Below are 57,671 nucleotides of genomic sequence, written 5' to 3' on the forward strand. Positions count from 1 at the left end.
ATACGAAGCATATAGTTTCCCGAAAGTTTTAGCAGCTGTGTAAACTGATTTGGAAAAGTAAGTCTGTAATGCGTATATACTTGAAGTGTATTAAACGAATTAGAAAAATCTGTAATTCTTTGATTATCCATGCCGACAACATAGTCTGTTTTTGGAATAGCTGTTGGAATCCAGTTGTAGTCGCAGTGAACAACTTCAAAGTAATAATTGGCTTCGTTGCCAAACAAATCATCAAATTGAAAAGTAAATGCATCACCCAATGCAAAAATTGGCGGAACATTACTGCCGTTTTGAATAAATGAAACTGTTTTTATATTATAAGGAGGATCAATTTCTTTTTCTTGAGCTTTCGCTAAAGTGAAAATAAAAAGGAAAATAAAGCTTGTATATAAAAATTTTGGCATCGTATTTCGTTGTAAGATTTGTAAATATAACAATTTTATACAACGAAAAAGATGCCATGCTATTGGGTTTAACAATTAAGAACTCAAAATATATTCTAAGTTGCCTTCAATTTCATCATTGATGTAGCTTTCTTCTAAAAGGGAATCAGACAATAGTTTTTTGTTTTCTTGCAATTTGATGATTTTCTCTTCCACTGTATTTTTTGAAATGAATCGAATCACATTGACTTTATTCATTTGGCCAATTCTATGCGCACGCCCGACGCCTTGTTTTTCTGCAAAAGGATTCCACCACGGATCTAAAAATAAAACATAAGAAGCTTTCGTGATATTTAAACCAACTCCTCCCGCTTTTAATGAAATAAAAAACAATAATGGTTCTTCTTTTTCTTGAAACTTTTTGACTTCTTGTTCTCTTTTGCTCGCTGGCGTTTCGCCAGTAATTTCACAAAATGTTATTTTATTTTCTTTACACCAATCCGTATAGAAATTCAAATTCGTGACAAACGAACTGAAAATAATGACTTTCTGTTTTGCTTTGACCAAATTTTCCAGATAATTGGTGACCGCAATAAATTTTCCAGAATCAATTTCTGAATCGGCATCGACCATTTTTGGGTGATTACTCAATTGTCGCAATTTCATCAAAGTATTGATAATGCTGATTTTATCTGGACTTGAATCGGTTTTTAGTAAGAAGTTACGAGCTTTAGATTTCTCTTTCTCGTATAATTTTTCTTGTTCTGGATCCATGTCGCAGTAATAAATTTGTTCCGTCAATTCGGGTAAATCTTTCAAAACCTGCTCTTTGGTTCTTCGTAAAATATAAGGTTGGATGAGGTTTTTTAATTCTGCTAAAACTTCTTCGTTTTGCTTTTTCTCAATCGGATTTTTGAAATTCTCCATAAAGAAAGCATAACTTCCTAAAATCTCGGGATTGATAAATTGCATTTGTGACCATAAATCGTCAAGCGAATTTTCGATCGGAGTACCACTCAAAGCAATTTTATGTCCTGTACTGATTTTATTTATGGCTTTAAAAATTTTAGAATTTTTGTTTTTGATGTATTGGCTTTCGTCCAAAATCAAATAACGGAAATCGTATTTTTCTAAAATCGAAATATCTCTATGAATGATGCTATAACTTGTAAAAATCAAATCGGTTGAATTGATTCTGCTCGCCAGCATTTTTCTATCATTTCCAACATATTGCATTTTAGAAAAGTGAGGCGTAAACTTTCCAGCTTCATTAAACCAGTTAAAAACCAATGAAGAAGGAAGAACAATTAAAGCTTTTAGCGGTTCTCTTTCAATAGTGGTCTCGTTGGCAAATAAATCAAAATTGGTAGTTTTGGTCGTAAAACCTAATTGCTCTTGTACCGAAACTAAAACAGATAGAGTTTGCAACGTTTTTCCAAGTCCCATATCATCGGCTAGACATGCGCCCATATTGGAATTGAAATGTCCTAAAAGCCATTTTACTCCATCAATTTGATAAGGTCTTAAGGTGGCTTTTATTAAATCTGAAGCAGTAAATTCTGCTTGATGGATTTGATCTAAATCATTATCGATTTCTGAAATTCCGTCTAAAGCGGTAAAGTTGCTCTTTCTCAAAAGTAAAGCACCATTTTCTGTTTTAGCTAATTTCGCCAAAGAACCATACTTACTAAACCATTCTAACGGAATTAAAAAGTAGTTTCCGTCAGGCAAAGGGAAAAGTCTTTCTTTGCTTTTTATGTTTGGAATTATTTCGCTGAAATTGATTTTATAATTTCCAACGGTAATAATGATTTTAATGTCAAACCAATCTCCAGTTGTTTCTTTAGAAGCAGAAATTGTATGGCTTTCTGTGATGATTTCTTTGCTTTCCAGTTTCAGGTTTTCAATCGTAAAACCTAAATCTTTCAGTTTTTCTTTATTATCAATAATTAATTGAATGTTGATGAACGGATCTGAATTTTCAACATCAGAATTTAATCCAAACAATTCATTTTTGATTTTTTCTAAACCAATTTCAGATAGTTTTTCGATATATGAATTTTCATTAGCGCTTCGTTTAAACTGAATTATTCGAGGTTCGTTTGCTACGCTGAAATCTACAAAAGAATGTGTTTTCTTGGTTTTGCTTCCGTCAAAAACATAGCCGTTATAATCAAAATAAAGATTGAGATAATAACAGTTTTTAAAGAAATCAAAAATAGGCTGAATGGTACAAGAAGCAATTTGATCACGAAGTTCAATTTCAAAGCCATTGGCTTCAATGTCAATTTTTTTAGCAATTTCTGGAATGAAATTTTTAAAATAATCATCAACCAATTTTGAAGGAATTTCGATTGATTTTTTCTTTAAAAATGGTGTCAGTTTCTTGCCGTTTAGTTCTTTTAATTGTCCTAATTTTTTATTGACAATCAGCCAGCCCGGTTCGTCAGAAAGAATATCGACCTTGTTGTCCATTGGTAGAAAAGTCGTTTCATTTTCTTTTAAAGAAAGGGTATAAGTGATTCCTTCTGAATGTTTGTCAAATTGAATCTGAGGTTCAAAATCTAACGGATCAATACTGACTCTCGAACGGTAAAAATCTTTTTCTGGACCTAATTCAATAGATAGCGGATATTGTTCTTGAACAATTAAACTATAAAACGGACTTAAATTGATTTTTAAATGCTGACGAATAGCAAAATCAATTTTAGAATCTTTCTGCAAATCAGCAATGGTTTTGGCTGATTTTACTTTTGCGCTGAATTTTTTAAATACAAATTCAGGTTTTAAAGACTCGCAAATAGTAAGAATCTTTTTTGAATTATGATCTAAAGTTTCATAATCAACACCAAAACTTTCAATTACGCCTTTGGTTGCTTTTTTGTCCAGATATTTAATATCGCTGGTGTTTTCGACTATATACGCTGTTGGAATATAGGCATTCAGATTTTTTTCAAAACTGATGTCAAAGCAGAACTGAAAGGGTTTTGTAGGTTGCAAAATAGTAGGATTTGGTTAGGCTTATAATTTAGGTTTGGGCAAAAAAAGAAAGAGTTTTCAAAATAGTAATAATTTGAAAACTCCTTTTTAAATGAACTTATATCACTTATACGGTGAAAAAAAAATTAGTTTTCCTGTTTAAAGCAAAGCGGAATAATCTCGCCTTTTGCTAAACAGTATTTTTCAACCAATTCTGGTGCAATTTTGTTAGTGTAATCTTCTTCGATAACAATAAAACCAATGCTTCTTAATTTATCGAAATAATCGCGTCCGTAAACACGTACGTGGTCGTATTGTCCGAAGATTTTGGCACGTTCTTTTTGGTCTGTAATCGAATCATCTGCAAAAGTAACTTCGCGAGATAAATCTTGTGGAATCTGCAAAATCGCCATTCCGCCAGGTTTTAAAACTCTGAATAATTCCTGCATCGCTTTAGTGTCATCTGGAATGTGTTCTAAAACGTGATTACATAAAATAACGTCATATTCGTTGTCTTTGAAAGGTAAATTGCAGATGTCTGCTTTTACATCAGCCAAAGGCGAAAGTAAATCTGTTGTTGTATAATCAAGGTTTTTCTGCTTACGGAATCTTTTGTAAAAAGCTTGTTCCGGGGCAAAATGCAATACTTTTTTCGGTGCTGCGAAAAAATCAGTCTGATCATTTAAATACAACCAAAGCAAACGGTGTCTTTCTAAAGAAAGCGTACTTGGCGAAAGTACATTATTACGTTGTTTTCCGTATCCGTAAGGCAAAAATGACTTAAAGCTTTTTCCGTCAATAGGATCTGTAAATTTATCTCCTCTTAAAGAGAAAGCCAAAATTGGACGAGCCACATAACTTAAACGAATTAATAATGGACGCGGTATTGTATTTAAAACTAATTTGAAAAGTTTTTTCATGGGGTTATTTCGCAGAGTTACACTAAGAAGACACAGAGTTTCACAGAGTGTTTATAAATCTTTTTATGTTGTTTTTTAAAATTTTTGAGTCAAAATTAATTAATAATCCCAAAGGATAATTTCCGAGTTTTAAATATGTCAATATTTGCGCAAAGTGTACATCAGTAAAAGCTTCAACAGTTTTTAATTCGATAACAATTTTGTTTTCGATCAACAAATCAATTCGATATCCGTGTTATAATTTTATTTCTTTATAGATTATCGGAAGTGCTTTCTGTTTTTCAACAGTTAGACCTGAATTTACAAGTTCATAATACAAACATTCTTGATAGGCAGACTCCAATAAGCCTGGTCCCAATTGTTTGTGAACTTCAATTGCTAAACCGATAATTTTATATGAAATTTTATCTAACTGTTCTTGAGATACAATATTTTCGGCATACATTTTTTTAAAGGCATATAATAAATAATTTTTTGTGAATCTTGGCGTATATCTTTGTGAATCTCGGTGGAATAGCTCTATAGTACTAATGGAACTTGTCTAAACTCATCTTCTTCATTGCTTTCGATTCCTAAAGCTTTGTAGATGTATTGGAAAGTAGATAATAATTCTGGTTTTCCATCAACTAAAGCTACGTCATGCTCGAAATGCGCACTTGGTTTTCCGTCAGCAGTTAGGATTGTCCAGCCGTCTTTTAGTTGTTTGATATTTCTAGTTCCCATGTTGATCATTGGCTCGATTGCTACAACCATTCCTTCAACAAAAAGTTTTCCACGTCCACGTTTTCCGTAGTTTGGCATTTCTGGTTCTTCGTGCATTTTTTGCCCAACACCATGTCCAACCAATTCACGAACTACGCCGTAACCGTGAGCTTCAGTATATTTTTGAATCGCGTTTCCAACATCTTCCACACGATTTCCAGCTTTAAATTCTCTAATTCCAACGTAAAGAGACTCTTTAGTAACACGTAAAAGTTTTTTAACTTCTGGTGCAACTTCTCCAATTTCGAAACTGTATGCGTGATCTCCGTGATACCCATTTTTGAAAGCGCCACAATCTACCGAAATTACGTCACCACTTTTTAGAGGAACATTATTAGGAATACCGTGAACAACTTGAGCATTTGGGCTCATGCAAAGCGAATTCGGAAAATCGTACAATCCAAGGAAACTTGGAACTGCACCGTGATCACGAATAAATTCTTCCGCTAATTTGTCAAGATATAATGTTGTTACTCCTTCCTTAATTTCAGAAGCAATCATTCCTAATGTTTTTGATACGATTAAAGCACTTTCGCGCATTAATTCGATTTCTTCTCTAGTTTTTTGGATAATCATATTTTTTCCATTTTTCAGTTCGCAAAAGTACAATTTTTATCTCATTTTTTGATTAAAATTTTTTCGCCACAACTCGAACGAAGTGACAGGCGAAGCAATTCAAGAATTATTGCAAATCTAAATTGGTGAAATTAAATTTTGCCAATTTCAATTTTAGAGATCAAAAAAAGGAAATTCGTGAATTCGTGGCCAATAACAAAAGAGTTTTTCAGAAAAAAGCCATAAATTAGTAGTATAAACGCTTATAATTATGGAAACTATTACAGATCGAGATATAGAAAAAGTAAAGGCTCTTAAGAAAATGAAGAGAAATGCTTTAGGACTTCTGGGTATTGCAGTGCTGTTGTTTTTAATTGCTATTTATTTTAAAATTCCAATTTTGCAGGCTTTTAGCGAAGCGGCGATGGTAGGCGGAATTGCTGATTGGTTCGCTGTCGTGGCGCTTTTTCGTCACCCAATGGGAATTCCGATATGGCATACGGCAATTATTCCGACTAAGAAGAATGAGATTGGAGAGAACCTTGGAAATTTCGTTTCTGAAGAATTTCTGAACAAGGAAAAATTAGAAATTAAATTAGAGGAATTCAATTTTGCCACAAAGGCTTCAGATTGGCTTTCGCAAGAAGAAAATGCGAATAAAATTGCCGATGTTGTAGCGGTAAATATTATTCCAGGAATTTTAAGAACCATTAAAGATGAAGATGTAAAGAGGTTTATTCAGGTTCAGTTCAAGGAAAAATTGGAAGGAGTAAATTTTGGAAATTGGGTTGCAGTAGCTTTAGAACCGTTGCAAAAAGGGAATTTAAAAAATGAACTGCTGACGAATCTTCTTGAAGTGATGAGCAGCGAATTGACTAATAATAAAGATTTAATCCGACAGAAAGTAAAAGCTTCGACACCCCTTTTAAGTTTTGGATTAGCGGATAAAAGCATTACAGAAGGTGTTTTCAATGGCTTACAAGATTTTTTAAATGAAGCCAAAAAGCCAGAAAGTGCAGTTCGTTTGAAAATTGACGAATACATTTTCAACTTCTTGGAAAAAGTAAAAAACTCTGAAGAGATGCGGGTTAAAATCAACGACATCATTTTAGGTTTCGTTGGAAAAAAAGAAGTTCAAGATTATATCAACGGAATTTGGGATGAAATAAAATCGTCTATCACGACAGATTTGGATAAAGGGGATGATTCTTCGATTAAAAATAGTATCGCAGGGTTAATTCAGACTTTTGGAAATGGACTAAAGGAAGATCAAATTATGCTTGATAAGATCAATAATTTTATTAAAAATGATTTGTTGTCCGTTTTATTAAATAATAAGAAAGTGATTGGAGATTTGATTTCGTCTACCGTAAAAAGCTGGGACGGAAAAGAGGTTTCGGAGAAATTAGAATTAGAAATAGGGAAAGATCTTCAATATATTAGAATTAATGGGACTTTGGTTGGCGGATTTATTGGACTTGTGATTTATGGTGTTGAGCAATTGTATCATTTGATTATAATGTAATATCCACAATCTTGTCATTTCGACGAAGGAGAAATCTTCGTTAGAAATTCTACAAAGATTGGCGCTTTTAGGAATGGAGTTACTTGCGGAGATTTCTCCTTCGTCGAAATGACAAAACAGTCGAAAAAAATAAAAGAGGCTAATTCTTAGAATTCGCCTCTTTTTATATGAAGAAAAATATTTTCTATAATAATGAATGACAAGTCATAGCATTTGGTTGCTGAACTCCCATTAATTCTAAAATTGTTGGAGCAATATCACCTAAAACACCATCTTGAATACTTTTTAGTTCCTTGTCAACTAAAATGATCGGCACTGGGTTTGTTGTGTGTGCTGTATTTGGAGATCCATCAGGATTGATCATCGTTTCGCAGTTTCCGTGATCGGCAATTACAATTGTAGTATAATTGTTAGCAAGAGCAGTGTCGATTACTTTTTTCGCGCAAGCATCAACAGCTTCACAGGCTTTAATTGCAGCTTCCATGATTCCAGTGTGACCAACCATGTCTCCATTTGCGAAATTTAAACAAACGAAATCCACTTCACCTTTGTTCAATTCAGGAACAAGAGCGTCTGCCAATTCGTAAGCACTCATTTCTGGCTGTAAATCGTAAGTTGCTACTTTTGGAGAGTTTCTCAAGATTCTAGATTCGCCTTCAAAAGGAGTTTCTCTTCCTCCAGAAAAGAAAAACGTTACGTGAGGATATTTCTCCGTTTCAGCAATTCTGATTTGTTTTTTACCTGCTTTTTCTAAAACTTCACCAAGAGTTTCAGTAATATTATCTTTATTGTAAACCACTTTTACGTTTTGGTACGTTTCATCGTAGTTTGTCAATGTTACATAATAAAGGTTTAGTTTGTGCATGTTTTGCTCGTGGAAATCTTGCTGAGAAAGCGCTTCAGTAAGTTCACGGCCTCTGTCAGTTCTAAAGTTAAAGAAGATCACAACATCACCCTCAACGATTGTTGCAAGAGGTTTTGCGTTTTCATCAACAATAACAACAGGCTCGATAAATTCGTCTGTAACGTCTTTTGCGTAGCTGTCTAAAACACTAGCAACAGCGTTTGTTGATGGAGTTCCAACACCATTCACCACAAGATCGTAAGCCAATTTTACACGTTCCCAACGTTTGTCACGGTCCATTGCATAGTAGCGTCCGATGATAGAAGCAATTTTAACTGGCGTATCTTTAATATAATCTTCTAAATCGTGAATGTATTTTCCTCCAGATTTTGGGTCAACGTCACGTCCGTCTGTAAAAGCGTGAATGTAAACTTGATCTAAACCGTATTTTTGAGAAGCATCGATTAATCCGCGAAGGTGTGAAGTATGTGAGTGAACACCACCATCTGAAACTAATCCTAAAAAGTGTACTTTTTTATTGTTGTCTTTAGCGTAAGTAAAAGCGTCAATTAAAACTTGCTCTTTTGCTAAAGTTTTGTGTTCTACAGCTAAATTTATTTTGGCTAAATCTTGATATACAATTCTTCCTGCACCAAGATTCATGTGTCCAACTTCGCTATTTCCCATTTGTCCTTCTGGCAAACCAACGTTTAATCCGTCAGTTCTAAGTTGTGCACTTGGGTAATTTTGGTATAGACTGTTTATAAAAGGAACATTTGCATTGTCTATTGCAGATACTTTAGGGTCAGGAGATTTTCCCCAACCGTCTAAAATCATAAGGATAACTTTTTTGTTCATTACTTTTTGTTTTCTACAAAGATAAGTCATTTCTAAAATAGGCAAGAAACGATTGTTACATTTATATTTAATAAAATGAAGCTTGACAAAAAATATTAAATTAATTGAAGAACCCTTTATTTTTTAAAATTAATTCACGCTAAGCTCTTTTTCTGACTTTATTTTTGACGGCGTTGTAGTCAATAAAATATTTAACGCTAATAGAAAAAATGTGTTTTAATGCGTCATTATTTAATAATCCTGCTACATTGTGTCTGTAATCTTTGTCAATAACTCGTTCAAAATTAGAGGCATTGTTTCGGTACAAAGCAGAAAGCTGACTTCCAGGCGCAAACCACCACGAATAAGATAAATCGGCATTCCAAGAATAAAAACTCGAATTCTTATTGTCAGTATATTGCGGATACGGACTAAGATCTCCGTCTGGATCTAATGATAAAATATCTTTGTTATCCGCATAAGACCAGTATTGTCGAACGGCTAGATTTATAGTCATAGCGCTATTTATTGCATATTTGCCTCCCAAAGTATTAGAATAAGTGATCACATTTCGATTTGCAAAAATGATATCATTTGGAGTACTCTCATCATCGTCGCCATCAACTTGGTCAATGTAGCCTTTGTTGTTATTTTTTCTAATGTAACTAAAGAAATAAGTCAGCAAAAGTTTGTCGCTGAAACGATATCTCGGACCAATATCAAAACCATAGGTCAAACGATCAGATTCATCAAACACATTAAAAGTACCATTTAAATCAATCGCGAATTTATGATTGTAGTTGGTCGAGATACTTCCCCAAGTTTCTATTTTTCTCGGAATGGTAACATATCTGTTTTCGGTGCGCGGCTCGTAATAATCGTTAATTTCTAAAGGGTAAAAAGTGATCCCTCCTCCGTAGTAATTATTTTTTACTGTAGTCAAATTCAGATTTGCATTGATGCTATTGTCCTGCAGCTTTCCAGATTCTTTATTGAATTCGGTGTACATGTTGTAGTTAATCCTAAAAGTATTAAAACGCTTCGTTGGGTTTAGAATTCTATAATTAGCATTCCCGTAAAAATTATAATAATTAGTGTAGAAATTAATACCCAAATCATTCGGATCGTAATCTTTTGTAACAAAGTCAGAACCAATACTGTATCTGTAATTACCGCTTGTTTCAGCTAAACTTACTGTAGAATAAAAACCGTTTTTATCTTCAAAATCATTAATGTGACTGTATTTTACATTTCCGAATAAACTATAAGTATTGGCTTTTGTGTTTAAGTCCCAAGCCAAACCAGTAACGTTTGCATCTCTTGTGTGGCCGTTTCGAGTTACATTAGTATTAATAAAAGTAACCGACGAATTTTTTCTAAAACGCTGATCCAAAACCAATACATTATAATTGGTAAGCGGTTCTACAATTGCTTGTCTAGTTTCGCCGCTTTCGGTATTTTTTATGGTAGCAAAAGTCTTTTCTGTAACGGCATTCAAAACCCCAATTCCAAGTCCGCCTTTTGTTCTTCCAGATAATTTTAGAGCATTAACTAAGTTTACAGCAGCCGGTAATTCTGTAATTTCTTCATTTTCATTTAAGGCAGGATCGATTGACGGAGTACCGCCAATTCTGCGTGAATAGAAAATTCCGCCCTTGCTGAACAAGTCGGTTCCTTCTGTAAAAAAGGCTCTATTTTCGTTAAATTGCTGTTCAAATGGACCAAGATTTAAAATCTGATCGTCATATTTTGTCTGTCCAAAGTCTGGAATTAAAATGGCATCAACTGTAAAAGCATCTGTAATTCCGTATTTAATATCCATTCCGCCTTTAATCGTTCCGTAGGTTTTTTGACCATCGGCAGCATTTAAATAATAGGAAGCATAAGGCATAAAAAACAATCGAGTAGGAGGTTTGATATTTTCAATTCCTTCTAAAGTTCCTGCTTGCTGCGTAAAAGTTCCGATCTTTCTATCAACAAAATTCCAAGTATATTTATAACGTTCGCGCTTGATTTCTCTAAAGAAATTAATTCCCCAGATTTGTTTGTTTTCTCCCGAAAAACGCAGTGCAGAATATGGAATTTTCATTTCAACAATCCATCCGTTTTCAGCCAAAGCCGCTTTGCTGATCCAGACGGCATCCCAAGAATAATCTTCGCCATTTGCATCCGTCATAATGCAATCGCCCTGAACATCGGCAGCCGAAACATAAAACATAAAGTCTTGTTGGCCGTCATTAAAACCATTTATAAAAACACCGAAAAGATCTGCGGTTCCAAAATTGTCACGTTGCGAGATTTCCTTTAATATTTTAGAAGGCTCATTATCGTACATCATGGCACCAATATAGATTGCATCATTATTATAGATGACTTTGACTTCGGTACGTTTTTCATACGGAATCGCTTTCCCATTGTCTGGTTCCAACATGATAAAGTCTGTCGCAATCGGTACATTTTCCCACGCAGTTTCGTCAAGTTTTCCATCAATAGAAATGGTATGCGAAGTTACTTGTGCCTGAATTGCTTTTTTCTGGCCATAACTCCATAGAGAGCATAATAGAAAACTGAAGAAAATGATTTTTTTCATTTGATTTTGTTGCGAAATAGGTTGCAAATGTATTTTAATATAGGAACAATAGACTAGAATTTATTTCACTTGTTACACTTTTCGTTTCAAGATTTCCATTTATTTTACTTTTTTTAAGAAAAATAGTCTAAATGTTAGGGTTTTAGGCATAAGATAAAATCTTACAGAAATTGCTATTTTATGTTAATAATGTTAAAGTTTAAGCAAAAAACGCCTGAAAATCAGAGTGTAATTTGGCAAGGAGTGATTTTTTTCTACTTTTGCCTTACCCAAATTTTTTGTTTAACCTAAAGAAATTCAATGATTTACAAAATTTATCCGTTATTTGTGTTTTTGCTATTGTCTTTTGGAAAAGATTCAAAGAACACAGCCGATCTTAAAAAAAATGCCACTGTAAAGACAATTGCAAAAGTTGAAAAGGTTACAGTAGATTCTAAAATCGAGGGCGTTTATAACTCGTTAAATTCAAACAATTTTAAAATGCCTGAGCTTAAAACTTTTTCGGAAGCTTTAAAAGGATTTTATTTGTTGAAAGAAAGAGGAGTGGTCAAGAAAAATATTCTAACACTAATTGATTTTAGTTTGTCATCAAACACTAAACGTTTGTGGGTGATTGACTTAACAACTAATACAATTTTGTTTAATTCGCTTGTAGCTCACGGAAGAAATACTGGAGAAGAATTTGCTTCCGCTTTTTCAAATCTTAATTCATCATTTAAAAGCAGTTTAGGATTTTATGCCACAGGCGAAATTTATCAAGGAAAGCATGGTGCTTCTTTACGTTTAGATGGTTTAGAAAATGGTGTAAATGACAACGCTCGCGAGAGAGGAGTTGTAATGCATGGCGCAGACTATGTGTCTGAGTCTTTCATTAGAAACCATAAAAGATTAGGCAGAAGTCAAGGTTGTCCTGCAGTTCCTGTTGAATTGACCAATGAAATTATTCAATTAATAAAAGACAAATCGTGTTTATATATCTACCATCCCTCAAGAAGTTTTGCGATGGAAGAGAAGCTAATTTCTTAATTGCGTATATAAATCGGAATCTAAATCATAAATATCAGCTCTAAAAAGGAGCTGATTTTTTTTGCTCCAAGCGGTCCAATACCATTGGTACAGTGCATATTTTTTGGTGATCTTAAAGCTCATCGTTGTTTTGCTTGCGATAATAGTATCAATTCTGTCTTGAGGCCAGTTTCCATCAATGTCTAGAATATGCTGGGCAAGCTCTAACGGGTTTTCAACACGTACACAGCCAGAACTCATAGAGCGATTATTACGTCCAAAAATATTGCGGTGATTGGTGTCATGAAGATATACACTATGGTGATTTGGAAACAAAATTTTCATTAATCCCAATGAGTTGTCGTAACCTGGACTTTGTACATAGCGATAATTGTTTGGCTTATTTTCATTCCAAGCCATTGGAGAAACGACCTTTCCGGCCGTATCGTAAATAGTGATGTTTTTGTTAGCCAAATAATTTCGATTTCTTTTCATTGCCGGAACTACATCTTCTTTTAATATTGTTGGAGGAACAGTCCAAGTCGGATTGAATACTACTGTTTTTAAAAACGAAGTGATAATTGGTGTTCTTCTTTTGCTTGTTCCTACTACAACATTTCTAACCAAAGTAGTGTCTTGACTCTCTACAACATTTAAGCTGTAATCTGGAATATTAATAATGAAATAGTTTTCAGCTAATTCTGAAGGATACCATCTCCAGCGCTCCAAATTGGCAATTATCTGTTTTTTTCTGCTTTCTTTAGAATAATTTAAAGCCTTGATAGTCCCTGCTCCAATAACTCCGTCTGCTGCTAAGCCATGTCTTTCTTGAAATCTCTTTACCGATTCAAAAGTTTTGGAGTCATAAATAGCGGTAAGGCTATCTTTTCCAGACATATCGTTCCAATACAAAAGTCTTTTTTTTATGTTTATTAAAGCAGAATTTGTATCGTTTAAAACAATTTTGTCTGCAGATTCAATTGTTTTTACGTTGTCATCTGGAAAAGTATTTATGATTTCAAGCGCTTTTAGAAGCTCTTTGTATGTTTGCGTTTTGGGCTGAATGTTTTCAACAATACTGTCTAATTTATTTTTGTTGAAACCGGTGATTAAAACAGAATTGACGTCAAATGTTTTTTCGTCCAAATCCCAATTGGTATACAATTTTTTTGGATCTAGTTTTCCTTTATAAATATGATTAAGGTATTTTTCAAAATTATAAGTCAGTAAAACGTCATAAGCGGCCAGATCTTTATCACTAAGCGAAGCCACTTTACTTTCGAATTTTTTTAGTTGAGCAATTTTGTAATCTTCTGGATCTAAGCCTAATTCTTCTGATTTCTCTAATTGTGATAAAACAAAAGTTCTTTTTTTAAGGTTTCCCCAAACGGTTTGATTTTCTGAGGCAATATAAAATTGTTTCAACGTTTCGCTTTTAAAAACACCAATTGCAGCAGTATCTATTTCAACTTTTCTCTCGTCAGTAAGTATGATAGCTGGCACCTTTTTTTTGACAATAGGCACCAATTTTGGACTTTCTTTTTTACAGCCCACAAGAATACATATTACTACTAAAGAGTAAATTTTTTTCATATTATAATTTTTTAAACATCAAATAATGTTCTCCAACATCTTTAATATCAAACGCTTCGCCCAACGGTTGGTAATTCATTTTTTTATAAAATCCTACTGCGGCTGTTCTGGCGTTGAACCAAATAAAATCGACTTGGTTTTCATTGCAATAGGTTTCACAATGTTTTACCAAAGCTTCTCCAAATCCCTTTTTTTGATGGGTGTCTAGAACGGCCATTCCACGGATTTGAGCTTGATTTTGTGCGGCAAATATAGTATTGATTTTATTAAATAATGAAATAATTCCTATTAAATTTTCGTCATCAAATAAACCAAAATGATGAGTTGATTCCAAATCATCGCCTTCAAACACGCAACTTTCGATAGGTTTTCCTTTTCTTAAAACAGGTTGGCGAACGGCATAAGTCTCTTTTGATGTAATTTCTTTAATTGTAATCATGATTTTTTTTTAAAATATTGCTTTTATAACGTTTTAATTTTAAATCAGTTATAAAAAATTGTTGTTTTTTATTGATTTTTTTTACCGAAAAGCTTGTTTTTAACTGAACTTTCTTTCTATCTTTGCCGAACCAATGCGAAAGTAGCTCAGTTGGTAGAGCTCCAGCCTTCCAAGCTGGTTGTCGCGAGTTCGAGCCTCGTCTTTCGCTCTAGAAAACAAACTATTTAGTTTTGTTTTTGTGAAAATAAAATTTTTAATTTTTATTTGTTTTTAAAATTAAAATTTTTAAATTTGCACCCGGTTAATGCGAAAGTAGCTCAGTTGGTAGAGCTCCAGCCTTCCAAGCTGGTTGTCGCGAGTTCGAGCCTCGTCTTTCGCTCTTCAAAAGCCTCAAACATTGTTTGAGGCTTTTTTGTTTTGAACAAAATGTAAATTCCAAATTCCAATTTTTACATTCATTCTTTTTTTATTTTGGAATTTGGAATTTAAAAATTGGGATTTTATTTTAAATTGCTTAAGTCACTTTCTGTTTCTAATTCCGTTGGTTCTTGATTTTGTCTGAACAAACGAGCAGATAAATCTCCTTTCAAAGTAATTTTTTCTCCTTTAACTTCTAGCCAGCTTCCTTCTCTTAATCCTAAAACCGGAATTGCATTGAAAGCATGGAATTCTTTAATTCTCGTTTCGCGTGTTTCTCCCATATGTTTAGATTGTAAATCGGCATCTAAATAATGTGGATTCAAATTGAATGGTATTAAACCTAAAGTCTGAAAGCTTGGCGGATAAATAATAGGCATGTCGTTTGTAGTCTGCATTGACAAACCGCAAATATTGCTTCCTGCGCTAGATCCAAGGTATGGAGTTCCGTTTTTTACAGTTTCAGAAAGCAACTGCATAATATTGTTTTTATAAAGTTGCGTAACCAGCAGAAATGTATTGCCTCCACCTGTAAAAATTCCCTCCGCATTTTTTATTGCGTCTAGTGGATTTTCAAATTCATGAATTCCTTTAACGTCAATGTTGATGGTTGCAAAAGCCTCTGCTGCTCTTTTTGTGTAATCGTCATGCGAAATGCCGCCAGGACGCGCATACGGAATAAATAAAATGGTTTTGCAGTTTTTAAAATGTGTTTTTAAAGTAGGTAAGATATATTCTAAGTATTTGCCTCCGTGTAAGGTGGAGGTGCTTGCAATAATAACGCTTTTCATGATTTTTTATGCTCAAATTTTGTTTGTTAAAGATATTAAAAACTCTGTCTTTATCTCCGTCTTAGTTATTTTAATTAACATATTTTTACCAAGTCCTTAATATTAAATTTGGAACGACTTGAGATATTTTTACCGTTTTAAGAATATTTCTAATTTATTTTATTTTGTTTCAAAAAATTACTTGTTTTTTAATTGTTGTGGCGGGACAAGTTTGTTGGTCTCAGAGTCAAGACCGTTCTGTTTTTAATGGTAAAGTGGTTTCTAATACTTTAGATTTAGAAGGTGTTTACGTAATTAATGCACAAACAGAAGAAACGGTAACAACAAGCGCATCTGGCTCTTTTTTGATTTCGGCAAAAGCAGATGATGTGCTGGTTTTCTCTTCAATAAGTTTTAAAGAAAAAAGGGTTTTGCTGAAACAAGAGGATTTTTCAAATCTTAATTTTAGCGTCAATCTTACAATGGTAATGTACCAATTGCAAGAAGTTGTGGTAAAGCGGTATGATAATATCAATGCTGAAAATTTGGGTATAATTCCGATGGGACAAAAGAAATATACTGCAGCCGAACGTAAATTGCAAACTGCAACCGCATTAAATCCGACAGCAAATAGCGGCTCTTCAGCGGAAGGTTCTCTTATGGCTGGAGGTTCTATTTCTGCTGATCCTTTGTTAAATTTTTTCTCAGGGAGAACGGCTATGCTTAAGAAGGAAGTAGCGGTTGAGAAAAAAGAATTTTTTATCCGACTATTGGAAAATATGTTTAGTTTGGAACACTTTGTTGACCGATTGAAAATTCCCGTAGATTATGTTAAGGGGTTTGAATATTATGCTGTTGAGAATGATAAATTTACTGTGATTTTGAATTCTAAAAATAAAACTTCTACAGAATTTCTTTTAGGAGAGTTGGCTGAGAAATATAAAGAAATGATTGCTGGTGAGGGTAAGTAAGGTTATATCAATTATTGTTTTTCTTTTTTTTGTTCAGCTTGGTTTTGGACAGAAAGTTGCTAAACTGTTGACGGGTAGGGTGCAAGAGCAATCTACTTCAGTTGAAGGTGTGAATATTGTGAATAATACTACACAAGCTGCTACGATTTCTGATGCTGATGGTAATTTTTCGATTGCCGCACACGAAGGAGATGTTTTGGTTTTTTCTGCTGTAAACTTAGATCCGGTTAAACGTCGATTAACTGCAGAAGATTTGGCGGTTAGTTCTTTGGTAGTAAAAATGACTGCGAAAGAAGTGGAATTAAAAGAAGTGGTTGTGAATGAAAATGCCAATATAAATGCAGAAAACTTAGGGATTGTTCCATACGGACAAAAAAAATATACGCCCGCAGAACGAAAGGTCTATACGGCTACTTCGACATCGATTGATAAACTGTTGAATAAAATTTCTGGACGAACCGCGATGCTGAAAAAAGAAGTCAATGTAGAGAAAAAAGAGGCCCTTTTTAGAAAATTAGAATACCTTTTTGAAGAGAACTATTATACAGATAGATTGAAAATTCCATTAGATGATATAAAAGGATTTCAATTATTTTGTGTAGATGATGCCGAATTTGCTGTATCTTTGAATACTAAAAACAAAACAATGAGTATGTTTTTAATCACAGATCTAGCAAGAAAATATCTAACAATTCTCGAAAATGAAAAATAAATTAGGAGTACTCGTTGTCTGCTTATTTTGTCAATTTGTATTAGGGCAAAACGGTTTTAGGAAACCATTACACGGTCAGGTTATAAATGATTTTTTAGCCATAGAAAGTGGTTATGTTATGAATATTAATGCAAATGTTAGGACTTTTATCGGTGCTGGCGGTTTGTTTGATATTGCTGCACAGCCAAAAGATACTTTACTTTTCTCTGGCCTGACATTTCAGTCAAAAAAAATAGTTTTAACCGAAAAAGATTGTGCTGAAATTCTTTTGAAAGTAAAATTGGATTTAATTAATAATCAGCTTAAAGAAGTTGTGGTTCATAAGGAACTGAAAGTGAAATCAATGCAAGGTGGTTCGCAAAAATATGTGGATATGCAGTTTGAAGACGACAATCAGTCTACGGCGAAAAACAATGCAATGATGTCGGATCAAACAATAAAATATGGGACCGATTTTGTTCGAATCTTTAAGGATGTCAAAAAGCTTTTAAGTAAAAAAGACGAAGTAAAAGAGGAAGAAGTTACTGATATTGCTTTTGTAGAATACGCGAAAGATAATTTTACCAAAGATTTTTATTCTAAAACGCTTAATTTAAAAGATGACGAAGTGGAGCTTTTTCTAATGTATTGCTCAAATGATCCACATTCTAAACAATTAGTAGATCCAGATCAAAAGTTTCAGTTAATGGACTTTATGATCAATAAGAATAAAGATTTTAAGAAAGCTGAGGCTACTCAAAAATGAAAAAAAAGTTAATTTATCCTTTGCTGGGAATCTTGTTTGTATTGTCTTCAGCATTTGCTTTTCATAAATTTTATGTTGGTGTTTTTCAAGTAAATTATGCTGCAGAGAAAAAAATGCTGCAAATTACGTCCCGCATTTTTATTGATGATTTGAATAATGCAATGGAGAAAAAGTATCACAAAAAGACATTTGTGGGTACTAGCAAAGAAACTCCAGCAGATGTTGAATTACTGAAAAAATATTTGTCGGAACATTTCGTAATTAAAGTAAACGGACAATCAAAAACGGTCAGTTTTTTATCTAAAGAAGTCGAGGCTGATGATGTATTGGTCTGCTATTCGCGAATTAAGGACATTGATAAATTTAAAACGCTTGAGATTTCAAACACAATTCTGGTAGATTGGAATTCAGAACAGCAAAACATTACACATATTTCAGCATTTGATACCAAAAGAAGTGTTCTTTTTACAGAATCTTCAAGGAAAGAATTGTTAAAATATTAATGTATTGGTAAAATTAATGTTTTAATTACTATTTTCACAGCCTAAAGAAATTACCATTAAATTTTTATGAAAAAACTTTCATTATTATTACTTTTTCCTGCAATGTTAGTAGCGCAGGATAAAGCGGCAACCACACCTACTAAACAACAAGGGAAGTACGATACAAACAAGTTTAGCCAAATGTACGATTTGCTGGCAACTCCAAACATGTTTCGTACAGCTTCTGGGGCTCCAGGGCCAGCTTATTATCAACAGCAAGCAGATTACAAAATTGATGTTGAATTGGATGATAAAAATTCAAAATTAAGCGGATCTGAAATTATTACTTATACAAATAATTCGCCAGATAGTTTGGAATATTTGTGGATACAATTGGATCAAAACCAAGCTAAAGCAAATACACAGAGTACATTAGCAGAAAGCGATAAAATTAGTCAGGTACTTCCGCTTGATGGCTTTTCTACTAAATATTTGAAAAAAGATTTAGAGCGTGGTTTTAATATTGAGCAAGTTAAAGATGTTAAAGGAAACGCAATGTCATATACCATCAATGAAACGATGATGCGTATTAATTTGGCTTCATCATTAAAACCTGGAGAAAAAATTTCTTTCTCAATCAAATGGTGGTATAATATCAATAACTACAGAAAAGAAGGCGGTCGCTCAGGATATGAATTATTCGAGAAAGACGGTAATAAAATTTATGTAATTGCGCAATTCTATCCAAGAATGGCAGTTTACAATGATGTGGAAGGATGGCAAAACATGCAATTCTGGGGAAGTGGCGAATTTGCTCTTCCTTTCGGAAACTTTGATGTGAATATTACAGTTCCTGCAGATCACGTGATTGACGCTACAGGAGAATTAATGAATAGAAGTGAAGTTTTTACAGCTGAACAAGTGAAAAGATACGAGCAAGCACAAAAATCATTTGATAAACCGGTGGTTATTGTAACGCAAGCAGAAGCAGAAGTAACGGAAAAAGGATTTTCTGAAAAGAAAAAAACTTGGAAGTTTAGTGCTAAAAATGTTCGTGACTTCGGAATTGCTTCGTCTAGAAAATTCATTTACGATGCAATGGCTGTAAAATTAAATAATAAAATAGTAATGGCAGAGTCTGTTTATCCTAAAGAAGCAAATCCGCTTTGGGGAGAAATTTCAACTATGACTGTTGCGCATACTTTAAAAAGCTATTCTGCACATACTTTTGATTATCCTTATCCAAAAGCAGTTTCTGTTTCAGCAGAAGATCAAGGAATGGAATATCCGATGATTTGCTGGAACTATGGACGTCCTGATGAAAATGGAGTGACGAGCAAAGAAGTAAAAAACGGAATGATAGGTGTGGTTATCCATGAAGTAGGACATAACTTCTTCCCAATGATTGTAAATTCAGATGAGCGTCAATGGACTTGGATGGATGAAGGTTTAAATTCATTTTTAGAATATATTGCAGAGCAGGAGTTAGACTCAAGTTTCCCTTCAAGAAGAGGGCCGGCAAAAAATATTGTTCCTTACATGAGCGGTGATCAAAAGTTTTTAGAGCCAATTATGTCAAACTCTGAAACAATTCACCAATTTGGAAATAATGCTTATGGAAAACCAGCTACAGGTCTTAATATTTTAAGGGAAGTAGTTATGGGAAGAGAATTGTTCGATCATGCATTCAAAACATATGCAAACAGATGGAAGTTTAAGCACCCAACTCCAGAAGATTTCTTTAGAACAATGGAAGATGCTTCGGCAGTAGATTTAGATTGGTTTTTTAGAGGTTGGTTTTATTCAACAGACTTTGTAGATATTGCAATAAAAGATGTTAAACAATATTATGTTTCAGAAACTCCAACTTCGGATCTTAAAAATGTTAAGGTAAGAAAAGGACGTTTTGGTCTTGAAAAGGGGCCTTTCGTTTATTTGGTTGCAGGAGATAATGCAGAAGTCAATGCAGCTTCTAAAAAAGCTTTAAAAGTTGAAGACTTCAAACCTTTAGCAGATTATATAGATCAAACTTTTACAGCTGAGGAAAAAGCAAGTATTAAATCGCCTAAATATTTCTACGAAGTAGAATTTAATAAACCAGGCGGAATGATTATGCCTATTTTAGTTGAGATTACTTACGAAGATGGTTCTAAAGATAGCTACAAATACCCAGCGCAAATCTGGAGAAAAAGTAATGATACTGCTAGAAAAGTGTATGCTACCACAAAAGCAATTAAGAGTATCCAAATTGATCCACAATTGCTAACGGCAGATATTGATGTAACCAATAACTCTTGGCCAAAAGTAGAAACAAAGTCGAAATTTGATTAAATAAAATAAAAGTAATAGTGAAAAGTTCATCAAGTTTAAAAACCTGATGAACTTTTTTCTTTTAGGGAAATAATATTTTTAAAGGACTTTTTAAGTTAATTTTAAAACTCTAAGCTGAAAAGTTTAATATCTTTGCGACAACAAAAATAAAAGTTATGTTTGGTATAGGAGGAGGAGAATTAGTTTTCATACTGTTTATAGTACTAATGCTTTTTGGTTCTGATAAAGTGCCAGAGATCGCGCGTACAATGGGTAAAGCTATGGCTCAATTAAAAAATGCAACTAATGATATTAAAAGTGAAATTCAAAAAGGAGCAGAGGCTAATGGTCTTGATGCAAAATCTTTGAATGATATTACTGGAAATATCAATGCAGAAATTAATAATGCAAAATCGAATTTACTTGGAGATACAGGAAATCTTTTAGGAGATACTGCAACTGAAATCGAAAAAGTAAAAGAAGATATTGACACGCTCTCAGGACCTATAAAACGCCAAATGTAATGCTTGAAAAAATACAGGAATTAGATAAAGATCTTTTAATCTTTCTTAACGGATTAGGCTCTGAAACATTCGATAAATTATGGCTTATTATTACTAATCAGTTATATTGGACGCCATTTTTCTTATTCCTATTTTATCTTATTTATAAAAAAATAGGAGGAAAACAAACCCTGTATTTATTGCTTTTTATAGCCGTTTTGATCGCCTTTACGGATCAAACTTGTAACTTATTTAAACATACTTTTCAGCGTTTACGCCCTTGTAATGATCCAGAAGTAAATACTATTATCCGAGTTGTTCAGGTTAGAAAATCGTTTAGTTTTTTCTCTGGACATGCGGCAAATACTATGGCCGTTGCTACTTTCTTATTCTTAGTTTTAAAGCGTCATTTCAAATATTTAGGATTTTTATTTCTATGGCCTTTAATTTTTGCTTATAGCCGCATTTATTTAGGTTTACATTATCCAGGTGATATTCTTGCTGGATATTTCTTCGGAGCGCTTTTCGGTTCGCTAATTTATTTAGTGTATCGAAAATTGAAACCGCAATATTTTCCAGGGTAAATTTTGAAGATGCTAAGATTCTGAGGTTCTGAGACGCTAAGTTTTTTGAATTGAATTATAAAATATATTTTGAGTTGCCTTCAGCTTTAGCTGAAGGTTATTAAAAGCTTAAAAAGAAAAGGCTTTAGCCGAAATACATTTGTATTTTGACTAAAGCCTTTTTTAATATTAAAAGAAATTTAACTTAAAAAGCTAATTTAGAATTGTTTTTTCGCTCCATTCCAAACCATTTGGGAGTTGTTGTCTGCTAAATTCAATATGAATAACTCTTCTACGTTCGTTGTTTGTCGTTTTGTTTGATGCATGAAACAATAAAGGTTTCATAATCATAATTCCGCCTTTCTCGACTTCACAAATTGTTTCTTTTTCTTTTTCAAAATCAAGATTTTCAATTCTCAAAATTCCTTTTGAATGTGAATTATTAATCACTTTTAAAGCACCATTGTATTTAGTAGTTTTGTCAATATGAATTCTGATTGTGAAATTATTCTCTAATATTTCTGTTGGAGGTTGAACTGCAAATTGATTTTGTTTTACGGTCCAATTTTCGAAATTTTCTACTTCAATTTTCTGGTCAACAGAAATCGTTAAATCCTGATGATAAGCCACAAACCAATTTGATTTTTCTGGTTTATCAAAATAAATTGACTTCGTTATAAAAAATCCTTCTCCAAAAGTAGATTTTATAATTTTCTGTAGATTTTCATTAAAAACAAAAGGAAGAGTTTCTGGAATTTCTTTATGAAATTGCCTAATCGCAAATAAATCTTGAGACTTTCTGAAAGTCACATTTTCTTGATTATCTGTTGTTTTGTTTTCAATCAGTGAAATTATATTTTCAATTTCAGTTTCTGTAAAAACATTATTTATGATTGAAAAACCTTCTGTGTCAATCTGATTTAGATAAGTCATTTTAATAACTTTTAAACTTAAAAAGAAAACTTAGAATCTTAGTGCCTTAGCAACTTAGAAACTCAAAAATCTATAATACTCTCGAAACAGTCAATCCATCACGAATTGGCAATAAAACCGTTTCAACTCGAGGATCATCCTTTAAAAGCTGATTGTATTCTAAAAGAACTTTTGTGCTTACATCATTTGGATGAACTGGATCTAGAATTTTTCCACTCCATAGAACATTGTCAGATAAAATAATGCCACCTTTATTCATTTTTGGAACAATCATCTCCCAATAATTCAAATAGTTTTCTTTGTCTGCATCAATAAAAACCAAATCAAATTTTAGGTCTAAATCTGGAATAATGTTTACAGCCTCGCCCAAGTGCTGAAAAATTTGTTTTTCCCAAGGAGAAGCATCAAAATATTTTCGCTGAAAATCTACTAATTCTTCTTTGATATCAATCGTATGCAGTTGTCCGTTTTCTTGCATTCCTTCGCATAAGCATAAAGCAGCATAACCTGTATAAGTTCCGATTTCCAGAATGTTTACGGGACGAATCAATTTAGAAAGCATGCTTAAAACACGTCCTTGAAAGTGGCCACTCAACATTCTAGGCAAAAGTATTTTTTGATACGTTTCTTTGTTTAGCTTCGCTAACAATTCAGGTTCTTTTTCAGAATGCTGTTCGATATAATCTTCTAATTCTTGAGATATAAAATGCATGGTGTAGTATCTTGTAATTTAGGAACAAAAATACAAAAATATACCCTTAATATGAGGCATAAAAAAACCATTCGTTTTGCGAATGGTTTCTGTTTTTGATTTAGATGAAATTTATTTTTTCAAAGCTTCATTTACATCTTTAGCTGTTTTTACAGTTCCGTCTTTTGCAGCTTTTGCAGCATTTTCTACTTTTTCGGCACCTTTTTTAGCAGCGCTTTCAACATCATTTGCCGCTTTTTTAGTCGCATCTTTTACGTCGTTTGCTGCTTTTTCTGTTGCATCTTTAGCTTTTGTAGCTGCATTCTCAGCCTTGCTTACTGCAGTGTCTTTCACTTCTTCGATATCTGATGTTAAAGAGTCAACTTTGTTTCCAAGAGTTAATTCATCTTCTGCAGGTTTGTTTTCTTTTTTCTCGCAGGATTGAACAGTGAACGCTAATAAAGCAATTACAGCTAAACTCAAAATCTGTTTTTTCATAATTTAAATTTTTTTAGGTTGATAAAACGTAAACGTTAAATGGCTGAAAAATAAAGTTACAAATTTTAAAATGATTGAGCTCTTTGTAAGATTATGTTTTCTTTTGAGAGCAAAACAATTCTTGTGCCAAATTTTGATTTTTGTATTCTTGCTGTTTTAATTTTTTTAATGCGAAAAATTAGTTTTTGTATAAGCTGAAATTAATCACGATATCATCTTTAACTTTAATCAATCCCGCCATTTTTACGGGAGCTTCTAGTTCAATGTCAGAGAATTTCAAACTTAGAGTTCCTTGAATTTTGTCGTCAGTATTATATAAGATGAAATCTTTATACTTAAGTGTTTTGTCAGTAATATAAAAATTTAGTCTGCATTTGTAATTTTTTCCCAAGGGTTTTATGTCACTGATAGAAACTGTACTATTTGGAAATTTTTTAATTTTTACCGTTCCTTGTAAATCTTTTGTCATTATTTTATTGCCACAATCAAAGTTTGACATTTTAATGTCGGTATTAAATGTGTTTTTTTTAACTGAATTTACAAAGACTGTATCTTTTATTGCAAAGGTGTTAGAGCAATTGTATTTGCCAACAGTAGATAATCCTGTGATTTCTATTTTTATTTTATTTATTACCACAGCCGTATCTTCTGCAAAAAAAGTGGGTTTAGCACTTCCTAAGAATAAGAACATTGCTAAACCCATAATTAACATTGAAAATCTTGTTTTCATTTTTTTACGTTAGAATGCAATTGTTGCTTCGAATACTAAACCTTCAAATTTACCACCATAAAAGTTGTTTAGATTTCCAGTAGCAGGATCTCCTGTAAATTGTGAGTAATCTTTATATTTTTGATTAACGTAGTTTAATTTAGCTAAAATGTTTTTAGTCATAAACCAGCCAGCACTTGCTTCAAATTTATCTACAGTAACCTTTTTAGCGTCAGCATTAGATAATTTTCCAGATACAGTATTGTATTTTCCTCCAATGTAGAATTGTTCATTTCCTCCAAATCTGTAAATGAGCTCTGAAGCATATTGATTAGCAGTACGTTTGTCGTCTGTGCCAGCTTTATCTCCTCCTGAGGCTAATTCGATTGTTCCGAAGAATTCAAGTCCTCTGTATTTTACAAAAGGGTTAATCATGTACGTAGTAGCCCAATTTTTGAAATTAGGGTTGAACGTTGCTTCTGGAGTAGAAGTTTTGCTGAAGCTAGTAGGGACATCAGTAGTGCTTTCAGAAATAATAGTACCATTAGCATCTTTCTTAGTGATAGTATTTTTATAAGCATTATTATTTAATATGCCCCAATAACCAAATCCTGATCTATTAGCAGAATATATGTTTGCATTACCAAGATTTGCGTTATGGTAATAAGAACCAGTAATTCTTACTCTTAAATCTTCATTAAGCTGTTTGTCATAACCCAATTTAGCTAAGATTGAAGGGCTATGTGTTGTATTTGCATTTGGACCAGAAGGATAGAAAACTTCTTCGTTACTTTGATTTAAATTACCATTGGTAACTCCTAACATACTTACTAATCCATTTCTATTGTAGTAAACTTCCATACCCATTTCTGTCGTGAAAGAATACATTATATTATTTCCAACAAATGCATTTTTGATTGTGTTGCCATTATCAGAACCTCTGAAATGAGCGTCACCAAAATTGTTCTCCATTTGTCCAATTTTAATGGTAGCATATTTCATGAAATCGGCTAAGAAGTCTTTTTTGATAAAGTCTAATTTGTCAATTTGTAAGTACCCACCTTTTACATAAGAATCATTGTGATGTCTTGACGCTAAGTAAACATCTAAATTTACTCTTACACCGTCAAACAATTGAGCTCCAATATACATATCAGCTGCAGGAAGCGTAAAATTGTTCTCCGTATTCATTAAACGATATCCTGTAATTGATCTAGTTGTAGTACCCGTAGCAGTATTGGTTGTAGTCGTAATGTTATTAGGTTGGTTGTTGAATGAATTTGTCGCTTGAAAATCCATATTAAAAGCACCACCAAGGTCAATACTAAGGCCTTTAAATTCTCTATTGTCTTTTTGAACGTCAAAAACGTTGATACCATCTTTTCCTCTAGAGATTTGGTTTTGCATATTCCCAAAACTAACTTGTGCCTGAGTAGCAAATGTGCTAAGAGCTGTGAAAAATAGAATATAAATCTTCTTCATGGCTTATAAATTAAAAGTTAAATTAAATTTTATTGTCAGGTCTTGCCCTGTTTTTATTGTACCAAGCATTGCTGTTGGCGACTTCATTCCGAAATCTTTAAAAGTGATTTTGTTAGAACCTTGAAAGTTTAATCCGTCTTTTGTAACCGTTGTTTTTACAGAAGTTTTATACACTTTGCTAACTCCGGCAATGGTATAGGTTCCAGTTAATTCCCAAGTTGTTTCATTTACTTTTTCAGCAGATTTTAGAACATATTTAATGTTTTTGTTTTTATCTGTTTTTAGCGTTTCATAAGCCACCTTATCCATGCTTTTTTTCTCGCTTTTTACACTTTCTGCCAAAAGAGTAACTGTTAGAGCTTCTATATCGGTTAGTTTTCCGTTAGCGATGTTTAAAGTGGCTGTTCCTGTTCCAGATGCCGATTTCATTTCCCAGTCGTGAAGAGTAGATGTCCCAGCAACGGAAAAAGTTGATTTACTATCTAAAGTGTATGATTTTTGTGCTGTTGCAAATGAAGTGATTCCGAAAATTGCAATAACAAGGGCGAATAATTTCATTTTATTGGTTTTCATTTTAATTGTGATTTTGATTTAAAAAAATAGATAAACTCGGCCAATTCTATCTCTCAGTATTTATTATGTTGTTTTAACTTGTATCAAAGATCTATCTATTAACTAGTATGATACATGATAAAAATCATTGTTAAAATTTTATTAAATTGGTATTTAATAACTATAACGTTTTCATTTTTCGTAAAATCGATCACTACCGTAAAAAAGAATATAAGATTTTATTAATTTTTCAGTTTTTAACATTTAGTTATAAAACACGAAATCTTAAAAAAGTGTATTTCTTTAACACTAGAATGCTGATTTTCTTAGCTTAAAATAATGTTGAAGATTACCGTTAGATCTTTTCCTGCCTTTACAACGCCAAGAGCAGCTTTAGGAGGCGTCATTTCAAAATCGCCAAACGTAATTTGGTTAGAACCTTGCAGAGTAATGGTTCCTTTGTTAGTAGTTACTTTTACCTGAGTTTTGTATTCTTTGCTCACGCCAGCAATAGTATAAACTCCTGTTAGATTCCAAGTGTTCTCGTCTATTTTTTCAGCAGATTTTAAAACATACTCAATACGTTTGTGCGTTTCGGTATCTAGAGCTTCATAAGCTACTTTGTCCATACTCTCTTTGTAGCTTTTTAAACTTTCTGCCAATAATGAAATTTGCAAACTATTTATGCTAGCTAGTTTAGAATCCTTAACGATCAAGTTGGCCATGCCGGTTCCTTCTGTAGATTTCATTACCCAGTCGTGTACGGTAGAAGTTCCTGCTACTTCAAAAGTTGAGTTTGCAGCTACGCTATAATTTTTTTGTGCATTTGCCTGTAATGCCATAGTTGTAAAAATAATGGTCAGTAAAAATGATTGAATTGTTTTCATGTTGATAAAGTATAGGTTAATCACTTAAATCAGGAAGTTTTAAAATTCAGTTAGTAGTTAAAGAATCAAAAGCTATCCTTATTTCTTCGACCAAAATTATCGCGCGCGCGTAGAAAACGAAATGATAAAAATCATAGCTAAAGTTTTATTAAATTAGTATAGTAGAGAATGTAAAAGCTTATTAAGACAGGCATTGAATGATTTAGAGAATAGAAATAAAAATGCAATTTCCTGTCTGTTAGTTTGTTGGGTAATAGAGCGGGAAATACTAGCGTTGTTTTTCTGATTTGTTTTTTGAAAAAATTAAATCAAGAAAAAAATGGGGTAAAATGCTTTAAGTTTTAGAAAATACTGGAAATAAATTAACTTTGCAGCATGCAAATGGAGAAAAAAGACATACGAGCCTTATCAAAAGAACAGCTTCGCGATTTTTTTGTTGAAAATGGAGATAAAGCTTTTCGAGGAAATCAGGTTTACGAATGGTTATGGAGCAAAGGTGCTCATAGTTTTGAAGACATGACAAACGTAGCAAAAGCTACGAGGTCTATGCTTGAAAATAACTTTGTTATCAATCATATTAAGGTTGATACCATGCAAAAAAGTAGTGACGGAACAGTAAAAAATGCCGTGAGACTTCACGACGGGCTTGTGGTAGAATCGGTTTTGATTCCGACAGAAACAAGAACTACGGCTTGTGTTTCTAGTCAGGTTGGGTGTAGTTTAGATTGTAATTTCTGCGCGACAGCACGATTAAAAAGAATGCGAAATCTAGAACCGGGCGAAATTTACGATCAGGTGCTGGCAATAGACAAAGAAAGTCGTTTGTATTACAATCATCCGCTTTCAAATATCGTTTTTATGGGAATGGGAGAACCTTTAATGAACTATAATAATGTCATTAAAGCAATCGACATGATTACTTCAGAAGAAGGTTTAGGAATGTCTCCAAAACGAATCATGGTTTCGACTTCGGGAATTCCGAAAATGATCAAAAAAATGGCAGATGATGATGTGAAGTTTAAGCTGGCGGTTTCTCTACACTCTGCTATAGATGAAACGCGCGCTCGCATTATGCCTTTCAGTAAAAATTTCCCTTTAAAAGATTTGAGAGAAGCTTTAGAGTATTGGTATAGAAAAACAAAAAGCAAAATCTCGTACGAATATGTAGTTTGGAAGGGAATCAACGACGATAAAGCTTCGGTTGATGCTTTGGTTAAATTCTGTAAATATGTGCCTTGTAAAGTCAATTTAATTGAATACAATCCTATTGATGATGGCGAGTTTCAACAAGCTTCAGAAGAATCTATTATGGCTTATATAAAAGCATTGGAAAATATTGGAGTAGTGGTAAAAGTGAGAAGAAGTCGAGGAAAAGACATTGACGCCGCTTGCGGACAATTGGCCAACAAAGAAGCTTAATCTTTTTTAAAATTATAAAAAACAAAAAGCATTAAAAACGAGAAATCTCTTGTTTTTAATGCTTTTTTTCTGGACAAAAAGGATGCTTTATTTTTTCAAATCTACTTCTTCTGTAACTCCGTCTTTTGTTACTTTTACAAGAGTATCGCATTCTCCGCTACCATAATCTAGAGTTGCTGTAGCGCCATTTTTAGTTATAGAAACAATTCCTTTTACTGCAAAAGATTTTCTGCAAGTTGCATTAAACTCTAAAGGAGTAGTGATTTCTGCTGAGAAAGTATCTCCATTTGGGAAAGTTGTAGAACCGCTTCCTGTAACTACAAAGACATTATCGTCCCAATCAAACCAAGTGTCATAACCGGAGGTCATTTCTTTTATTAAAGTTCCTTTTCTAGAATAAATTTTTCCATCATCAAAAGTAATGGTCAAATCTATAGAAGCTGTAGAGACAGGGTGTGGCGTTACTAATAAATTCGTTTCTTTAATCGTTCTCACAATGCTTTTGCTTCCTTGAAGTTTTTTTCCGTTATGATAAAATCCTTCAAAGGTATAGCTGATGGTTTGTGTAGAAGAAGTAAAATCGTTTGAAAAAGAAACAACCATTTTACCTTTTACTGTATTTCCGTTATTCAGAGTACAGCCTTCTACGCCAAAATCTACTGTTTTTGTCCAAGTATTGTTGGTTAAAACCGTAGTAATTGTGGCACAGCTCGGAAGATAATTTTTTATAGGTCCGCTTGGTTTTGAATTTATATTCAGCTGAGAACTAAATTGATCTTCGGCAATATTAGTAACATCCTCAACAGAAGCATCGATTTTAGAGTTGGTTATAATCTCATCGTTGGTAATGGCTGCTGTCGTCGATCCATCATTTGTTTTTTCATCAGAATTACAGCTGATAAAAAAAGACATTGTAATACAAGTGCTAATTAATAAAAATTTTGTTTTCATAAATAAATAGTTTTGGGTTCTTCTTTTCAGTTAATGAATTCAAATCAGTATTAGTTAGAGCTATTTTGGGAGTTTTTTTTCAGGTTATGGCATAAATTATTTAAATCCTAACCTAAAATACACAACGTATTTTTATTTAAAATAGTATATTTGAAGTCTAAATGAATATCACTTCTCAAATAAAGCAGCCCATTTTTAACGAGATGGAACTTTTCGAAAAAAAGTTCCATGAGTCGATGACCTCTAAGGTTGCCTTATTAAACCGAATTACTTATTATATCGTAAACCGTAAAGGAAAACAAATGCGTCCGATGTTTGTTTTTCTTACTGCGAAAATGGTTTCTGGCGGTACTGTAAACGAAAGAACATATCGTGGAGCTTCGGTAATCGAATTAATTCATACCGCAACTTTAGTACATGATGATGTTGTGGACGATAGCAATCGCCGCCGCGGATTTTTCTCAATCAATGCGCTTTGGAAAAATAAAATTGCCGTTTTGGTTGGAGATTATTTATTGTCTAAAGGTTTGTTGCTTTCTATTGATAATGGCGATTTCGATTTATTGAGAATTATTTCTGTTGCCGTTCGCGAAATGAGCGAAGGAGAATTGCTTCAAATAGAAAAAGCAAGAAGACTTGATATTACCGAAGATGTTTATTACGAAATTATCAGAAAGAAAACAGCAACACTTATTGCAGCTTGTTGTGCGCTTGGCGCGAAAGCCGTAATCGAAGATGATGTGCAGGTAGAAAATATGCGCAAATTCGGCGAATTGATCGGAATGGCTTTTCAAATCAAAGACGACTTATTTGATTATAGCGACGAAGCCATTGGAAAACCAACAGGAATAGATATTAAAGAGCAAAAAATGACTTTACCTTTAATTCACGTTTTAAATACTTGTACTCCGCAAGAAAAAAAGTGGTTGATAAATTCCATCAAAAACCACAACAAAGACAAAAAACGCGTAAAAGAAGTGATTGCCTTTGTAAAAAACAATAATGGTTTGGCTTACGCCGAAAATAAAATGGTAGAATTCCAGCAGGAAGCACTTGCATTACTTCAAAACTTTGCAGATTCAGAATACAAAGACGCTTTGACTTTGATGGTGAATTACGTAATCGAAAGAAAAAAATAATCTTTTTAATTAGATAATTAGAAAATTTGTCAATTAGATAATTGTTTTACTTTGTTGTAAATCAGTTGTGTATTTATATGTCTTGGAATTTTGATTTTTTTTATTGAAATTTTTTTTACCCTCATGCAACCATTTCAAATCGACAATCGTCTATGCTAATAGAAGTCTGTTTCTAAAACCAAAACCGAAAGCTTATTAATGAAAATTATTTCGTTACATCAAGAAGAAACCAAAATCATAAAGTTGGCTGTCGAGAACAATCGTCAGGCGCAACAGCAGATTTATGGTAAGTTTTCTTCTAAAATGTTAAGCGTGTGTCGTCAATATATAAAAGACATTCAATTGGCAGAAGATGTAATGATAACGGCTTTCATGAAAGTGTTCACCAATTTAAACAAGTTTGAGCACAAAGGAAGTTTTGAAGGCTGGATCCGCCGAATTATGGTTAACGAATGCATTTCTTATTTAAGAGTTCAGAAAAAAGTAAAATTTGCCGAAGATGAATTTTTTGTCGAAGAAAGCTTTAATGAAATCGATAGCCAATTTACAGTAGAACAAATTCAATATTTAATTGATGCCTTGCCAGACGGTTACAAAATGGTTTTCAATTTATATGCGATCGAAGGCTACAAACACAATGAAATTGCCAAGATGTTGGGAATAAATGAAGGAACATCAAAATCGCAATTATCGCACGCTAGAAAAATGCTGCAAACACAAATTAATATTTTAAAAAGACAAGATAATGGAACCGAATAATTTTGAAAAGGATTTCCGTGACAAACTAAATCAACGCGAAATCGAACCAAGCAACAAAGCTTGGGATCGATTGGATACAATGTTGAGTGTAGCAGAAGAAAAGAAACCTAAGAAAAGTAAAAAATGGCTTTATATCGCAGCAAGTGTTGTGGGGTTTTTATTGGTTGGAACGCTATTTTTCAATCAAAATAAAAATGCAGTTAAAACACCAGAAACGGTAGTTGTAGAGAAAGAAACTGAAACTCCAAATGTATCAGTTGCAAAACCTGTTTTAAACAATGTGGATTCCATTAAAACGGAAACTGCGATTGCTGAAAAAACTTCAGAAGAATCAATAAATAAAGAAGAAAGAGTTAGTAATCAAACTTCAAATCAAATCATTAAAAAAGAATCTAATCAAATAGCGGAGTCTTCAATCATCATCAAAAACAATCAAGAAAAACAATCAACAAACAATCCAACTTTAATTGCTGAAACTTCTAAGCAAGAAAATGTTGATCAATTATTAGAAACGGCTGAAACTGCGATTTTAGCAGAAAATGCAGTTAAATCAAAATCAAAAATCAAAATTAATTCTAATGATTTATTAGATCAGGTTGACGGAGAATTGGAACTTTCTTTTAGAGAAAAAATGATTGCAAAAATCAATAAAAGTTACCACACCGTTAAAGTCGCTGTTGAAAATCGAAACATTAAAAATTAAATCATCAATCAAATCAATCAAAAAAAAGTAATCATGAAAAATTTTACAATTTATCTATTTCTCTTAGTATTCCTGTTTGTTACCAAAATGGTAGGGCAAGAAACTTTTGAGAACAAAGCAAAAGCAATTGCAGTTAATATCGAAAATATAACAAATGAAGAAAAAGCAGCTTTAAAGAAAGAAGTCGATGAGGTTAATAATCAATTAGTCGAAGGAACCATTTCTAGAGAAGAAGCTGAAAAAAAGAAAAAAGATTTTGCAGAAAAAAGAGCTCGTAACATAGAAGATAGAGTAGCTCTTGAGCAGGAAAAGTTACAAGAATTGGTTCAGGAAAAAGTAGATGGAAAAGTGAATTACAATAAAGACAAAGGAGGGACTATATTGTTAATTGGCGGTAGCAATGATTCAATCAGACCACATCAGACAGAAATAAAAATTCCTGCAATGAAGGTTTACAATGGGCAAGATGATAAAGTGAAAAGAGAATCTAAAAGAACGACTTCTCAGTTTGTATTTGCTATGGGGTTAAATAGTACGATGGTTGATGGCAAACTTCAGGATTCGAATTATGATTTTATAGGGTCGCATTTTTACGAATGGGGTTTGACTTTGAATTCTAGAATTCTAAACGACAACAATTTATTGCATGCCAAATATGGACTTTCATTAATGTATAATAATCTTAGACCGACAGATAATCGCAGTTTTGTTGTAAATGGCAATCAGACAGATCTCGTTACAAATCCGATACACTTAAAAGAATCTCGTTTTAGAAATGTCTATTTAGTTGTGCCAGTTCATTTAGAATTTGATTTTTCGAAAGATGGAAATTATGATGGGAAAAGCTATTTCAGAACACATAAAGGATTTAGAATGGGTTTTGGAGGTTATGCTGGAATTAATGTAAAATCGAAACAGATTTTAAAATTTGAAGACAATGATTATAAAACCACACAAAAAACAAAAGGCGATTATAATGTAAATAATTTTGTTTACGGATTGAGTTCTTATATAGGTTATAAAGAAATAAGTCTGTATTTTAAATACGATTTAAATCCAATATTTAAGAACAATCTTGTAGACGAGAATAATATTTCTTTAGGTATTCGATTCGATTTCAACTAATAAGAAAATTAAGTTTAGTTAGCAAAAAGGCATCTCGAGAGGGATGCTTTTTTTGATTTAAAATGATAAAAATTCCAGTAAGATTTATGTATTTTTGCAAGCTCTCAACTTTTAAAATTTAATACACTTTGATTTCACAAAATACCATAGATTCTGTTTTTGAAACTGCTCGAGTAGAGGAGGTTATTGGCGATTTTGTGAATTTGAAACGCGCAGGAAGTAACTTTAAAGGTTTGAGTCCGTTCTCAGATGAGCGTTCTCCTTCGTTCATGGTGTCGCCCGCAAAAGGAATCTGGAAAGATTTTAGTACGGGAAAAGGTGGAAACTCGGTTAAATTCTTAATGGAGCATTCGCAATTTACCTATCCCGAAGCTATTCGATATTTAGCCAAAAAATACAATATCGAGATCGAAGAAACTGAACAGACAGAAGCAGAAAAAGCCAATACAGATCTTCGTGAAAGTATGTATTTGGTTTCGGAATTTGCTGCCAAGTATTTTCAGGATGTTTTGGTTAATTCTGAAGAAGGAAAAGCAATTGGTTTGTCTTATTTTAAAGAAAGAGGATTTACAAACGAAACCATAAAGAAATTTAATTTAGGATATTCTCCAGAAACTTGGGATGCTTTGACGAAAGAAGCCTTAGGAAAAGGTTATAAATTAGAATTTCTAGAAAGTACAGGTTTGACCATTGCTAGAGAAGATCGTCCGTTTGATCGTTTTAAAGGACGTGTTATGTTCCCAATTCAAAGTATGTCAGGTCGTGTTTTAGGTTTCGGAGGACGTATTTTAACGAATGATAAAAAAGCGGCAAAATACCTAAACTCGCCAGAAAGTGATATTTACCATAAAAGTAAAGTGCTTTACGGAATTTACCACGCGAAACAATCTATAGCCAAACAAAACAATTGTTATTTGGTTGAAGGATATACCGATGTTATTCAGTTTAGCCAAGCCGGAATCGAAAATGTTGTAGCGTCTTCAGGAACAGCATTAACGCCAGATCAAATTCGCTTGATAAATCGTCTAACGCGTAATATTACCGTTCTTTTTGATGGAGACGCGGCAGGTTTACGAGCGGCCATTAGAGGAATTGATTTGATTTTGGAGGAAGGTATGAATGTTCGTGTTTGTTCTTTTCCTCAGGGTGAAGACCCTGACAGTTTTGCACGAAAAAATTCGCACGATGATTTAGTTGCTTACCTAGAAAACAACAGTAAAGATTTTATACAGTTTAAGGCTTCAATCTTAATGGGTGAAGCTAAAAACGACCCAATAAAAAAAGCTGATCTGATTCGCGATATGGTTGCAAGTATTTCTAAAATTCCAGACCGTATTCAGCGTGAAGTATATATTCAGGAATGTGCAAGAATTATGGACATTTCAGAACAGGTCTTAACTAGTACTTTGGCGCAGCTTATTCAGAAAGATATAGCCGAAGCTAATAAAAAACAGAAACAGGAACAAAAGCCTTTTGAAGTTCATAGAAATCAGCCTCCACAAGCAGGAACGTTTTCAGGAGGAGATCCTGAAGATCCAAGAAACGGACCGCCGGATGATTATTATCCAGGAGAACCTGGATTTTATCCAGAAGCACAACAGGCAGAAAAAGTAAATATTTTAGACAATTTCGAAAGAAAGGTTATTGAAATTCTTCTTTTGTATGGAAGTGTAGTCGAAAGCTTTGAAGATGTTTTCTTAAAAGCTGATGAAGAAGGAAATGTAAAAGAGGTCTCGGAAAAACGAGAGTATAAAGTATTTCAAAAAATATATTTAAGTCTTCAAGAAGATGAGATAGAACTTTCTAATACTTTATTTCAGAATATTTATAATAATCTTATTGAGTTCTACAATCAAAATGCAACTTTCAGTTTAGACAAATATTTGATGCATTTAGAGCCTGAATTTGCTCAGGAAGTGACCAATATTTTAATGGAAGACGAAAGATTGACTATTCATAATTGGGAAGGACAAAATATTTTTCCGAAGCAAAAAAGTGAAACCATCGAACAAAATGTTTCGGAAACTATTTTTGCGATGAGGTGGTATTTGGTTTCTAGAATTATTTCAGAATTAAAAAATTCGCTTATCACAGATCCTCAAGAAGATAATTCAGAAATTTTAAGTATGGTGATCGATTATTCTAAATTGCTCAATAGCTTTTCAAAAAAATTAGGGCGAGTAGTGGTGCCTTACCACTAAAAAAGGAAAAAACTCTATCTAATTTGATAAATCAAAATAGATAGAGTTTTTATAATTTTCGATACTCTTAAAAAGGCTAAGATTTTCGACTTGTAATTAAATAATTTCTAAAGTCTTAGCTTTGTTTACTAAGTCAACTAAATTAGTAACGTTTAATTTAGTTAATAATCTCAATTTGTAAGTACTGATTGTTTTTTCGTTCAGATTTAAGATTTTAGAGATTTCATTGTTTTTCTTACCATCACTTAAATAACGTAAAACTTCGATTTCACGGTTAGATAATTTTCTGTACAGACGCTCACTTTTGCTTTGTTTTGCGATAAGTGCCATGTTTTTGCGTACTGTTTCGTTGATGATAATTTTTCCTTCGTGTACTTTAATAATAGAATGACCTAATGTTTCAAGTTTTTCTGTTTTGTGTACATACCCAGAAACTCCTGCTTTGATTGCGTTTGGAGCGTACATTTGCTCAGCAAGATCACTGAAAATAACAATTTTTGTTTTTGGGAAATTTTTCAAGATTGATTTAATTTCAAAAATACTTGAAAGGCCTTCTAATTCTAAATCTAGAATTAAAATGTCGATTTCCTTCGTTTGAAGAATATCTCTAACCATTGAAAAATTGCCTACATTGGCAACAATTGAAATTTGATCGTGGTCTTTAAAATAAGACTTAACGCCAAAGTGCGTCACAGGATGATTGTCTGCTAGACATACTTTAATCATAATTTTTACCTTTTTTAGAATTGTTCATGTTTTTGGAACGGTAAAATTAATAAATAAATTCTGTAATAACTCGCAGAGAATGTTAAAATGTATTATTTTAACGTTTTTGGTATTAAACAAACCGGAATTGGGTCCATTTTATGCTTGTTGTTGGTGTTTAGTCGTTTATAAATTTCAAAGACAGATTTTTCTCTCCCTTCGAAGTCAGATGCCGTCTTTCCTGACTCTGCGGATAACATTGCCCATTCTAATTCGTCATAACTTGCTCCTAATTGGTCTTCATCGGTACGATTGTCTCCAAATAATCCATCGGTAGGGGCTGCTGTTAAAATTGATTGTGGAATTTCTAAAAATTCTCCTAAAGCGTAAACGTCAGATTTCATTAAATCAGCAATCGGACTTAAATCTACGCCGCCATCTCCATATTTAGTGTAAAAACCTACGCCAAAATCTTCAACTTTGTTTCCGGTTCCGGCAACTAGCAAACCATGAATTCCTGCTAAATAATATAAAGAAGTCATTCTAATGCGTGCACGAGTGTTTGCTAAGGCTAAATTTACTTTTGCTGTATCATCTGTTGCAGGGACAGCACTTCTAAAAGATTCAAAAGTTGATGTCAAATCAGTTTTAACATCAGAAACATTTGGAAAACGTTTTTTAAGCTGGTCAATGTGCTCTCTTCCTCTTGAAACTTGGCTTTCTGCCTGATGAATTGGCATTTCTACGCATAAAACTTTCAGTCCTGTCTGTGCGCATAAAGTTGAAGTTACTGCAGAATCTACACCTCCCGAGATTCCAATTACAAAACCATTTACTTTTGCATTACTAGCGTAATTTTTTAACCACTCTACAATGTGCGTATTTACTTTTTCTGTCTGAATTGTGCTTTTTTTAGCCATAATAGTTTAAGTTTTAAGATGCAGGGATGTATATTTGCAGAATTATTTTGAGTATGTAATTACTTAAAATTCTGATAACACAAATCTAATTAAAATAAAATGAAAATTTATCGCTTTGCAGTGGTTCTATGCCTGTTTTTTTTGTCTTGCAATCAAAAAAGTAAGGTTGAAAAAGAAGTAGAAGAAATTCCTGTTGATATTAAGGTGGAACGATTTGACAAGGTGTTTTTTGAAACTAAACCGCAAGATTTGCCAAAAATAAAAAAACAGTATCCGTTTTTCTTTCCTGGCAACGATGATAATCTCTGGATTCAGAAAATGAATGATCCGATCTGGAGAGAAGTTTATGATGAAGTTCAGAAAAAATACAGCGATTTTGAGCCTGTTCGTAAAGAATTTAATGCTCTTTTTCAACATGTAAAATACTATTTTCCTAAAACTAAAATTCCGAAAGTAATTACCGTTATTGGAGAAATGGATTATAATGCAAAATCAATTTATGCTGATAGTCTTGTAGTAGTGGCTTTGGAATTGTATTTAGGAAAAAATCATAAGTTTTATGAGTTTCCAAATTACTTAAAAGAGAATTTTGAAGAAAGACAAATTATGCCAGATGTGGTTTCTAGTTTTTCTTATCGAAATATTCCAAATTCAATTGATAAGAGTTTGGTAGCGCAAATGGTTTTTGAAGGAAAACAACTTTACGCAAAAGATTTGCTTCTTCCTGACTACACAGATGCTGAAAAAATGGGATATACTCCTGAGCAGATAAAATGGTGTGAAGAAAATGAAGCGTATATGTGGCGTTATTTCATAGAAAATGAAATGCTTTATAGCGACGATCCAAAATTGAGAGCGCGATTTATTGCTCCGGCACCTTTCTCTAAATTCTTTTTAGAAATAGATAACGATTCTCCAGGGCGAGTGGGAGCTTGGATAGGCTGGCAGATGGTACGTTCTTACATGAAAAATAATAATGATGTTTCTTTGTCTGAATTGTTTAAAATTGAGGCAAAAGAAATCTTCGAAAAATCAAAATATAAACCTAAGAAATAGAAATAATGGCAAATATAAATTCAGAGATTAAATTTAACATAGAATTGGACGAAAACCGCGTTCCTGAAAAATTAACATGGAGCGCGCAAGATGGTGGAGTTCAAGCTGAAGAGGCAAAAGCAATAATGCTGTCAATTTGGGACAGCAAAGCAAAAGAAACAATGCGTATCGATTTGTGGACAAAAGATATGCCTGTAGATGAAATGAAGATTTTCTTTCATCAGACTTTAGTGGCAATGTCAGATACTTTTAAACGTGCAACAGACGACGAAAAAATGTCGGATACGATGAAAGATTTCTGTGATTATTTTGCAGAGAAACTGGAACTTACTAAGCAGTAAAATCTCAAAATAAATGAAATCCCAAATTCCAATTAAATATTGAGTTTGGGATTTTTTTATTTTGTACATTGTCTGAGTAAAACAAATTATATGCTGTTTCCTTTTCTAGTAAGCCTTGTCGGATTATTTTTTTTATTGGCAAATGCAATACGATTTTACACGACTTGTAAAAACAGAGATATATTATATCGCATTATTACCGCTTATTTGGTTCTTTTGTTTTGCGTAGAATTGCTTTGCAATATTATAGGTTTCCTTTATCCTAATTCTAATTTTTTTCTTTCGCATTATTATTTTAATTTCCAGTTTATTACGCTGAGTTTATTCTTTTATAAAAGCTTTTCAAGTAAAATATTAAAGAAAGTTATCTTTATTGTGTTTGTTGCGGTATTGCTTTTTTTAGGATGCCAGTATTATAACAGGCCGTCGCTTTATTGGGAATTTAATGTGGTAGAAGTGGCGATAACATCGATTCCTCTACTGTTTTATGCAGTTTATTTTATTGTGTCACATTTAAAAACGCATAAGCATAATTATTTTTATTTCTGTAACGGACTGATTATTTATTTAACTAGCAGTGCAGGTATTTTTTTATCTGGAAATACAGATTCAGTATTCCTTACAGAACCATTTATACTGGATTTTTGGTTTTTTAATTCTCTTTTTTACATCCTGTATCAATTTCTGATTTATAAAGAATGGAGGGCTTTAAATTTTAGAAGAACAACAAAAAGAAAATTCCAAGTTTAAAAATTCAATAAAAAAATCCCAAATTCCAATGTAGGCTTGGAATTTGGGATTTTTAATATTTTAAGTTTCTAAAGTTTGGAATTTGGATTTTTAAAAATTGGAATTTAAATTTAAAATTCTGAGTTATTTTTAAAAACTTCTTGATTTACTTGATCGATATAAGACAAAAGTTCTTCTTTTCCGATAGTTTCTGTAGATGAGGTTACAAAATATTGCGGCATTTCGGCCCAGTTGTTGGCAAACATCTGTTTTTTGTAAGCTGCGATATGCGAATCTATTTTGGTCTTACTGATTTTATCTGCTTTAGTAAAAATAATGCAGAACGGAATTTCGCTTTCACCCATATAAGACATAAATTCGATGTCGATATTTTGAGCTTCGTGACGAATGTCAATTAAAACAAAAGCACAAACTAATTGTTCTCTGTTTTCAAAATAATCAGTGATAAATTGCTGAAAAATTGATTTTGTTTTCTTAGAAACTTTAGCATAGCCATAACCAGGTAAATCGACTAAAAACCAATTATTGTTAATTTTAAAGTGATTTATTAATTGTGTTTTTCCTGGCTTTCCAGATGTTTTGGCTAAATTTTTATTGTTGGTAAGCATGTTGATCAAAGATGACTTACCTACGTTTGATCTTCCTATAAAAGCATATTCTGGCAAAAAATCCTTCGGACATTTTGATGCATCAGAATTGCTGACAATAAATTCGGCGGTGTTAATTTTCATAGTCCTTCTCGTTTTAAAACCTCCTAAAAAATAAATTTGACGGCTATAAATTCTTTTCAGTGAGCCATTTTTCAAGAATTTCGTTGAATTCTTGTGGATGTTCCATCATTGCTGCGTGTCCGCATTTATCAATCCAATATAAAGTTGAATTTGGTAATAATTTATCAAACTCTTCTGCTACATTTGGAGGTGTTACAGAGTCGTTTCTTCCCCAAATAATGCAGGTTTCAACGTCCATTTTTGGCAAATCTTTAGCCATATTATGGCGAATTGCGCTCTTTGCAATGGTTAAAGTTTTGATTAATTTGATGCGGTCATTGGCAGTTGCGTAAACATCATCGATGATTTCTGGAGTGGCAATTTTTGGGTCGTAAAAAACTTCTCCAGCTTTCTTTTTAATGTATTCATAATCGCCTCTTCTTGGGTAACTGTCTCCCATTGCGCTCTCGTAAAGTCCAGAACTTCCTGTAATTACAAGCCCGGCAACTTTTTCAGGATAAAGTTTTGTATGATACAAAGCAATGTGGCCTCCAAGAGAATTTCCAAGAAGAATAACTTTGTCAAACCCTTTAAAAGTGATAAAGTCTTTTACGTATTTCGCAAAGCTTTTCACGTTTGTTTTTAAAATACTTTGAGTATATATTGGCAAATCTGGAATAACAACTTTATATCCTTTCGTTGGGAAATATTGTGCTACACCATCAAAGTTACTTAGGCCTCCCATTAAACCATGCAGAATAACGATTGGAGTTCCTTCTCCAGCTTCAAAATAGCTGTATTTGCCTTCTTTTTTATAGTGTTTGTCCATCTAATCTAATGCCAATTTCAATTTCGACAAATATAGGGTTAATTACACAAAAATGAATTTTTGATGCGATTTTTTAACTAGATAATTTGAGTAGAATTTCTAAAAGTCTAAAAATCAGTAATTAAACCTCTGTTTGTTAAAATATTCAAATGTTAAGAAATATGCATTATAATCAATTTTTTAAGAAAATTAGCGCATTATTTTTTTGAATGAATAATGGATTTAAGAATCTGTTAATTAATAGTTAACGTATTGATTGATTGTTAATTATAGAAAGTGGTAGCAAAGTGGTTAAACTTATTAACAAAGTGGTATAAAGTGGTAAAATGTGGTAATATTTTTTATATTTTTGCTGTATAACATGTTAACTAGTTTTTTTGAACACAATTGTTGGAACATATGAGTGTAAAGTCGATGCTAAAGGAAGGCTAATGATGCCTGCTCCTTTAAAAAAGCAATTGACAGCATCTCTTCAAGACGGATTTGTTTTGAAGCGTTCTGTTTTTCAACCGTGTTTAGAATTGTATCCGATGGTAGAATGGGATGCGATGATGAAAAAAATTAACAAGCTTAATCGCTTTATAAAAAAGAACAACGATTTCATTAGAAGGTTTACTGCTGGTGTTAAGGTAGTTGAGGTTGATGCATTAGGAAGATTGCTTGTTCCAAAAGATTTGGTAACGTTTGCAAGTATTTCTAAAGATGTTGTTTTTTCATCTGCGGTTAATATTGTGGAGATTTGGGACAAAGATTTATACGAGAAATCAATAAGTGGCGAAGATATGGATTTTGCAGATCTAGCCGAAGAAGTAATGGGAAATATTAATGACGACGAAGATGGAATATCATAATCCGGTTTTGCTTCATCCAACAGTAGATGGTTTAAATATTAAACCTGATGGTGTGTATGTAGATGTTACGTTTGGAGGCGGTGGTCATTCAAAAGAGATTTTAAAAAGATTAGGACCAAACGGAAGGCTGTTTGCATTTGATCAAGATGAAGATGCGCTTGCTAATGCATTGCCAGATGAGAGGTTTACTCTAATAAACGAGAATTTTAGGTTCATAAAAAGGTTTTTACGTTTTCACGGAGTAAAAGCAGTAGACGGAATCTTAGCAGATTTGGGGGTTTCCTCACATCAATTTGATGTTCCTGAAAGAGGTTTTTCTACAAGATTTGATGCCGAACTAGATATGCGGATGAGTCAAAAAAATGATTTAAATGCTTATCGGGTGGTTAACGAATATGAAGAACAGGATTTACGTCGTGTTTTTTTTGATTATGGGGAGTTGAAGAATGCGCCGGTTTTAGCAAGAACAATTGTAGAGGCAAGAAAAGATTACCCAATCAAAACAACAGAAGAGTTGAAAGATGTTCTGAAAAAGTTTTTGCCAGAAAAAGTTCGAAACAAAGTTTTGGCTCAGATTTATCAGGCAATTCGAATTGAGGTAAATCAGGAGATGGATGTTCTTAAAGAGTTTATTGAGCAATCGTTGGAGATTTTAAAACCAGGCGGAAGATTTTCGGTAATCTCGTATCATTCTTTAGAAGATCGTTTGGTAAAGCGATTTATAAAAAACGGAATGTTTGAAGGAGAGCCGGAGAGAGATTTTTACGGAAACTTCTCAGTTCCGTTCAAAACTATCGGAAAACTGATTGTTCCAGACAACGAAGAAATCAAAATTAATAATAGAGCAAGAAGTGCCAAATTAAGAGTCGCTGAAAAGCTATAATATATATTAAGGTAGGAAAAGATGAAAAGTGGTGTGTTTGGTATATTAAAAGCAAGATTCCTGATTCATGAAGATGCAGTAAAAAATTGGCGATTTATCGTCTTTATAATTCTGCTGGCCATTTTGATGATTGCCAATACGCAGCGATACGAGCAAAAGGTTTTTGAAATTGCGAAATTAAATAATGAAGTAAAAGAGCTGAGATCTGAATTTGTAGATCGACGTTCGGAATTGATGAAATTAAAAATGGAGTCAACCATCTCGGATAAAATGTTAGAAAAACAAATTTTTCCGTCGACAGTTCCTCCAGTGAAAATAGAAGTAAAAAAAGAAGAAGAAAAAAGTTTCTTTAAAAGAATATGGCAGTAGACGATAAACATATATCCTACAGAATTTACCTCGTAGCAGTTTTCATCTTTTTGATGGCAATTGCTATTGTTGTTAAATTAACCAATATTCAGTGGGTTGAAGGAGATTATTACAGGAAACTGGCTAAACAGCGTACAGTAAGAAATTTTGTAATTCCTGCTAACAAAGGAAATATTTATTCTGCCGACGGAAGTTTATTGGCAACATCAATACCGAATTATGAAATTCGCTTTGATGCAAAAGCGCCAAAAACAGAAACGTTCGAAAAATATGTAAAACAATTGTCAGATTCTTTGGCAACAGTTTTAGATAAACCAACCGGTTATTTTCAGAAAGAATTGCGAAAAGCACGCGAGAATAAAAACCGTTATTATTTGATTGCTCGCAATTTAAGCTATACGGAATATGTGAAAATTAAAGGTTTTCCATTATTCAATTTAGGGGCTTTTAAAGGTGGAATTATTGTTGAGCAAGAAACGGTTAGAAAACATCCGATCGGAAAAATTGCAGAAAGAACAATTGGTTACGACCGCATTGATCCAGCAACAGGAATAGAAGTAGGAAAAGGAATTGAGTGGGCGTTTAAAAACTATTTGAACGGAAAAGACGGTAAGATTTTAAAACAAAAAATCGCAAAAGGACAGTGGAAACCTATTCGTGATGTTAACGAAGTAGATCCAATTGACGGTTACGATGTAATTTCGACGATAGATGTTTTTATTCAGGATATTGCGCATCACGCTTTGTTGAAACAATTGCAAGATTACGAAGCAGATCACGGTTGTGTTGTGGTAATGGAAACAGAAACAGGTTACGTTAAAGCGATTTCAAATTTAGGAAGAGCAGAAGACGGATCGTATTATGAAACAACCAATTACGCTATTGCAGAATCTCACGAACCAGGATCGACTTTTAAATTGGTTGATTTAGTTGCGATTTTAGAAGATAAAGTAGCAGATACAAGTACGGTATACGATAGCCATAATGGTGTTGTTAAATATTATGGAAGATCAGTTCGTGATTCGCATCATGGCGGTTACGGAAAAGTTTCATTAGCACGTGGATTTGAACTTTCATCCAATACGGTAATGGTTCAGGCAGTTTATGACAATTACAAGAGCAATCCTTCAAAGTTTGTGAATCATATTAGAAGAATTGGTTTGGATAAACCTTTAGGATTGCATTTTAAAGGAGAAGGAAGGCCAATTATTCCGCATCCAGGAGATAAAAGCTGGTCAGGAATTTCACTTCCATGGATGGCTTTTGGATATTCGGTTTCGGTTACGCCAATGCAGACTTTAGCCTTTTATAATTCGATAGCAAATAATGGTGTAATGGTAAGACCGCAATTTGTCTCAGAAATTAAAGAGTGGAATAAAACCATTAAAAAATTTGATACAGAAGTGATCAATCCAAAGGTTTGTTCCCCTGAAACGCTAAAAAAAGTAAAAGCAGTTTTGGAAAATGTGGTCAAAAAAGGAACGGCTTCTAAGTTGTATTCGAAAGATTTCTCAATGGCAGGAAAAACAGGAACAGCGATGGTTAATTACGGTAAAGCAGGAAGAGAAGGAATGTATTATGCGTCTTCTTTTGCAGGATATTTTCCGGCAGATCATCCAAAATATTCTTGTATTGTAGTGGTTCATAAACCAAACACAGCTAAGAACAATTATTACGGAGCAGATGTTGCGGGGCCAGTTTTTAAGAGAATTGCGCAAAAGATTTTTACAGATGCGCCTTCGACAAATAAAATTAAAAAATTAGATTCTAGCGTTCCGAAGCAGGATGCTAGTTATGATAAATATACGGCTGAGGCAAACAAAAAGAGCAGTCAGATTCCTGATTTGAAAGGAATGCCTGGTATGGACGCAATTGCTTTACTGGAGAATTTAGGTTTGAAAGTAAAAGTAAATGGAATGGGGAAAGTGAAAAATCAATCAATTCAAGCAGGAACTAGCATTAGCAAGAACACAACAATTGTATTAGAATTATCGTGAAAGTATTAAAAGACATATTATATAAAGTAGCTATTGAATCTGTAAAAGGTTCAACAGATGCGGCTATTCAGAAAATTGAATTTGATTCACGTAAAGTAGAAGCAAATGATGTTTTTGTGGCAATTCGCGGTTCACTTTCAGATGGACATGATTATATCGAAAAAGCAATTCAGCTTGGAGCAAAAGCAATTATTTGCGATACATTTCCAGTAGATCTTGCAAATGATGTGACTTATATTCAAGTGAAAGATACCAATACAGCGCTGGCTTTTATGGCGGCTAATTATTTTCAAGATCCTTCTTCAAAATTAAAATTGGTTGGCGTAACAGGAACAAATGGTAAAACCACAATTGCATCATTGCTGTTTCAATTGTTTCAAAAAGCAGGTTTTAAAGTCGGATTGTTATCAACTGTAAAAATTGTAGTAGATCAAATAGAATATCCAGCAACTCATACAACGCCAGATTCTCTGACAATCAATCATTATTTAAATGAGATGGTCGAGGCAGGTGTTACACATTGTTTTATGGAAGTAAGTTCGCACGGTATTCACCAAAAACGTACGGAAGCTTTGCATTTTGTAGGCGGTATTTTCACAAATCTTTCTCACGATCACTTGGATTATCATCCGACATTTGCAGAATATAGAGACGTTAAAAAGTCTTTTTTTGATTCGCTTCCAAAATCAGCATTTGTTTTATCAAACATTGATGATAAAAACGGAACGGTGATGCTGCAAAACACTGCAGCTAAAAAACTGACTTATGCTTTAAAATCGTATGCAGATTATAGAGCGCAGATTTTGGAAAGCCAATTATCTGGATTATTATTAAAAGTTAACGATAATGAGGTTTGGGTAAAGCTGATTGGTACTTTCAATGCATACAATGTTTTAGCTATTTACGGAACAGCTGTAGAGCTAGGAATTGATAGTTTAGAAGCGTTACGATTACTGTCTGATTTAGAGAGTGTTTCGGGTCGTTTTCAATATATCGTTTCGAACGAAAAGATTACTGCTGTTGTAGATTACGCACACACGCCAGATGCACTTGAGAATGTTTTGAAAACGATAAATGACATCCGTACTAAAAATGAGCAATTAATTACAGTTGTAGGGTGCGGAGGAAATCGTGATAAAACAAAACGTCCGATCATGGCTAAGATAGCTTCGGATATAAGTGATAAAGCGATTTTGACTTCAGATAATCCTAGAAATGAAGATCCAGAGGTTATTTTGGACGAGATGGAACAAGGAGTTGAGCCACAGAATTATAAAAAAATGTTGCGAATTACAGATAGAAAACAGGCTATTAAAACGGCGTGTCAATTGGCTCAACCAAATGATATTATTCTAATTGCAGGAAAAGGGCACGAAACTTATCAGGAAATAAATGGAGTTCGCCATCATTTTGATGATATGGAAACAGTAAAAGAGATTTTAGAACAACTAAATAAATAAGAAAAAAATAAGTTCAAATGCCACCAGAATTGGAATTTGGAGTTTCAAAATTGGAATTTAAAAAATAAAGAAATATGCTGTACTATTTATTTGAATATTTTGATAAAACATTGGACATTCCGGGAACGGGAGTTTTCCAGTATATCACATTTAGATCAGCTTTGGCATTTATGCTTTCGTTGCTTTTGTCGACTATTTATGGTAAAAGAGTTATTAACTTTTTACGCCGTCAGCAAGTTGGTGAAACAGTTCGTGAGCTAGGTCTTGCAGGTCAGAATGAAAAAGCTGGTACGCCAACAATGGGAGGGTTGATCATCATTTTTGCAACATTGCTCCCTGTTTTATTGTTCGCAAGATTGCATAACATTTATATTGTTTTGCTAATTGTGACCACATTATGGATGGGGACAATTGGTTTTGTTGACGATTATATTAAAATATTCAAAAAAGATAAACAAGGATTAAAAGGTATTTTTAAAGTTATTGGTCAAGTTGGTCTTGGGATCATCGTTGGAGCAGTGCTTTATTTTAATCCTGCTGTAACAGTAAGAACTGACACAGGCCGTACAGATGTTTTTAAAACTGCTTCAAATTCAACAGTGATTGTGCCGGCAGGTATTGAGGAGAAGTCTACGGCTACTACAATTCCTTTTGTAAAAAACAACGAATTTGATTATGCTGAAGTATTGTCTTTTATGGGAGATGGGTACGAGAAATGGGCTTGGTTGATTTTTATTCCGGTAGTTATTTTCATTATTACAGCTGTTTCAAATGGAGCTAATTTAACAGATGGAATTGACGGACTCGCCGCAGGGACCTCCGCCATATCCGTCCTCGCGCTCGGAATATTTACATTCGTTTCTGGGAATATCATTTTTTCTAATTATCTGAATATTATGTATATCCCGAATTCAGGAGAAATGACGGTCTTTATTTCTGCATTTGTTGGAGCTCTTATCGGATTTCTTTGGTATAATTCTTATCCAGCATCGGTATTTATGGGAGATACGGGAAGTTTGACTATTGGAGGAATCATCGCAGTGTTGGCAATTGCAGTTCGTAAAGAAATATTGATTGTTTTATTCTGTGGAATTTTCCTTGCCGAAAGTGCGTCAGTAATTATTCAGGTAAGTTATTTTAAATATACCAAAAAGCGTTTCGGTGAAGGTCGAAGAATATTCTTGATGTCGCCTTTACATCATCATTATCAGAAAAAAGGGTATCACGAAAGTAAAATCGTAACTCGTTTCTGGATTGTTGCCGTGATGTTAGCGATTTTATCAATTATAACACTAAAACTAAGATAGAATGAGATTAGTAGTTTTAGGTGGAGGAGAAAGCGGTGTAGGAACTGCGATCCTCGGGAAGAAACAAGGATATGATGTTTTTGTTTCTGATTTCGGAAAAATAAAAGAGAGTTATAAAGAAGTTCTTATCATTAATAAAATAGCCTGGGAGGAGGAACAGCATACAGAAGATTTAATTCTAAATGCCGATGTAGTGATGAAAAGCCCAGGAATTCCAGACAAATCTCCGATAGTAAAAAAGCTGGTGGCAGCTGGAATAAAAGTGATTTCGGAAATTGAATTTGCGATTCCTTACACAGAAGCAATGACCATCGGGATCACGGGAAGTAATGGTAAGACGACCACCACAATGCTAACACATCATTTGCTGAAATACGCAGGATTGAATGTCGGATTGGGAGGGAATATAGGAAAGAGCTTCGCCTGGCAGGTGGCAGAAAACAAATATGATGCATACGTTCTTGAATTAAGCAGTTTTCAGTTAGACGGAATAATAAATTACAGGCCAGATATTGCAATAATAACCAATATAAGTCCGGACCATTTAGATCGATATGAATATAAGTATGAAAATTATATCAATTCGAAATTCCGAATAACGATGAACCAGACGGAAAGCGATTATCTCATTTACGATGCAGATGATGAAGCGAGTACAGAATGGTTAAAAAAGAATAAAACAAAAGCAAAACTAATTCCTTTTTCATTGACGAAACAATTTGATGAAGGGGCTTCTATAAATAACAACAAAATGGAAATAAAGATCAACCAAGAAGAGTTTACAATGGATACAGAACACATTGCGTTAGAAGGAAAACATAATATGAAAAACGCCATGGCAGCAAGCTCTGTAGCTAAATTGATGCAAATTAGAAATGCAACGATTCGTGAAAGTCTATCTAATTTCCAAGGTGTTGAGCACCGTTTAGAGAAAGTGTTAAAAATACAAAACGTTCAATATATCAACGATTCAAAAGCAACAAACGTAAACGCTACTTTTTTTGCTTTAGATAGTATGAACGCCCCAACAGTTTGGATTGTAGGGGGTGTTGATAAAGGAAACGATTACAACGAATTGATGTCATTAGTACGTGAAAAGGTAAAAGCGATTATCTGCCTTGGAATCGATAATCGCAAAATTATCGATGCTTTTGGAAACGTGGTTGATATTATGGTCGAAGTAAACAATATGAATGACGCAGTAAAAACTGCTCAAAGATTAACGGAAAAAGGTGATGTGGTTTTATTGTCTCCAGCTTGTGCGAGTTTCGATTTATTCGAAAACTACGAAGACAGAGGGAAACAATTTAAACAAGCAGTGCATAACTTGTAGAATAAAAAGTTTCAAGTTTCAGGTTTCACGTTAGGAGGAACCTGAAACCTGAAACAATTAAAACTTGAAACTAAAAACAATGAAGGAGTTGGTTAACAAATTAAAAGGAGATAGAGTAATATGGTCATTCGTGGCTTTATTGGCTTTGTTTTCGTTTATGCCTGTTTTTAGTGCGAGTAGTAATTTGGCTTATATAGGGCACGGGACAGGAAATACATTAGGGTATTTGGTAAAACACTTGGCGCATATTTGTATCGGGTTTTTAATCATTTACTGGGTGCATCGAGTACCGTATCATTATTTTAGAGCGATTTCTAAAATTGCGCTTCCGGTAGTTTGGATTTTATTAGTCTATACACTTTTAAAAGGAACTGTAATTGCAGGAGCAAATGCAAGTCGTTGGATTCAGGTGCCGTTTATCGGAATTACTTTTCAGACCTCGACATTAGCGGCGATTGTGCTGTTTATCTATGTGGCAAGATATTTATCGAAAACCAAAGAAGAAAATGAGCCATTTCAAACCTCATTAATTCAACTTTGGATTCCAGTATTTATCACATTAGTTTTGATTTTACCAGCGAACTTTTCGACGACAGCATTAATTTTTACCATGGTTTTAATGCTGACATTTATTGGAAAGTACCCACTAAAATATATTGCTTTTATCATTGGTTCGGGAATTGCGATGTTGGCGTTTTTCCTTTTAGTGGCAAAAGCTTTTCCGGATTCAAGATTCTTTAGTAGGGTTTCAACTTGGGAAAGTCGTATTGCGAACTTTACCACAGATAAACCAGACGAAGACGATTATCAAATCGAAAAAGCAAAAATTGCAATTGCATCTGGAAAATTAGGAGGTTTAGGTCCAGGAAAAAGTGTTCAAAAGAACTTTTTGCCACAATCTTCTTCCGATTTCATCTATGCTATTATTGTTGAAGAATATGGTTTAGTGGGGGGAGTTTCGATAGTGGTTTTGTATTTATTGCTTTTGTTCCGATTTGTAGTGGCTTCTCATAAAGCACCTACTGTATTTGGGAAATTAGTTGTCGTCGGGGTAGGATTTCCGATGATATTTCAAGCCATGATTAATATGGCGGTTGCGGTAGAATTATTGCCAGTCACAGGACAAACGCTGCCGCTGATAAGTAGTGGAGGTAGTTCGATTTGGATGACGTGTCTTGGACTAGGAATCATCATTAGCGTAACTAAAAAAGAAGATGAAATTGCTGAAGAGAAATTAGAAAAAGAAAAAAGAAAAGAAGCTTTACAGCGATTAATAGATAAAGAATTGGCGGAAGATGATGTAATTCCTCAAGAGATTTACGATGAAGAACCAGCTTATTCGATAGAAGATAATTCAAGAAACCCGATGAATGCGGTTTTAAATAAATAGGATTAATATAATAATTTTTTAAAAAGTTGTAATTTTTAGAGAGATGACAAAGTATAAATTCATACTTAGCGGAGGAGGAACAGGAGGACACATCTATCCTGCGATTGCAATTGCAAACGAATTAAAATTACAATTTCCTGATGCAGAATTTCTTTTTGTAGGCGCCAAAGATAAAATGGAGATGCAGAAAGTGCCTCAAGCGGGTTACGAAATAAAAGGTCTTTGGATTGCAGGATTGCAACGAAAACTGACTTTACAAAATATGATGTTTCCGCTAAAGCTCGCAAGCAGTTTGTTGGAGTCAAAAAGAATTATTAAAAAGTTTAAGCCAAATGTAGTAATCGGAACGGGTGGTTTTGCTAGCGGTCCTTTATTGCAAGCGGCAGGTTCGGCAGGAATTCCAACCGTTGTTCAAGAGCAGAATTCTTATCCAGGAATTACAAACAAATTGTTGAGTAAAAAGGCAAATGCAATTTGTGTGGCGTACCAAAATTTAGAGCGTTTTTTTCCAAAAGAGAAAATTGTTCTAACAGGAAATCCAGTTCGTCAGGATTTAATTGATATTGAAAGCAAACGTGATGAAGCAATTGCTTTTTATGGTTTAGATCCAAATAAGAAAACGTTGTTGGTTCTTGGAGGAAGTTTAGGAGCGAGAAGAATCAATCAGTTAATCGAAAAAGAATTGCAAAATTTTCTTTCTCAAGAGGTGCAGGTAATCTGGCAATGTGGGAAATTATATTTTGAAGAGTATAAAAAATACAATCAGCCAAATGTAAAAGTGGTTGATTTTATTGAAAGAATGGATTTTGTTTACGCAGCCGCAGATGTCATAATTTCACGTGCAGGTGCATCGTCGGTGTCAGAATTATGCATTGTAGGGAAACCAGTGATTTTTATCCCGTCTCCTAATGTAGCTGAGGATCACCAGACTAAAAATGCGCAAGCAATTGTAGATGAAAAAGGCGCGATTTTGTTGAAAGAATCTGAGCTTGACAGTCAGTTTAGCATTGTTTTTGAAGCGCTGCTGAAAGATCACGGAAAACAGAAACAACTGAGTGATAATATTAAAAAATTGGCTATGCCAAAAGCAACTCAGGCGATTGTAGCAGAGATTGTGAAATTAATTAAATAAGGCTGTAAGCTATAGGCAATAAGCTTTAAGCTAGAGCCTATAAAAACAAGACAAAGTTTAAAAGAATACAAAAGATTAAGTAATAAAAATAAAGGTTGAAGGCTTAAAGCCTAAAGCTTAATGCTTAAAGCGAATAAAAAATGAATTTAAATCAAATACAAAACGTTTATTTTATTGGTATCGGAGGTATCGGAATGAGTGCCTTGGCTCGTTATTTCAAGTTTATTGGAAAACAAGTTTCAGGCTACGACAAAACGCCTTCTATGCTGACAAATGAATTGATTGAAAGTGGTATTGATATTCATTTTGAAGACGATATTAATTTGATTCCAAGTGACTATTATGTGGAGAATACATTGGTAATTTATACGCCAGCGGTTCCAAAAACACATTCGGAGTGGAATTATTTTATTGAAAGACATTACGAGGTTAAAAAACGTGCAGAAGTTCTTGGGATTATAAGTAAAGATACTTTCTGTTTTGCAGTTGCTGGGACACACGGAAAAACAACAACGTCTAGTATTTTGGGACACATTTTGTTTCAAAGCGGTGCAGATGTAACAGCTTTCATTGGTGGAATTGTAGAAAATTATAATTCAAATTTAATCGGAAGCGGTAAAACAGTAACGGTTGTAGAAGCAGACGAGTTCGATAGATCGTTCTTGCATTTGCGTCCAGATATTGCTTGTGTGACTTCTATGGATGCCGATCATTTGGATATTTATGGAACTAGCGATGCTATTCAAGCTTCGTTTAGAGAATTTGCTTCTAAAGTTGAAGATAAAAATAATCTGTTTATAACCAAAGAATTGCCTTTAGATGGCGTTCAATGTGCTATAAATGAAGATGCTGTATATAAGGCTTATAATGTTCGAATTGAAGATGGAGCTTATGTTTTTGATGTGCAAACGCCAACTGAAATTATAAAAGATTTGCGTTTCGGACTGCCTGGAAAACACAATTTAATGAATGGATTGATGGCTATTGCAATGGCTAAAACGTATGGCACCCCAACCGACTCTATTGCAAAAGCCATTGCTTCATTCAGTGGGATTAGAAGACGTTTCTCTTACCAAATTAAGACTGAAAAATTAGTGTATATTGATGATTATGCACATCATCCAACAGAAATAAATGCTGTTCATCAAGCAGTTAGGGAATTGTATCCAGGACGTAAAGTTTTGGCGATTTTCCAACCGCATTTGTTCAGCAGAACAAAAGATTTTGTTGACGGATTTGCGGAAAGCTTATCGCAGTTTGATGAAGTCTTTTTGATGGATATTTACCCTGCAAGAGAGCTTCCTATGGAAGGTGTAACTTCTGAATGGCTTTTGGGTAAAATGACAAATTCGAATAAAAAAATTGTTGCAAAGGAAGATTTATTAGGTGAAATCAAAACCAGTGATGCATCTATTATTGTAACGATTGGAGCTGGTGATCTGGGAGAGATGGTTCCGTCAATTAAAAAGATTTTAAATGAAAATATTTAATTGGTCAAATATTAGATTAGTACTTATTTTCGGACTGGTTTTGTTTCTATATTCCTTCGCGCAGCATCGAAATGGCGATCGAAAATTGAAAAAATCGATGGTTGTTTTTGTAGGGGAAAATACGCTTTTTGTGAAGCCGGAAACGGTTAATAAATTGTTGATAGAAAATAAAAGAGACGCTTCCAGTATTAGAAAAGATGAACTAGATTTGAATAAGATAGAGAAAACCCTCGATACACAAGAGATGATTGAAAAGTCAAATGTTTTTGTAAGTATCGATGGAGTTCTAAAAGCAGTAGTAAAACAGAAGACGCCCATAGCAAGAGTTTATGATGGCGACGCTTCTTTTTATATTGACTATGAGGGCGATAAAATGCCTTTGTCGGACAATTTCACTGCGAGAGTTCCTCTTGTTTCAGGGGCAATAAATGCAAAAAATAACGAAGATTTAGCCGCTTTATTTCGCACAATTTATGACGATGCGTTTTTGAGAAAAAACATCATTGCTATAGAGATTATGCCGAATGGAAGCTTAAAAATGTTTAATCGAAACTTTGATTACTTCATAGATTTCGGTAGAACGATGAATGTTGATAAGAAATTTAGAAACTATAAAGCCTTCTTTCAAAAAGCAGTTTTAGATAGTTCGTTATACAAATACAAAAAAATTGACCTTAGGTTTACGGAACAAGTAGTTTGCACTAAATAATAGAAAATGGAAAAAGATAATATTGCAGTAGGTCTAGATATTGGAACAACCAAAATCGTTGCCATGATTGGCAAAAAAAATGAATATGGTAAGTTGGAGATTTTGGGCATTGGTAAATCCAAAAGTTTGGGTGTTGCCAGAGGAGTAGTAAACAACATTACGCAGACGATTCAATCGATACAACAAGCGATAATCGAAGCAGAGAATAATTCAGGATACAAAATCAAAGATGTGGTTGTGGGTATTGCTGGACAACACATCAGAAGTATTCAACATACCGATTACATCAGCAGAAACAATCCTGAGGAAGTAATTGGCGAAAAAGATATTCAACTCCTAATTGATCAGGTAAACAAACTGGCGATGTTACCAGGAGAAGAAATCATTCACGTTTTACCGCAAGAGTTCAAAATCGACGGACAATCTGAGATTAAAGAGCCAATTGGTATGTACGGAGGAAGATTAGAATCTAGTTTCCACGTTGTAGTTGGACAAGCGTCTTCTATCAGAAACGTTGGAAGATGTATTCAGAGTTCAGGAATTGAATTGTCTGGTTTAACATTAGAACCATTGGCTTCTGCTGATGCCGTTTTAAGTCAAGAAGAAAAAGAAGCTGGTGTTGCACTTATCGATATTGGTGGTGGAACAACAGATTTAGCTATTTTTAAAGATGGTATCATTCGTCATACGGCAGTAATTCCTTTCGGCGGAAATGTAATTACAGACGATATCAAAGAAGGCTGTTCGATTATTGAAAAACAAGCTGAGCTTTTAAAAATCAAATTCGGATCTGCTTGGCCAGGTGAAAATAAAGATAACGAGATCGTTTCTATTCCAGGTCTAAGAGGAAGAGAACCAAAAGAAATTTCACTTAAAAACTTATCTAAAATTATCCATGCGAGAGTGGTGGAAATCGTAGAACAAGTTTTTGCAGAAATTAAAGCATACGGACACGAAGATCCTCGTAAAAAGCTAATTGCTGGAATTGTATTAACAGGTGGTGGTGCGCAATTAAAGCACATTAAACAGCTGGTAGAATACATTACAGGAATGGATACTAGAATTGGATATCCTAACGAACATTTAGCAGGAAACTCTGGAGAAGAAATTTCTAGCCCGCTATATGCAACTGCAGTAGGATTGGTAATGAACAGTATCGAAAATAGTTCGCAAAGCGCTGTAAGATTAGAAATGGTTCAAGAACAGCCAAAAGTTGTTTACAGAACGGCACCGCCAGTGCAGCGATACGAAGTGGAAGAAAACTACGTTGAAAGAGTAGAAACCATTGAAGAACCTGAAGAAGTTGTAAGTCAGAGGGTGCCTAAAAACGAATCTACAGAAACCAAAATAAGAAGATCATTTTTTGATCGATATGTCGACAAAATCAAAGAATTTTTAGACAACGCAGAATAATTAGAATAACAAGAAGAAGGAAATTATTTCTTGCCCCAAGTCAAGAAGTAAAAAATGTACTTAATAAGAATTAAAAAACCAAAAAGATGATGAGCAACTCAGAATTTGGAAGTATTTCATTTGATTTACCAAAAAATCAATCAAATGTAATCAAAGTAATAGGTGTAGGTGGAGGCGGAAGTAACGCAATTAACCACATGTTCAAACAAGGTATTAAAGGCGTAGATTTTATCGTTTGTAATACCGATTCGCAAGCGCTTCAAAATAGTTCGGTACCCAATAAGATTCAGTTAGGAGTTAATTTAACTGAAGGGTTAGGAGCAGGAGCAAATCCAGACGTAGGACAGCAGTCTGCTATCGAAAGTATTTCTGATATTGAAAAAATGTTGGACCGCGGTACCAAGATGGTATTTATTACTGCTGGTATGGGTGGAGGAACTGGAACTGGTGCAGCTCCGGTAATTGCGCAATTAGCAAAAGAAAGAGAAATATTAACAGTTGGTATCGTGACTATTCCGTTTCAATTTGAAGGGAAAGTACGTCAGGAGCAAGCGATTATTGGAATCGAGAAATTGCGTAAGCAGGTCGATTCTTTAATTGTAATTAACAATAATAAATTAAGAGAAGTATACGGAAATCTTGGTTTTAAAGCTGGATTCTCTAAAGCGGATGAAGTTTTGGCAACAGCCTCTAGAGGTATTGCTGAAGTAATTACGCACCACTATACTCAAAATATCGATTTACGTGACGCGAAAACTGTTTTGGCTAACAGTGGGACTGCTATAATGGGGTCTTCTGTAGCTGAAGGCGAAAACAGAGCTAAAGATGCTATCGTTTCGGCTTTGGATTCTCCATTGTTGAATGATAATAAAATTACGGGTGCCAAAAACGTATTGTTGCTTATCGTTTCTGGAACTAATGAGATTACTCTTGACGAAATCGGAGAAATCAACGATCATATTCAAGCTGAAGCTGGTTACAATGCAAACATTATTATGGGGGTTGGTGAAGACGAAAGTCTTGGCGAAGCTATTGCTGTAACTATTATTGCAACAGGTTTTGATGTTGAACAGCAAAATGAAATTGTAAATACAGAACCAAAGAAAATCATTCATACGTTAGAAGATGAGCAAAGAAGTGTTCATAATCTAACAAATAAACCACTTGCATCTTTCGATTTAACTGTTGATACACCAACAACGAAGGTTGAAGATAAAGTTGTTTTTGATTTAATTGACGACGACGAAACTTTTACTCCGACTCCAGTTCAAGCTGTTGCTCCAGCTATCAATCAGGAAGAGTTAGTGGTTATGTCTGAGTTTATCAAAAATCTCGATGTAACTTTCGAAATTGTTTCGCCAATTACAGATATCGACTTTACAATTTCTGCTCCTGAAGTTCCAGCAGCAAGAGAAGTGCAGCAGGTACAAATGCAACAGCCGCCAGTGCAACAGCAAAGAGTTTTTGAAAGAGAAGAACAAACAACATTCTCTTTTGATCTTCCTTTGTTCAAGCAAGAGCCTATTAAAAGAGAACCAGTTGTTGAAGATAACAGAGTTTTATTTGAATTGACAAATGAAACTCGCGAGATTAAAGTAAATGATCCAGTTCAGTTTGTTCCGGTAACTGAAGTTTCAGACAACGGAATCATTAAATATTCTCTAGAAGAATATATGGAAGTTGAAAATGATTTATTGGCTTCTAAACCAGTTGAAAAAGTAGTTGAAGAGACAATTCCAGAAGAATTAAATATCACATTGAAACCAAGACCTGATTTTGCAAGTCAGCCTGATTTCTCTACAACTTCTGAAGTTTCTCCTTTAGAATTGACTATCGAAGAAACATTGCGTTTAAGAGCTGAAGAAAGAAGAAAGAAACTAAAAGAGTTTAACTATAAATTCCATAACAACGTTTCTAGAATTGACGAATTGGAAAAAGAGCCAGCTTACAAAAGATTAGGAATCGATTTGTCTAATTCTCAATCTAACAATACCAATTCTAGAATTTCTGTTGGAACAGACAGTAACAATGATCTACAATTGCGTTCAAACAATTCATTTTTGCACGATAAC

The 57,671-nt window shown here is 33.7% G+C and carries 51 protein-coding genes, 2 tRNA genes and 1 pseudogene (2 of these 54 cut by a window edge); 32 read left to right on the top strand and 22 right to left on the bottom strand.

Annotation, left to right across the window (positions count from 1 at the left end):
• From ABTV69_RS08605 to map, 5 genes and pseudogenes are all read right to left on the bottom strand, one after another.
• Positions 1–404 carry the start of a DUF5103 domain-containing protein gene (locus tag ABTV69_RS08605; RefSeq protein ID WP_433835441.1) on the bottom strand. Its footprint begins 850 nt before the window's first position, so only the first 404 of its 1,254 coding nucleotides appear in the window; the start codon lies at positions 402–404; the stop codon falls past the left edge of the window.
• Between the two features lie 75 nt (positions 405–479).
• Entirely contained in the window at positions 480–3,383 is a 2,904-nt protein-coding gene (locus ABTV69_RS08610; RefSeq protein ID WP_433835443.1) for a DEAD/DEAH box helicase, read from the bottom strand.
• Positions 3,384–3,508: 125 nt separating this feature from the next.
• Positions 3,509–4,282 (bottom strand): class I SAM-dependent methyltransferase, encoded by a 774-nt coding sequence (locus tag ABTV69_RS08615; RefSeq protein ID WP_433835445.1) that lies wholly within the window; start codon positions 4,280–4,282, stop codon positions 3,509–3,511.
• Between the two features lie 40 nt (positions 4,283–4,322).
• Positions 4,323–4,727: pseudogene (locus ABTV69_RS08620) on the bottom strand (GxxExxY protein).
• 74 nt (positions 4,728–4,801) lie between these two features.
• Positions 4,802–5,620, bottom strand: coding sequence for a type I methionyl aminopeptidase (gene map / locus ABTV69_RS08625; RefSeq protein ID WP_184157729.1), 819 nt, complete (start codon positions 5,618–5,620; stop codon positions 4,802–4,804).
• A gap of 250 nt (positions 5,621–5,870) precedes the next feature.
• Between map and ABTV69_RS08630 the strand changes: the two genes are divergently transcribed.
• On the top strand, positions 5,871–7,124 hold the full coding sequence (locus ABTV69_RS08630) for a DUF445 domain-containing protein (protein ID WP_433835447.1): 1,254 nt from the start codon (positions 5,871–5,873) through the stop codon (positions 7,122–7,124).
• A gap of 184 nt (positions 7,125–7,308) precedes the next feature.
• Here the strand turns inward: ABTV69_RS08630 and gpmI are convergent, their stop codons facing one another.
• The gene (gene gpmI, locus ABTV69_RS08635; protein ID WP_433835449.1) at positions 7,309–8,826 is read right to left on the bottom strand and encodes a 2,3-bisphosphoglycerate-independent phosphoglycerate mutase; all 1,518 of its coding nucleotides are present in this window, start codon (positions 8,824–8,826) and stop codon (positions 7,309–7,311) included.
• A 139-nt stretch (positions 8,827–8,965) separates the two neighbouring features.
• Positions 8,966–11,395 carry a DUF5916 domain-containing protein gene (locus ABTV69_RS08640; protein WP_433835451.1) on the bottom strand — a complete coding sequence of 810 codons (2,430 nt, stop codon included), beginning with the start codon at positions 11,393–11,395 and terminating at the stop codon, positions 8,966–8,968.
• Between the two features lie 300 nt (positions 11,396–11,695).
• Between ABTV69_RS08640 and ABTV69_RS08645 the strand changes: the two genes are divergently transcribed.
• The gene (locus ABTV69_RS08645; protein ID WP_433835453.1) at positions 11,696–12,421 is read left to right on the top strand and encodes a murein L,D-transpeptidase catalytic domain family protein; all 726 of its coding nucleotides are present in this window, start codon (positions 11,696–11,698) and stop codon (positions 12,419–12,421) included.
• Here the strand turns inward: ABTV69_RS08645 and ABTV69_RS08650 are convergent.
• Together ABTV69_RS08650 and ABTV69_RS08655 are read right to left on the bottom strand one after the other, a co-directional pair.
• Positions 12,410–13,993 (bottom strand): L,D-transpeptidase family protein, encoded by a 1,584-nt coding sequence (locus tag ABTV69_RS08650; RefSeq protein ID WP_433835455.1) that lies wholly within the window; start codon positions 13,991–13,993, stop codon positions 12,410–12,412. The two genes, ABTV69_RS08645 and ABTV69_RS08650, sit on opposite strands and share 12 nt — an antisense overlap.
• 1 nt (position 13,994) lies before the next feature.
• The gene (locus ABTV69_RS08655; RefSeq protein WP_433835457.1) at positions 13,995–14,432 is read right to left on the bottom strand and encodes a GNAT family N-acetyltransferase; all 438 of its coding nucleotides are present in this window, start codon (positions 14,430–14,432) and stop codon (positions 13,995–13,997) included.
• Between the two features lie 135 nt (positions 14,433–14,567).
• Between ABTV69_RS08655 and ABTV69_RS08660 the strand changes: the two genes are divergently transcribed.
• Positions 14,568–14,640 (top strand) — tRNA-Gly (locus tag ABTV69_RS08660).
• Positions 14,641–14,738: 98 nt separating this feature from the next.
• A tRNA-Gly gene (locus ABTV69_RS08665) sits at positions 14,739–14,811 on the top strand.
• A 121-nt stretch (positions 14,812–14,932) separates the two neighbouring features.
• On the opposite strand, the gene pepE is transcribed toward ABTV69_RS08665, so the two are convergent.
• Positions 14,933–15,640, bottom strand: a complete 708-nt coding sequence (pepE, locus tag ABTV69_RS08670; RefSeq protein WP_433835459.1) for a dipeptidase PepE — start codon at positions 15,638–15,640, stop codon at positions 14,933–14,935.
• Positions 15,641–15,804: 164 nt separating this feature from the next.
• On the opposite strand from pepE, the gene ABTV69_RS08675 reads away from it, so the two are divergent.
• The 7 genes from ABTV69_RS08675 (at position 15,805) to ABTV69_RS08705 (ending at position 21,926) form a co-directional block, all read left to right on the top strand.
• Positions 15,805–16,590 carry a hypothetical protein gene (locus tag ABTV69_RS08675; RefSeq protein ID WP_433835461.1) on the top strand — a complete coding sequence of 262 codons (786 nt, stop codon included), beginning with the start codon at positions 15,805–15,807 and terminating at the stop codon, positions 16,588–16,590.
• 79 nt (positions 16,591–16,669) lie between these two features.
• Entirely contained in the window at positions 16,670–17,302 is a 633-nt protein-coding gene (locus tag ABTV69_RS08680) for a carboxypeptidase-like regulatory domain-containing protein (protein ID WP_433835463.1), read from the top strand.
• Positions 17,292–18,047: a hypothetical protein gene (locus tag ABTV69_RS08685; protein WP_433835465.1), complete on the top strand. Its 756-nt coding sequence runs from the start codon at positions 17,292–17,294 to the stop codon at positions 18,045–18,047. The genes ABTV69_RS08680 and ABTV69_RS08685 overlap by 11 nt, the downstream gene beginning before the upstream one ends.
• On the top strand, positions 18,044–18,550 hold the full coding sequence (locus tag ABTV69_RS08690) for a DUF6702 family protein (protein WP_433835467.1): 507 nt from the start codon (positions 18,044–18,046) through the stop codon (positions 18,548–18,550). The genes ABTV69_RS08685 and ABTV69_RS08690 overlap by 4 nt, the downstream gene beginning before the upstream one ends.
• Positions 18,551–18,616: 66 nt before the next feature.
• Entirely contained in the window at positions 18,617–20,860 is a 2,244-nt protein-coding gene (locus ABTV69_RS08695; RefSeq protein ID WP_433835469.1) for a M1 family metallopeptidase, read from the top strand.
• Between the two features lie 155 nt (positions 20,861–21,015).
• Positions 21,016–21,363 (top strand): Sec-independent protein translocase subunit TatA/TatB, encoded by a 348-nt coding sequence (locus ABTV69_RS08700; RefSeq protein ID WP_111422740.1) that lies wholly within the window; start codon positions 21,016–21,018, stop codon positions 21,361–21,363.
• Positions 21,363–21,926, top strand: coding sequence for a phosphatase PAP2 family protein (locus ABTV69_RS08705; RefSeq protein ID WP_433835472.1), 564 nt, complete (start codon positions 21,363–21,365; stop codon positions 21,924–21,926). Before ABTV69_RS08700 ends, ABTV69_RS08705 begins: the two co-directional genes overlap by 1 nt.
• A gap of 192 nt (positions 21,927–22,118) precedes the next feature.
• On the opposite strand, the gene ABTV69_RS08710 is transcribed toward ABTV69_RS08705, so the two are convergent.
• From ABTV69_RS08710 to ABTV69_RS08740, 7 genes are all read right to left on the bottom strand, one after another.
• Complete coding sequence (locus ABTV69_RS08710) at positions 22,119–22,838, bottom strand: phytanoyl-CoA dioxygenase family protein (RefSeq protein ID WP_433835474.1); 720 nt, start codon at positions 22,836–22,838, stop codon at positions 22,119–22,121.
• 70 nt (positions 22,839–22,908) lie between these two features.
• Entirely contained in the window at positions 22,909–23,550 is a 642-nt protein-coding gene (locus tag ABTV69_RS08715) for an O-methyltransferase (RefSeq protein ID WP_433835476.1), read from the bottom strand.
• Positions 23,551–23,661: 111 nt separating this feature from the next.
• Positions 23,662–24,027 carry a hypothetical protein gene (locus ABTV69_RS08720; protein ID WP_433835478.1) on the bottom strand — a complete coding sequence of 122 codons (366 nt, stop codon included), beginning with the start codon at positions 24,025–24,027 and terminating at the stop codon, positions 23,662–23,664.
• Between the two features lie 178 nt (positions 24,028–24,205).
• On the bottom strand, positions 24,206–24,757 hold the full coding sequence (locus ABTV69_RS08725; protein ID WP_433835480.1) for a hypothetical protein: 552 nt from the start codon (positions 24,755–24,757) through the stop codon (positions 24,206–24,208).
• Positions 24,758–24,766: 9 nt separating this feature from the next.
• Positions 24,767–26,218: a hypothetical protein gene (locus tag ABTV69_RS08730; protein WP_433835482.1), complete on the bottom strand. Its 1,452-nt coding sequence runs from the start codon at positions 26,216–26,218 to the stop codon at positions 24,767–24,769.
• A gap of 3 nt (positions 26,219–26,221) precedes the next feature.
• Complete coding sequence (locus ABTV69_RS08735; RefSeq protein WP_433835484.1) at positions 26,222–26,791, bottom strand: YceI family protein; 570 nt, start codon at positions 26,789–26,791, stop codon at positions 26,222–26,224.
• 305 nt (positions 26,792–27,096) lie between these two features.
• Positions 27,097–27,657 carry a YceI family protein gene (locus ABTV69_RS08740; RefSeq protein WP_433835486.1) on the bottom strand — a complete coding sequence of 187 codons (561 nt, stop codon included), beginning with the start codon at positions 27,655–27,657 and terminating at the stop codon, positions 27,097–27,099.
• Positions 27,658–28,032: 375 nt separating this feature from the next.
• Here ABTV69_RS08740 and rlmN point away from each other — a divergent pair, with 375 nt between their 5' ends.
• Positions 28,033–29,076 carry a 23S rRNA (adenine(2503)-C(2))-methyltransferase RlmN gene (gene rlmN, locus ABTV69_RS08745; protein ID WP_201998417.1) on the top strand — a complete coding sequence of 348 codons (1,044 nt, stop codon included), beginning with the start codon at positions 28,033–28,035 and terminating at the stop codon, positions 29,074–29,076.
• 87 nt (positions 29,077–29,163) lie between these two features.
• Here the strand turns inward: rlmN and ABTV69_RS08750 are convergent, their stop codons facing one another.
• Positions 29,164–30,027 carry a hypothetical protein gene (locus tag ABTV69_RS08750; RefSeq protein ID WP_433835488.1) on the bottom strand — a complete coding sequence of 288 codons (864 nt, stop codon included), beginning with the start codon at positions 30,025–30,027 and terminating at the stop codon, positions 29,164–29,166.
• A gap of 161 nt (positions 30,028–30,188) precedes the next feature.
• On the opposite strand from ABTV69_RS08750, the gene ABTV69_RS08755 reads away from it, so the two are divergent.
• The 5 genes from ABTV69_RS08755 to dnaG all read left to right on the top strand — a co-directional run bounded on the left by ABTV69_RS08755 (position 30,189) and on the right by dnaG (position 35,954).
• Positions 30,189–31,166, top strand: coding sequence for a polyprenyl synthetase family protein (locus ABTV69_RS08755; protein WP_433835490.1), 978 nt, complete (start codon positions 30,189–30,191; stop codon positions 31,164–31,166).
• Between the two features lie 198 nt (positions 31,167–31,364).
• On the top strand, positions 31,365–31,925 hold the full coding sequence (locus tag ABTV69_RS08760; RefSeq protein WP_433835492.1) for an RNA polymerase sigma factor: 561 nt from the start codon (positions 31,365–31,367) through the stop codon (positions 31,923–31,925).
• Positions 31,912–32,628 (top strand): hypothetical protein, encoded by a 717-nt coding sequence (locus ABTV69_RS08765; protein WP_433835494.1) that lies wholly within the window; start codon positions 31,912–31,914, stop codon positions 32,626–32,628. The genes ABTV69_RS08760 and ABTV69_RS08765 overlap by 14 nt, the downstream gene beginning before the upstream one ends.
• A 33-nt stretch (positions 32,629–32,661) precedes the next feature.
• The gene (locus tag ABTV69_RS08770) at positions 32,662–33,753 is read left to right on the top strand and encodes a hypothetical protein (protein ID WP_433835496.1); all 1,092 of its coding nucleotides are present in this window, start codon (positions 32,662–32,664) and stop codon (positions 33,751–33,753) included.
• 128 nt (positions 33,754–33,881) lie between these two features.
• Positions 33,882–35,954 carry a DNA primase gene (dnaG, locus tag ABTV69_RS08775; protein ID WP_433835498.1) on the top strand — a complete coding sequence of 691 codons (2,073 nt, stop codon included), beginning with the start codon at positions 33,882–33,884 and terminating at the stop codon, positions 35,952–35,954.
• Positions 35,955–36,050: 96 nt separating this feature from the next.
• Here dnaG and ABTV69_RS08780 read toward each other — a convergent pair whose 3' ends face one another.
• Together ABTV69_RS08780 and nadE are read right to left on the bottom strand one after the other, a co-directional pair.
• Positions 36,051–36,680, bottom strand: coding sequence for a response regulator transcription factor (locus ABTV69_RS08780; RefSeq protein ID WP_008467169.1), 630 nt, complete (start codon positions 36,678–36,680; stop codon positions 36,051–36,053).
• Positions 36,681–36,772: 92 nt separating this feature from the next.
• Positions 36,773–37,579 (bottom strand): NAD(+) synthase, encoded by an 807-nt coding sequence (gene nadE, locus ABTV69_RS08785; protein WP_433835500.1) that lies wholly within the window; start codon positions 37,577–37,579, stop codon positions 36,773–36,775.
• 99 nt (positions 37,580–37,678) lie between these two features.
• Here nadE and gldB point away from each other — a divergent pair, with 99 nt between their 5' ends.
• Both gldB and gldC read left to right on the top strand, forming a co-directional pair.
• Positions 37,679–38,635, top strand: a complete 957-nt coding sequence (gldB, locus tag ABTV69_RS08790) for a gliding motility lipoprotein GldB (protein WP_433835502.1) — start codon at positions 37,679–37,681, stop codon at positions 38,633–38,635.
• A 5-nt stretch (positions 38,636–38,640) separates the two neighbouring features.
• Complete coding sequence (gene gldC / locus ABTV69_RS08795) at positions 38,641–38,976, top strand: gliding motility protein GldC (RefSeq protein WP_167365406.1); 336 nt, start codon at positions 38,641–38,643, stop codon at positions 38,974–38,976.
• Positions 38,977–39,836: 860 nt separating this feature from the next.
• On the opposite strand, the gene yihA is transcribed toward gldC, so the two are convergent.
• Together yihA and ABTV69_RS08805 are read right to left on the bottom strand one after the other, a co-directional pair.
• Positions 39,837–40,457, bottom strand: coding sequence for a ribosome biogenesis GTP-binding protein YihA/YsxC (gene yihA, locus ABTV69_RS08800; RefSeq protein WP_433835505.1), 621 nt, complete (start codon positions 40,455–40,457; stop codon positions 39,837–39,839).
• 43 nt (positions 40,458–40,500) lie between these two features.
• On the bottom strand, positions 40,501–41,265 hold the full coding sequence (locus ABTV69_RS08805; protein WP_433835507.1) for an alpha/beta fold hydrolase: 765 nt from the start codon (positions 41,263–41,265) through the stop codon (positions 40,501–40,503).
• Between the two features lie 377 nt (positions 41,266–41,642).
• Here ABTV69_RS08805 and ABTV69_RS08810 point away from each other — a divergent pair, with 377 nt between their 5' ends.
• The 13 genes from ABTV69_RS08810 to ftsZ form a co-directional block, all read left to right on the top strand.
• The gene (locus ABTV69_RS08810; protein ID WP_433835509.1) at positions 41,643–42,116 is read left to right on the top strand and encodes a division/cell wall cluster transcriptional repressor MraZ; all 474 of its coding nucleotides are present in this window, start codon (positions 41,643–41,645) and stop codon (positions 42,114–42,116) included.
• The gene (gene rsmH / locus ABTV69_RS08815) at positions 42,091–42,999 is read left to right on the top strand and encodes a 16S rRNA (cytosine(1402)-N(4))-methyltransferase RsmH (protein ID WP_248729495.1); all 909 of its coding nucleotides are present in this window, start codon (positions 42,091–42,093) and stop codon (positions 42,997–42,999) included. The genes ABTV69_RS08810 and rsmH overlap by 26 nt, the downstream gene beginning before the upstream one ends.
• 21 nt (positions 43,000–43,020) lie before the next feature.
• Positions 43,021–43,368, top strand: coding sequence for an FtsL-like putative cell division protein (locus tag ABTV69_RS08820; RefSeq protein WP_289665141.1), 348 nt, complete (start codon positions 43,021–43,023; stop codon positions 43,366–43,368).
• Positions 43,359–45,365: a penicillin-binding protein gene (locus tag ABTV69_RS08825; RefSeq protein ID WP_433835512.1), complete on the top strand. Its 2,007-nt coding sequence runs from the start codon at positions 43,359–43,361 to the stop codon at positions 45,363–45,365. The genes ABTV69_RS08820 and ABTV69_RS08825 overlap by 10 nt, the downstream gene beginning before the upstream one ends.
• On the top strand, positions 45,362–46,825 hold the full coding sequence (locus ABTV69_RS08830) for a UDP-N-acetylmuramoyl-L-alanyl-D-glutamate--2,6-diaminopimelate ligase (protein WP_433835514.1): 1,464 nt from the start codon (positions 45,362–45,364) through the stop codon (positions 46,823–46,825). The genes ABTV69_RS08825 and ABTV69_RS08830 overlap by 4 nt, the downstream gene beginning before the upstream one ends.
• 74 nt (positions 46,826–46,899) lie before the next feature.
• Positions 46,900–48,132 (top strand): phospho-N-acetylmuramoyl-pentapeptide-transferase, encoded by a 1,233-nt coding sequence (mraY, locus tag ABTV69_RS08835; RefSeq protein ID WP_433835516.1) that lies wholly within the window; start codon positions 46,900–46,902, stop codon positions 48,130–48,132.
• Between the two features lies 1 nt (position 48,133).
• Positions 48,134–49,465 carry a UDP-N-acetylmuramoyl-L-alanine--D-glutamate ligase gene (gene murD / locus ABTV69_RS08840; RefSeq protein ID WP_433835518.1) on the top strand — a complete coding sequence of 444 codons (1,332 nt, stop codon included), beginning with the start codon at positions 48,134–48,136 and terminating at the stop codon, positions 49,463–49,465.
• Positions 49,466–49,544: 79 nt separating this feature from the next.
• Complete coding sequence (locus ABTV69_RS08845; protein ID WP_433835520.1) at positions 49,545–50,855, top strand: FtsW/RodA/SpoVE family cell cycle protein; 1,311 nt, start codon at positions 49,545–49,547, stop codon at positions 50,853–50,855.
• A 43-nt stretch (positions 50,856–50,898) separates the two neighbouring features.
• Positions 50,899–51,987, top strand: coding sequence for an undecaprenyldiphospho-muramoylpentapeptide beta-N-acetylglucosaminyltransferase (gene murG, locus ABTV69_RS08850; RefSeq protein ID WP_433835522.1), 1,089 nt, complete (start codon positions 50,899–50,901; stop codon positions 51,985–51,987).
• 140 nt (positions 51,988–52,127) lie between these two features.
• Positions 52,128–53,477, top strand: coding sequence for a UDP-N-acetylmuramate--L-alanine ligase (murC, locus tag ABTV69_RS08855; protein WP_433835524.1), 1,350 nt, complete (start codon positions 52,128–52,130; stop codon positions 53,475–53,477).
• Positions 53,464–54,186 carry a cell division protein FtsQ/DivIB gene (locus ABTV69_RS08860; protein ID WP_433835526.1) on the top strand — a complete coding sequence of 241 codons (723 nt, stop codon included), beginning with the start codon at positions 53,464–53,466 and terminating at the stop codon, positions 54,184–54,186. Before murC ends, ABTV69_RS08860 begins: the two co-directional genes overlap by 14 nt.
• 6 nt (positions 54,187–54,192) lie before the next feature.
• The gene (ftsA, locus tag ABTV69_RS08865; protein ID WP_433835528.1) at positions 54,193–55,599 is read left to right on the top strand and encodes a cell division protein FtsA; all 1,407 of its coding nucleotides are present in this window, start codon (positions 54,193–54,195) and stop codon (positions 55,597–55,599) included.
• A gap of 86 nt (positions 55,600–55,685) precedes the next feature.
• Positions 55,686–57,671, top strand: partial view of a cell division protein FtsZ gene (gene ftsZ, locus ABTV69_RS08870; RefSeq protein WP_433835530.1) — the 5' portion only. It continues 9 nt past the right edge of the window; 1,986 of the gene's 1,995 nt are visible here — the first part of the coding sequence; the start codon lies at positions 55,686–55,688; its stop codon lies off the right edge, out of view.

Source organism: Flavobacterium anhuiense (assembly GCF_050990855.1).
Classification (GTDB): domain Bacteria; phylum Bacteroidota; class Bacteroidia; order Flavobacteriales; family Flavobacteriaceae; genus Flavobacterium; species Flavobacterium anhuiense_C.

Bases quoted from the DNA above. Each gene is read 5' to 3' on its own strand.
- ABTV69_RS08640 (WP_433835451.1), bottom strand. From the start codon at position 11,395: ATGAAAAAAATCATTTTCTTCAGTTTTCTATTATGCTCTCTATGGAGT.
- ABTV69_RS08655 (WP_433835457.1), bottom strand. From the start codon at position 14,432: ATGATTACAATTAAAGAAATTACATCAAAAGAGACTTATGCCGTTCGC.
- ABTV69_RS08740 (WP_433835486.1), bottom strand. From the start codon at position 27,657: ATGAAAACAATTCAATCATTTTTACTGACCATTATTTTTACAACTATG.
- murD (WP_433835518.1), top strand. From the start codon at position 48,134: ATGAGATTAGTAGTTTTAGGTGGAGGAGAAAGCGGTGTAGGAACTGCG.
- ABTV69_RS08770 (WP_433835496.1), top strand. From the start codon at position 32,662: ATGAAAAATTTTACAATTTATCTATTTCTCTTAGTATTCCTGTTTGTT.
- murC (WP_433835524.1), top strand. From the start codon at position 52,128: ATGAATTTAAATCAAATACAAAACGTTTATTTTATTGGTATCGGAGGT.
- murG (WP_433835522.1), top strand. From the start codon at position 50,899: ATGACAAAGTATAAATTCATACTTAGCGGAGGAGGAACAGGAGGACAC.
- ABTV69_RS08615 (WP_433835445.1), bottom strand. From the start codon at position 4,282: ATGAAAAAACTTTTCAAATTAGTTTTAAATACAATACCGCGTCCATTA.
- ABTV69_RS08750 (WP_433835488.1), bottom strand. From the start codon at position 30,027: ATGAAAACAAAATTTTTATTAATTAGCACTTGTATTACAATGTCTTTT.
- rlmN (WP_201998417.1), top strand. From the start codon at position 28,033: ATGCAAATGGAGAAAAAAGACATACGAGCCTTATCAAAAGAACAGCTT.
- rsmH (WP_248729495.1), top strand. From the start codon at position 42,091: ATGACGACGAAGATGGAATATCATAATCCGGTTTTGCTTCATCCAACA.
- gldC (WP_167365406.1), top strand. From the start codon at position 38,641: ATGGCAAATATAAATTCAGAGATTAAATTTAACATAGAATTGGACGAA.
- ABTV69_RS08820 (WP_289665141.1), top strand. From the start codon at position 43,021: ATGAAAAGTGGTGTGTTTGGTATATTAAAAGCAAGATTCCTGATTCAT.
- ABTV69_RS08695 (WP_433835469.1), top strand. From the start codon at position 18,617: ATGAAAAAACTTTCATTATTATTACTTTTTCCTGCAATGTTAGTAGCG.
- yihA (WP_433835505.1), bottom strand. From the start codon at position 40,457: ATGAAAATTAACACCGCCGAATTTATTGTCAGCAATTCTGATGCATCA.
- ABTV69_RS08845 (WP_433835520.1), top strand. From the start codon at position 49,545: ATGAAGGAGTTGGTTAACAAATTAAAAGGAGATAGAGTAATATGGTCA.
- mraY (WP_433835516.1), top strand. From the start codon at position 46,900: ATGCTGTACTATTTATTTGAATATTTTGATAAAACATTGGACATTCCG.
- ABTV69_RS08690 (WP_433835467.1), top strand. From the start codon at position 18,044: ATGAAAAAAAAGTTAATTTATCCTTTGCTGGGAATCTTGTTTGTATTG.
- ABTV69_RS08735 (WP_433835484.1), bottom strand. From the start codon at position 26,791: ATGAAAACCAATAAAATGAAATTATTCGCCCTTGTTATTGCAATTTTC.
- ABTV69_RS08710 (WP_433835474.1), bottom strand. From the start codon at position 22,838: ATGACTTATCTAAATCAGATTGACACAGAAGGTTTTTCAATCATAAAT.
- ABTV69_RS08725 (WP_433835480.1), bottom strand. From the start codon at position 24,757: ATGAAAACAAGATTTTCAATGTTAATTATGGGTTTAGCAATGTTCTTA.
- ABTV69_RS08860 (WP_433835526.1), top strand. From the start codon at position 53,464: ATGAAAATATTTAATTGGTCAAATATTAGATTAGTACTTATTTTCGGA.
- ABTV69_RS08765 (WP_433835494.1), top strand. From the start codon at position 31,912: ATGGAACCGAATAATTTTGAAAAGGATTTCCGTGACAAACTAAATCAA.
- ABTV69_RS08630 (WP_433835447.1), top strand. From the start codon at position 5,871: ATGGAAACTATTACAGATCGAGATATAGAAAAAGTAAAGGCTCTTAAG.
- gldB (WP_433835502.1), top strand. From the start codon at position 37,679: ATGAAAATTTATCGCTTTGCAGTGGTTCTATGCCTGTTTTTTTTGTCT.
- ABTV69_RS08720 (WP_433835478.1), bottom strand. From the start codon at position 24,027: ATGAAAAAACAGATTTTGAGTTTAGCTGTAATTGCTTTATTAGCGTTC.
- ABTV69_RS08760 (WP_433835492.1), top strand. From the start codon at position 31,365: ATGAAAATTATTTCGTTACATCAAGAAGAAACCAAAATCATAAAGTTG.
- ABTV69_RS08730 (WP_433835482.1), bottom strand. From the start codon at position 26,218: ATGAAGAAGATTTATATTCTATTTTTCACAGCTCTTAGCACATTTGCT.
- ABTV69_RS08700 (WP_111422740.1), top strand. From the start codon at position 21,016: ATGTTTGGTATAGGAGGAGGAGAATTAGTTTTCATACTGTTTATAGTA.
- ABTV69_RS08805 (WP_433835507.1), bottom strand. From the start codon at position 41,265: ATGGACAAACACTATAAAAAAGAAGGCAAATACAGCTATTTTGAAGCT.
- map (WP_184157729.1), bottom strand. From the start codon at position 5,620: ATGATTATCCAAAAAACTAGAGAAGAAATCGAATTAATGCGCGAAAGT.
- ABTV69_RS08715 (WP_433835476.1), bottom strand. From the start codon at position 23,550: ATGCATTTTATATCTCAAGAATTAGAAGATTATATCGAACAGCATTCT.
- ftsA (WP_433835528.1), top strand. From the start codon at position 54,193: ATGGAAAAAGATAATATTGCAGTAGGTCTAGATATTGGAACAACCAAA.
- ABTV69_RS08650 (WP_433835455.1), bottom strand. From the start codon at position 13,993: ATGAAAAAAATTTACTCTTTAGTAGTAATATGTATTCTTGTGGGCTGT.
- nadE (WP_433835500.1), bottom strand. From the start codon at position 37,579: ATGGCTAAAAAAAGCACAATTCAGACAGAAAAAGTAAATACGCACATT.
- ABTV69_RS08780 (WP_008467169.1), bottom strand. From the start codon at position 36,680: ATGATTAAAGTATGTCTAGCAGACAATCATCCTGTGACGCACTTTGGC.
- pepE (WP_433835459.1), bottom strand. From the start codon at position 15,640: ATGAAAAGCGTTATTATTGCAAGCACCTCCACCTTACACGGAGGCAAA.
- ABTV69_RS08755 (WP_433835490.1), top strand. From the start codon at position 30,189: ATGAATATCACTTCTCAAATAAAGCAGCCCATTTTTAACGAGATGGAA.
- ABTV69_RS08645 (WP_433835453.1), top strand. From the start codon at position 11,696: ATGATTTACAAAATTTATCCGTTATTTGTGTTTTTGCTATTGTCTTTT.
- ABTV69_RS08685 (WP_433835465.1), top strand. From the start codon at position 17,292: ATGAAAAATAAATTAGGAGTACTCGTTGTCTGCTTATTTTGTCAATTT.
- ABTV69_RS08825 (WP_433835512.1), top strand. From the start codon at position 43,359: ATGGCAGTAGACGATAAACATATATCCTACAGAATTTACCTCGTAGCA.
- ABTV69_RS08705 (WP_433835472.1), top strand. From the start codon at position 21,363: ATGCTTGAAAAAATACAGGAATTAGATAAAGATCTTTTAATCTTTCTT.
- gpmI (WP_433835449.1), bottom strand. From the start codon at position 8,826: ATGAACAAAAAAGTTATCCTTATGATTTTAGACGGTTGGGGAAAATCT.